This is a genomic window from Trichocoleus sp. ST-U2, assembly GCF_039961875.1.
Lineage (GTDB): Bacteria > Cyanobacteriota > Cyanobacteriia > Cyanobacteriales > FACHB-T130 > FACHB-T130.
In genome coordinates, this window is the sequence record NZ_JAMPJY010000047.1 from 1 (window position 1) to 45,185 (window position 45,185).

At 45.3% G+C, this 45,185-nt stretch carries 44 protein-coding genes and 4 pseudogenes; 19 read left to right on the forward strand and 29 right to left on the reverse strand.

What is annotated here, in order from left to right:
- Positions 1-90 (forward strand): annotated as a pseudogene (locus NC996_RS23035) (IS5/IS1182 family transposase); the annotation flags it as partial.
- Positions 91-310: 220 nt separating this feature from the next.
- Here the strand turns inward: NC996_RS23035 and NC996_RS23040 are convergent.
- From NC996_RS23040 to NC996_RS23080, 9 genes are all read right to left on the reverse strand, one after another.
- Entirely contained in the window at positions 311-2,590 is a 2,280-nt protein-coding gene (locus tag NC996_RS23040) for an ATP-binding protein (protein ID WP_199303315.1), read from the reverse strand.
- Between the two features lie 246 nt (positions 2,591-2,836).
- Positions 2,837-3,661 carry a M90 family metallopeptidase gene (locus tag NC996_RS23045; RefSeq protein ID WP_190689269.1) on the reverse strand — a complete coding sequence of 275 codons (825 nt, stop codon included), beginning with the start codon at positions 3,659-3,661 and terminating at the stop codon, positions 2,837-2,839.
- Positions 3,662-3,838: 177 nt separating this feature from the next.
- Positions 3,839-5,143, reverse strand: a complete 1,305-nt coding sequence (locus NC996_RS23050) for an agenet domain-containing protein (protein WP_190689272.1) — start codon at positions 5,141-5,143, stop codon at positions 3,839-3,841.
- A 333-nt stretch (positions 5,144-5,476) separates the two neighbouring features.
- Complete coding sequence (locus tag NC996_RS23055; protein WP_190689275.1) at positions 5,477-5,899, reverse strand: Spy/CpxP family protein refolding chaperone; 423 nt, start codon at positions 5,897-5,899, stop codon at positions 5,477-5,479.
- A gap of 276 nt (positions 5,900-6,175) precedes the next feature.
- Positions 6,176-6,445 carry a hypothetical protein gene (locus tag NC996_RS23060; RefSeq protein WP_190689278.1) on the reverse strand — a complete coding sequence of 90 codons (270 nt, stop codon included), beginning with the start codon at positions 6,443-6,445 and terminating at the stop codon, positions 6,176-6,178.
- Positions 6,442-6,660, reverse strand: coding sequence for a hypothetical protein (locus tag NC996_RS23065; RefSeq protein WP_190531127.1), 219 nt, complete (start codon positions 6,658-6,660; stop codon positions 6,442-6,444). The genes NC996_RS23060 and NC996_RS23065 overlap by 4 nt, the downstream gene beginning before the upstream one ends.
- A gap of 71 nt (positions 6,661-6,731) precedes the next feature.
- Positions 6,732-6,911 carry a hypothetical protein gene (locus NC996_RS23070; protein ID WP_190689281.1) on the reverse strand — a complete coding sequence of 60 codons (180 nt, stop codon included), beginning with the start codon at positions 6,909-6,911 and terminating at the stop codon, positions 6,732-6,734.
- Between the two features lie 69 nt (positions 6,912-6,980).
- Positions 6,981-8,312 carry a response regulator gene (locus NC996_RS23075; protein WP_190531126.1) on the reverse strand — a complete coding sequence of 444 codons (1,332 nt, stop codon included), beginning with the start codon at positions 8,310-8,312 and terminating at the stop codon, positions 6,981-6,983.
- 8 nt (positions 8,313-8,320) lie between these two features.
- The gene (locus NC996_RS23080) at positions 8,321-10,309 is read right to left on the reverse strand and encodes a PAS domain-containing hybrid sensor histidine kinase/response regulator (RefSeq protein ID WP_242037692.1); all 1,989 of its coding nucleotides are present in this window, start codon (positions 10,307-10,309) and stop codon (positions 8,321-8,323) included.
- Between the two features lie 293 nt (positions 10,310-10,602).
- Here NC996_RS23080 and ilvA point away from each other — a divergent pair, with 293 nt between their 5' ends.
- Positions 10,603-12,147 (forward strand): threonine ammonia-lyase, biosynthetic, encoded by a 1,545-nt coding sequence (ilvA, locus tag NC996_RS23085; RefSeq protein WP_190689283.1) that lies wholly within the window; start codon positions 10,603-10,605, stop codon positions 12,145-12,147.
- 128 nt (positions 12,148-12,275) lie between these two features.
- Here the strand turns inward: ilvA and NC996_RS23090 are convergent, their stop codons facing one another.
- From NC996_RS23090 to NC996_RS23100, 3 genes are all read right to left on the reverse strand, one after another.
- The gene (locus NC996_RS23090; protein WP_190689285.1) at positions 12,276-13,385 is read right to left on the reverse strand and encodes a vWA domain-containing protein; all 1,110 of its coding nucleotides are present in this window, start codon (positions 13,383-13,385) and stop codon (positions 12,276-12,278) included.
- Positions 13,386-13,718: 333 nt separating this feature from the next.
- On the reverse strand, positions 13,719-14,624 hold the full coding sequence (locus NC996_RS23095; protein ID WP_199303317.1) for a type 1 glutamine amidotransferase domain-containing protein: 906 nt from the start codon (positions 14,622-14,624) through the stop codon (positions 13,719-13,721).
- Positions 14,625-14,812: 188 nt separating this feature from the next.
- Complete coding sequence (locus NC996_RS23100) at positions 14,813-15,115, reverse strand: hypothetical protein (RefSeq protein WP_190689287.1); 303 nt, start codon at positions 15,113-15,115, stop codon at positions 14,813-14,815.
- Between the two features lie 109 nt (positions 15,116-15,224).
- On the opposite strand from NC996_RS23100, the gene NC996_RS23105 reads away from it, so the two are divergent.
- Entirely contained in the window at positions 15,225-16,448 is a 1,224-nt protein-coding gene (locus NC996_RS23105) for an ROK family transcriptional regulator (RefSeq protein WP_190689289.1), read from the forward strand.
- 192 nt (positions 16,449-16,640) lie between these two features.
- Positions 16,641-17,963 (forward strand): amino acid permease, encoded by a 1,323-nt coding sequence (locus NC996_RS23110; protein WP_190689291.1) that lies wholly within the window; start codon positions 16,641-16,643, stop codon positions 17,961-17,963.
- A 285-nt stretch (positions 17,964-18,248) separates the two neighbouring features.
- Here NC996_RS23110 and NC996_RS23115 read toward each other — a convergent pair whose 3' ends face one another.
- The 4 genes from NC996_RS23115 to NC996_RS23130 all read right to left on the reverse strand — a co-directional run bounded on the left by NC996_RS23115 (position 18,249) and on the right by NC996_RS23130 (position 20,973).
- Positions 18,249-18,824, reverse strand: a complete 576-nt coding sequence (locus NC996_RS23115; protein WP_348260027.1) for a hypothetical protein — start codon at positions 18,822-18,824, stop codon at positions 18,249-18,251.
- 558 nt (positions 18,825-19,382) lie between these two features.
- A complete protein-coding gene (locus NC996_RS23120) occupies positions 19,383-19,853 on the reverse strand; it encodes a cupin domain-containing protein (protein ID WP_190689293.1) in 471 nt (156 codons plus the stop codon).
- A 173-nt stretch (positions 19,854-20,026) separates the two neighbouring features.
- Positions 20,027-20,326: a hypothetical protein gene (locus tag NC996_RS23125; protein ID WP_190689295.1), complete on the reverse strand. Its 300-nt coding sequence runs from the start codon at positions 20,324-20,326 to the stop codon at positions 20,027-20,029.
- Between the two features lie 167 nt (positions 20,327-20,493).
- Positions 20,494-20,973, reverse strand: a complete 480-nt coding sequence (locus NC996_RS23130; RefSeq protein WP_190412453.1) for a GNAT family N-acetyltransferase — start codon at positions 20,971-20,973, stop codon at positions 20,494-20,496.
- A gap of 81 nt (positions 20,974-21,054) precedes the next feature.
- On the opposite strand from NC996_RS23130, the gene NC996_RS23135 reads away from it, so the two are divergent.
- The 3 genes from NC996_RS23135 to NC996_RS23145 all read left to right on the forward strand — a co-directional run bounded on the left by NC996_RS23135 (position 21,055) and on the right by NC996_RS23145 (position 23,220).
- Positions 21,055-21,273 (forward strand): hypothetical protein, encoded by a 219-nt coding sequence (locus tag NC996_RS23135; RefSeq protein ID WP_190689298.1) that lies wholly within the window; start codon positions 21,055-21,057, stop codon positions 21,271-21,273.
- Positions 21,274-21,376: 103 nt separating this feature from the next.
- Entirely contained in the window at positions 21,377-21,820 is a 444-nt protein-coding gene (locus NC996_RS23140; RefSeq protein ID WP_242030512.1) for an ester cyclase, read from the forward strand.
- A 206-nt stretch (positions 21,821-22,026) separates the two neighbouring features.
- Positions 22,027-23,220 (forward strand): GUN4 domain-containing protein, encoded by a 1,194-nt coding sequence (locus NC996_RS23145; protein WP_190689301.1) that lies wholly within the window; start codon positions 22,027-22,029, stop codon positions 23,218-23,220.
- On the opposite strand, the gene NC996_RS23150 is transcribed toward NC996_RS23145, so the two are convergent.
- The 4 genes and pseudogenes from NC996_RS23150 to NC996_RS23165 form a co-directional block, all read right to left on the reverse strand.
- The gene (locus tag NC996_RS23150) at positions 23,198-23,818 is read right to left on the reverse strand and encodes an alpha-ketoglutarate-dependent dioxygenase AlkB (protein WP_190689304.1); all 621 of its coding nucleotides are present in this window, start codon (positions 23,816-23,818) and stop codon (positions 23,198-23,200) included. The genes NC996_RS23145 and NC996_RS23150 overlap by 23 nt on opposite strands.
- 46 nt (positions 23,819-23,864) lie before the next feature.
- A pseudogene (locus NC996_RS23155) lies at positions 23,865-24,029 on the reverse strand (TrpB-like pyridoxal-phosphate dependent enzyme); the annotation flags it as partial.
- Positions 24,030-24,284: 255 nt separating this feature from the next.
- Positions 24,285-25,862 (reverse strand): MarR family transcriptional regulator, encoded by a 1,578-nt coding sequence (locus tag NC996_RS23160; protein ID WP_190689306.1) that lies wholly within the window; start codon positions 25,860-25,862, stop codon positions 24,285-24,287.
- Entirely contained in the window at positions 25,859-26,413 is a 555-nt protein-coding gene (locus NC996_RS23165; RefSeq protein WP_190689309.1) for a hypothetical protein, read from the reverse strand. The genes NC996_RS23160 and NC996_RS23165 overlap by 4 nt, the downstream gene beginning before the upstream one ends.
- Before the next feature lie 322 nt (positions 26,414-26,735).
- Between NC996_RS23165 and NC996_RS23170 the strand changes: the two are divergent.
- Positions 26,736-27,041, forward strand: a pseudogene (locus NC996_RS23170) (Uma2 family endonuclease); the annotation flags it as partial.
- Positions 27,042-27,254: 213 nt separating this feature from the next.
- Here NC996_RS23170 and NC996_RS23175 read toward each other — a convergent pair.
- Positions 27,255-27,599 carry a hypothetical protein gene (locus tag NC996_RS23175; protein WP_190412460.1) on the reverse strand — a complete coding sequence of 115 codons (345 nt, stop codon included), beginning with the start codon at positions 27,597-27,599 and terminating at the stop codon, positions 27,255-27,257.
- Positions 27,600-27,733: 134 nt separating this feature from the next.
- Positions 27,734-28,000: a hypothetical protein gene (locus NC996_RS23180; protein ID WP_190689312.1), complete on the reverse strand. Its 267-nt coding sequence runs from the start codon at positions 27,998-28,000 to the stop codon at positions 27,734-27,736.
- Positions 28,001-28,068: 68 nt separating this feature from the next.
- On the opposite strand from NC996_RS23180, the pseudogene NC996_RS23185 reads away from it, so the two are divergent.
- Positions 28,069-28,365, forward strand: a pseudogene (locus NC996_RS23185) (Uma2 family endonuclease); the annotation flags it as partial.
- A 40-nt stretch (positions 28,366-28,405) separates the two neighbouring features.
- Here the strand turns inward: NC996_RS23185 and NC996_RS23190 are convergent.
- Positions 28,406-28,594, reverse strand: coding sequence for a hypothetical protein (locus tag NC996_RS23190; RefSeq protein WP_190412461.1), 189 nt, complete (start codon positions 28,592-28,594; stop codon positions 28,406-28,408).
- Between the two features lie 30 nt (positions 28,595-28,624).
- Here NC996_RS23190 and NC996_RS23195 point away from each other — a divergent pair, with 30 nt between their 5' ends.
- From NC996_RS23195 to NC996_RS23205, 3 genes are all read left to right on the forward strand, one after another.
- Positions 28,625-29,458 (forward strand): aldo/keto reductase, encoded by an 834-nt coding sequence (locus NC996_RS23195; RefSeq protein WP_199303319.1) that lies wholly within the window; start codon positions 28,625-28,627, stop codon positions 29,456-29,458.
- Positions 29,459-29,557: 99 nt separating this feature from the next.
- Complete coding sequence (locus NC996_RS23200; protein ID WP_190689318.1) at positions 29,558-30,802, forward strand: family 1 glycosylhydrolase; 1,245 nt, start codon at positions 29,558-29,560, stop codon at positions 30,800-30,802.
- Positions 30,803-31,088: 286 nt separating this feature from the next.
- Positions 31,089-31,943, forward strand: a complete 855-nt coding sequence (locus tag NC996_RS23205; RefSeq protein WP_190689322.1) for a thermonuclease family protein — start codon at positions 31,089-31,091, stop codon at positions 31,941-31,943.
- 579 nt (positions 31,944-32,522) lie between these two features.
- Here the strand turns inward: NC996_RS23205 and arfB are convergent.
- Entirely contained in the window at positions 32,523-32,939 is a 417-nt protein-coding gene (arfB, locus tag NC996_RS23210; RefSeq protein ID WP_190673057.1) for an alternative ribosome rescue aminoacyl-tRNA hydrolase ArfB, read from the reverse strand.
- Between the two features lie 269 nt (positions 32,940-33,208).
- Here arfB and NC996_RS23215 point away from each other — a divergent pair, with 269 nt between their 5' ends.
- The 4 genes from NC996_RS23215 to NC996_RS23230 all read left to right on the forward strand — a co-directional run bounded on the left by NC996_RS23215 (position 33,209) and on the right by NC996_RS23230 (position 37,086).
- Positions 33,209-33,925 carry a class I SAM-dependent methyltransferase gene (locus NC996_RS23215; protein WP_190689325.1) on the forward strand — a complete coding sequence of 239 codons (717 nt, stop codon included), beginning with the start codon at positions 33,209-33,211 and terminating at the stop codon, positions 33,923-33,925.
- Between the two features lie 155 nt (positions 33,926-34,080).
- Positions 34,081-34,698, forward strand: coding sequence for a L,D-transpeptidase (locus NC996_RS23220; RefSeq protein ID WP_190689328.1), 618 nt, complete (start codon positions 34,081-34,083; stop codon positions 34,696-34,698).
- 190 nt (positions 34,699-34,888) lie between these two features.
- Positions 34,889-36,619, forward strand: a complete 1,731-nt coding sequence (locus NC996_RS23225) for an ABC transporter ATP-binding protein/permease (RefSeq protein ID WP_190689331.1) — start codon at positions 34,889-34,891, stop codon at positions 36,617-36,619.
- A 173-nt stretch (positions 36,620-36,792) separates the two neighbouring features.
- Positions 36,793-37,086 (forward strand): hypothetical protein, encoded by a 294-nt coding sequence (locus tag NC996_RS23230; RefSeq protein ID WP_190689334.1) that lies wholly within the window; start codon positions 36,793-36,795, stop codon positions 37,084-37,086.
- A gap of 186 nt (positions 37,087-37,272) precedes the next feature.
- On the opposite strand, the gene NC996_RS23235 is transcribed toward NC996_RS23230, so the two are convergent.
- Positions 37,273-37,959 (reverse strand): Coq4 family protein, encoded by a 687-nt coding sequence (locus NC996_RS23235; protein WP_190667836.1) that lies wholly within the window; start codon positions 37,957-37,959, stop codon positions 37,273-37,275.
- A gap of 327 nt (positions 37,960-38,286) precedes the next feature.
- Positions 38,287-38,841, reverse strand: a complete 555-nt coding sequence (locus NC996_RS23240) for a DUF6438 domain-containing protein (protein ID WP_190412476.1) — start codon at positions 38,839-38,841, stop codon at positions 38,287-38,289.
- 343 nt (positions 38,842-39,184) lie between these two features.
- On the opposite strand from NC996_RS23240, the gene NC996_RS23245 reads away from it, so the two are divergent.
- Both NC996_RS23245 and NC996_RS23250 read left to right on the forward strand, forming a co-directional pair.
- On the forward strand, positions 39,185-39,460 hold the full coding sequence (locus NC996_RS23245; protein ID WP_190689337.1) for a UBP-type zinc finger domain-containing protein: 276 nt from the start codon (positions 39,185-39,187) through the stop codon (positions 39,458-39,460).
- Between the two features lie 147 nt (positions 39,461-39,607).
- Positions 39,608-39,874: a Precorrin-3B methylase gene (locus NC996_RS23250; RefSeq protein WP_190689341.1), complete on the forward strand. Its 267-nt coding sequence runs from the start codon at positions 39,608-39,610 to the stop codon at positions 39,872-39,874.
- 162 nt (positions 39,875-40,036) lie between these two features.
- Here NC996_RS23250 and NC996_RS23255 read toward each other — a convergent pair whose 3' ends face one another.
- The 3 genes from NC996_RS23255 to NC996_RS23265 are packed head-to-tail and all read right to left on the reverse strand — an operon-like array spanning position 40,037 to position 43,290.
- The gene (locus tag NC996_RS23255; protein WP_190689343.1) at positions 40,037-40,993 is read right to left on the reverse strand and encodes a hypothetical protein; all 957 of its coding nucleotides are present in this window, start codon (positions 40,991-40,993) and stop codon (positions 40,037-40,039) included.
- Between the two features lie 3 nt (positions 40,994-40,996).
- Positions 40,997-42,142 carry a DUF3696 domain-containing protein gene (locus NC996_RS23260; RefSeq protein ID WP_190689346.1) on the reverse strand — a complete coding sequence of 382 codons (1,146 nt, stop codon included), beginning with the start codon at positions 42,140-42,142 and terminating at the stop codon, positions 40,997-40,999.
- Positions 42,139-43,290, reverse strand: coding sequence for a DUF262 domain-containing protein (locus NC996_RS23265; protein ID WP_190689349.1), 1,152 nt, complete (start codon positions 43,288-43,290; stop codon positions 42,139-42,141). Before NC996_RS23265 ends, NC996_RS23260 begins: the two co-directional genes overlap by 4 nt.
- A gap of 618 nt (positions 43,291-43,908) precedes the next feature.
- Between NC996_RS23265 and NC996_RS23270 the strand changes: the two genes are divergently transcribed.
- Positions 43,909-45,066, forward strand: a complete 1,158-nt coding sequence (locus tag NC996_RS23270; RefSeq protein ID WP_190689352.1) for a hypothetical protein — start codon at positions 43,909-43,911, stop codon at positions 45,064-45,066.
- Positions 45,067-45,185 lie beyond the last annotated feature (119 nt).

Below are 45,185 nucleotides of genomic sequence, written 5' to 3' on the forward strand. Positions count from 1 at the left end.
AGTAAGGATTATGAACTACTGCCAGAGGTCAGTGAAGCCATGATTTATGGCGCTATGGTACGACTGATGCTCAGCCGTCTCGCCTCTTAATATCAACTTTATAAATCAGCTCTAAGACAGCATTTTTTTTGGTAGAGTCTTGGTTCATGCACTCTCTTCTAGCACTTGTGCCGTACTGTCATTGTCTAAATTTTAGTATAGGCGCTCGCATCGGCTAGATCGTTGTTGGAAAGCTTGCGATCGCACTCACATTTACTCATATGTTATACCGCTCAGCTTGCTCAGTCCGCCTCGCATCCCCTGAATACCGTTAGATAGCAGTGCTGAGTTGTTGACGGATGGGAATCTGAATCACAAACTCGGTTCCCTCACCAGGAGTGGAGAAGCATTCCAATTTACCGCCATGCTTTTCTGTGACAATTTGATAGCTGATGGACATCCCCATCCCCGTTCCTTTCCCAACCGGCTTAGTTGTGAAGAAGGGATTGAATATCCGTTGCTGAATGTCTTTGGGAATACCAACGCCATTATCCGCGATCGCAATTTGCACCCATTGCGAATCAATCACTGAAGTGGAGATAGTGATTTGATCGGGATGGTCTTTTTTCTCCTGATACGTGCAATTGGCTTTGGTTTCTTCCAGTGCATCAATCGCGTTTACCACGATATTCATTAAGACTTGGTTGAGTTGTCCCGGATAACACTCCACAAGGGGCAACTTTCCATAGTCTCTAATCACTGCGATCGCTGGGCGGTCTGGTTTGGGTTTTAGGCGATGTTGCAATATCAGCAGCGTACTTTCAATTCCTTCATGGATATCTACTTCCTTCATGTCCGCTTCATCCAATCGAGAGAACGTCCTTAACGATTTAACAATTTCTCGAATCCGTTCAGTCCCTAGTTTCATGGATGAGAGCAACTTCAACATATCTTCGTTGAGAAACTCTAAATCCATCTCATCAATTTTGGCTTCAATTGCAGGTGTGGGAAGGGGATATTCCTCTTGGTAAAGCTGCACTAACTCTAGAAGATTCTGAGCATATTCATCGACAAAAGTGACATTGCCATGAATAAAGTTGACCGGATTGTTAATTTCATGGGCTACTCCAGCCACCAATTGTCCCAAACTGGACATTTTTTCGGTCTGGATCACTTGTGCTTGAGTGCGCCGTAAATCAACCAGGGTTTGTGAGAGTTCTGCTGTCCTGACTTCGACTCGATTTTCCAATTCGGCGTTCGTCTGCGCCAGTTCGTTAAAGGAATCTTGTAACTGAGAAGCCATGTGATTGAAGGACTGTGCCACGGCATCTAGTTCTTTGATGTTGGTCGTTTCAACGGTTTGGTCTAACTGTCCAGTCGCGATCGCTTCCGATGCTTGGCTCAACTTTAAGATCGGACGAGTAATCCAGCGTGATGTATAGATTCCTAAAATCGTTGCCGCTGCCAATGCTCCCAGACACAGGAGGATAGTTGTGCGAGTGTTGGCATTAATTTGAGAAGTGAAATCAGATTCCGGCACGGTGACAACCACCAGCCAGTCTAAGCCAAAGCGATCGCGCCAGGGCGTGACTTGAATAAACTGACGCTGTCGGTTGAAAGTCACCTCAAGTTCTTGAGTATTTTGAAGGGTTGTGAAATTCTGGAATTGTTGTTTGAGTTTTTCTGCTACGGTGCGAATCAAGGGATCTGGGCTGTCTAGGGCACTGTGGCGTTTTGTCTCATCCTTGACTTTGTGTACAACGGGTTGAGTGCTGGAACTGCCAATCAGCAAGCCATCCCGTTCCATGATAAAGACTTGTCCGGAAGGGCTAACTTTCAAGTTCCTCAAGAATTCACTCACATTCGTGAGTAGCAAATCTACCATCAGAAGGCTGCGTAGCTTGCCCTTCTGGTCATAAATTGGGTATCTAGCAGGGACTGCAACATAGTAATTAAGACCAATGTCAGAAGTGCCGCTGTGGCTTTTTATTGCCTTACCTGCTTCAGTAATCTGTACCGTATTCTCAAATGCGTATGTGTAGATAGCAGCCCAGGCTGGCTTACCTGTTTTAATGATGTCTTCCACCCCTGGTGGCGATAAAGGATCGGCCTGATAACTCTGCAAAAGGCTTTTCCGGTTGCCCCGTTGATCGGCGATGTAATCCGATGCCACACCGTTTCCAGGGAGATTTTCAAAAACCAGGAGATTCACGCCATTTACCCAACGCCCAGCGCCTGATTCGGCACCATTCGGTAGAGCATAGCCAATGTAGCTGATTGTTTCAAATGCTCTAGCTTGACTCCAGAAATACTGTTCGCTAGCTTTAGGGTCATTCAGATTCAATCGTCCAGAAGCGATCGCATCTGCATTGACTTGGTTTAATTGCTGTGGCAGCGCCAGATATGTATCCAAGTGTTCATCAACCTGTTGACTCGCTTTGTCAATCAGTTGATTGGCTAGGTCATTGACTGCTTTCTGTCCGTTTCTAAATGACAGATAGCCAACTAACCCTACCGCTGCAAATATTTGTAATACAAAGGGAACGATAAGAATCAGACGCAAGGGAAACTGGTGCGTAGACTTAGCAGGACGAGCTGTTTTGATATTCAAGGGGGTCGCTCAGCAGAAGGTTTCAAGGAAGTACACAAAAGTATGAAATCTTACCTTATAGTTCCCGAATCTACTTTAGAAACATCATTTGAGCTTAAGTTTCAGTAGAAAGGCTTAAACGAGAGCGATCGCAGCTTAAGCCTTTGGGAGAATTGCGTGGTTTCGTTGCAGTCTGCGATTAAACAGCCTCGCTTGCGATCGGTGTAGTTGGGCGATCGCCCTAACCTTCGATGAAATTGAAACTATTTAAACCCATTGCACTGGATCTAGTTGATAGTAGCGTTGCAGTTGGTCATAAAGTGCTGGATGCTGCTTCAGCAATTGGCGGGGTTTTTCAAAAAAAGTCTCTGTTGCTACAGCAAAAAATTCGGCGGGATTCGTTGCACCATAACTATCCATTACCGTCTTTACGCCTCGTTGAATATCATTGCAGAGTTGTTGATATTCTTCTGTCATCACCTTTGCCCAAAGGTCATAGTCTGAATCTCGCTGCAAAATAGGAACACCCTCAGCTTTACCATCTTCTTGATCTAACTGATGGGCAAATTCATGAAGCACCACGTTATGTCCATCCCGCCAATTGTAGGTGTCTTGCTTCACCTGTTCCCAAGACAGTACCAGTTGGTCATTTGTCCACGATTCCCCCAATCTGGCTACACGTCTTTCTTCAACAATATAATTCCCGGTGTAAGCGGTTTCATTAACAAGATATGTGCTAGGGTAAACCAGAATCGAACGAAGTTTAGGAAAGTAGGTTTCTCGCTCGTTGAGTAAGAGTAAGCAGGCGACAGCCGCAATAATCACCTTCATTTCTTCCGTTACCGCTAATCCTCCACAACCAATAAATTGTTTTTCTGCTAAAAACACTTGAATGTTCCCCTGAAGCCGTTTTCGTTCAGCGGGAGAAAGAAAAAGGTAAACAGGAAGATTATTCTCAACAATCGCATTCCATAAGGGTAAAAAAGGACGCTGTTGCAGGCGGTTCCGTCGTCGTTTAACTAGGACAGGATTGACTAAAATCCCAGTGATAATCAGTCCAACGATCAGAAAAACAATAATTGTTTCAACCATTGACTTTTAAGACTTTTATGCTTTCTGATTCACAGATAAGCTTGTGGATGAAATATCTCTGAATTACATTATAGGATTACGCCTTTGTTGCCTGCCTGAAAAAAAGAGAGATCGCTCTAATGGTGGACGACTGACCATGAGAGCGATCGCTGATTCGGCTCCTTGCTCATTCAGCAGTTAGCAAATCTCGTCCAGATCGACCCACTTGTCATAAGATGAATCGTAACCAATGTAATGAATAAAGTATTGCTGGCCTTGGATCTTCTCAATCGTTGCAGAATACCAATCTTCTTCTTCATCATCCCAACCTTTTACCTTTTGACCCACCGTATATCCGTTGTCATCGGATGAGCCACTATTGGGAATACGAATGTCATCTTCGTCAATCCACTCATCATGGGATGAACCGTAACCGATGTAATGAACAAAGTATTGGTTATCTTTAATTTTCTGAAGCGTTGCTTGATACCAATCTTCTTCCTCACTATCCCAGACTTCTACTGTTTGACCTACTGCATACTGATAGGTATCTGATATTACAGTTGAGGAAACATCTTGATGGAGCTTTGGCTCCTCTTCCGTAACTTCCTCTTTTACTAAAGTATGGGCCTTTAAAATTAAACTGCGAGCCACACTTTGAACCCCTGTATGCTCGTAGTAATTGGTAGTTTGATCCAAAAAAGCTGCGACAAAGTCTAAGTTATCATCAGCAATCTGGATAAAATTACCCAAACTATTAGAAATAGATTGCGGGGTGACGCCTGTCTTGGATACTAAATTCTGCATCCAGCCTTGCACAGAGTTGAAACCCTGAGTGAGAAAACCAAGTTTATCAGAGGGATTATTTCCTGGTAGAAAATTCTGGACGGCTAAAAAAACCGGATTTTCAGCTAATACGCCAGTATCAGCGCCATTAATCACTCCCTGAATTTTGCTGAGAAAGTCAGGACCCAATGGCAAAATTCCATCTATACAAACTAAAGCCATCATCCGCGTTAGGGATGCATCTTTATAGTTGTTAGCGAGAGAAGTAGCAAATTCTTGTGGATTCGGTTGGGGAATGCCATTCAGTTTACAGAAGGCGATAATTTCGATAGCGATTTTGAGAACAAGGTCAATACTTTGAGTTACGTCTGCTTTGGGAGTAATGTTGCCCAAAAAAGAGAGAAAGCTTATTTTTTCACTAACTTTATTGGCTAAAGCCGCCGCTGCCATCGCTGTATCTGCTTTATCAATTGTTTGATAAAGTTTGATTGCGGTCTGATAGCCTTGTTGAGGATCGTGATATAAAGCAACAGCGCGATCGCGGATTTTTTGAATTACCTTGGCATCAGTTTCTCCAGTAATACTACGGATACTATTATCAAACCCTACTAAGTTATTCCACTGACTTGGCACTACATAATCAAGAGCCTTTAAAACTTTAACCGTGATATTATCAGTTGGTAGGTCATCAACCAACTGAATAATTGATTTTTCCATACGTTGCTTCCTTGAAAACTAAGGTTTTCCTTGAATTGTACTCGATAAAATTTTGAGCCTTGGATTTATTTATATTTCATAACTCTTTTGGATCGATTAACTTTTAGAGGCAAAACAAGCCTATAATTAATAGCTATGAAAGAATATTTATAAAATTATTGTTCAATATTATTGGAAATTGAAACAGATGTTTTGCTAGACCAAATGCAGTCTGCGTTTGATGAAAACAAGGGGCATGGGAAGTGATTATTCCCATGCCCCCTTGATGCTGTGTACTTGATAGGTAAACTCTTTGCAAGCTACTTTTTCTTACAAAGCAATAGCAACGCCCCGTTAGGACTGTGGTTGTTGACGGCGTTGACGCCATTGCTGGCGTAATTGCTCAAGTTGTTGTTTTTGCTCAGCAGTCAACACTGCTTCCATCTGGCTCTTGCTACTCTGGCGAACCGCTTGGAGCCTTGTTTTCTGGTCTTCAGTCAGGTTTAGATTCGGTCTTTGCCGTTGCTCTTTAGCAAGGCGCATTTGTTCCTTTTGCTCTGCGGTGAAAATAGCATCCATTTGCTGCCGCGTAGACTCTTTAATTTGCTGCATTTGTGCTTTTTGAGCATCAGTCAAATTCAGCTGGTCATACTTCATTCCTGCGCCACCACGACCAGGACCTGCAAAGGCAACATTGGTGAAAGCGGGAATCATTGGGGAAGCGGCAAGCATCAACGCGATCGCTCCTGGCAAGAAGAACAAAGGTTTCATCTTCATAACTGTGCAAATTCCGGGTTGTTAGTGTTGTAGCAACAACGCATTTGATTGTTGTATTACCTTAGACCGGGCAAGAGTAAAGATGGTTCAGTCTTGGTTAAAAATCATTGTCTCCTATTCGCCCCATCTCTCAGATGCATTGCCTATAGCCTTTACTAAGCAAAGGAATAAGCGGTTGAGAGATTCACAGAATTGTTCGCTTATGAAATGCGATCGCGTAGCGTCCCAAAGGCGATCGCACTTCGCACTTACAGCCAAAACTAATCTGAGCGATCGCTATAACTGGGAGAGCAACTTGTCGTAGTCTGTATGTGTACCAATCCAAAACCACACAATACCATTCTCGTTTCTCACGCCGACAGCACGATAACTTTTACTAACACGAGCAGAATAGATAGGAAGGGCAGGATGGACTTGCTTGAAGCGAAGACTAGGATGCCAAGGATCTTGCTTGAACTGCCGATATGCGTCGCGTGCTTGTTGCTGAACCTGCTGAGGAATAGTGGCAAATGCTTTGCGAAACTGAGATGTTGTTCTAGATTTCACAGGGTTTCTGGATCTAACTCTTGGGTTTTGCCTGCCCGATCTTCAGCTAATGCCTCTGCTGCAAGTTTGGCAAGCATATCCTGAGACTGTGAAAACCCTCTATCCCAAGAAGCTTCATCTTCAAGCTCTTCAAGGATAAATGCTGCGATTGCATCTTGTTCGGTTTCAGGAAGCTGCATGACTCTTGCGATCGCCTGTTCAAGTAGCTTGCTCATGGTGGTTGCATTGTTGCAGAAAATACTCTGTAATCATTGTACTGTTCTGTTCTAATCCAAGAGCCTGAAACTCACTTACAACCGAACTTGACGAGGCAATGTAATCTTGGTCGTTCCACAGATAACCTGGCGGTAACTTGACACGGTTGCAACTGTGATCGCACTTCTACATACAGCCAAAACCAACCTCCACGAGCGATCGCTTTCTTCATTCCTGCTTGCGATCGCGCTCTTATGGCAGGGTTAGACACACCCTAAATAGCTTCATTGCTCAACTCAGAACTTTCACCGTATGAGGTATTTAATAGCAGCAGTGAGTTCTACGTGACCCTAGCTGCTGCTAGAGTGGCTAGCCGGATTGGTATGGCGATCTTAAACTCTGTACCCTGACCCGGTGCTGAAATGCACTCAAGTTGACCGCCATGTTTCTCGGTAATAATTTGATAGCTAATCGGCAACCCCAAACCTGTACCTTTGCCAATAGGCTTGGTCGTAAAGAATGGATCGAACACCTTATGTTTGACTTCCTCCTTAACTCCTTTTCCGTTGTCACTAATTCGGATACAAACATGACGTTGATCTAACATTTCAGTGCGAATCCGGATTGTGGCACCGTTGTTTTTTTGGCTATTTTCCTCCGAAAGCGAACTATTCAGCATTGACTCCTCTAAGGCATCAATGGCATTAACAATTAAGTTCATAAACACTTGGTTCAGTTGAGCTGGATAACACTCAATTTCAGGCAAAACACTATACTCCTTTATTACCTGAATACCCGTATGCTCTGGATTTGGTTTCAAGCGATGTTGCAGAATCAGAAGAGTACTCTCAATGCCTGCATGGATATCTACGGTTTTCACGCTAGCTTCGTCGAGTCGAGAAAAATTGCGTAAGCCTTGGACAATCTCAAAAATTCTGCGCGTTCCTACTTTTATAGAAGATAAACTTTTCGGCAGATCGGATAGAAGAAATTCGAGATCGATTTCTTGTGCTTTCGCTTGCACTGCTGGCACAGGATTGGGATAGTGTTGCTGATAAACCTGAAGTAAACTCAGGATATCTTGCATATATTTATCAACGTGGACTACATTACCATCCACAAAATTAATCGGGTTGTGAATTTCGTGGGCAATTCCTGCCACAAGCTGACCCAGTGCAGACATTTTTTCATTTTGCACCAACAGCAATTGCGACTGTTGCAGTTGGGTTAGTGCAGTTGATAGCGCTGCTGTTCTCTCCAATACTCGATTCTCTAGTTCTTGGTTGAGGTGATAGAGCTTGAGGTGAATTTTCACACGCGCAAGCACTTCCTCCTGTTGAAAAGGTTTAGTAATGTAATCTACTGCCCCTAGTGTCAATCCTTTCACCTTATCTAAGGTGTCAGAAAGAGCGGTCATAAAGATTACCGGAATTTCTTGAGTAGCTGGCGAGGCTTTGAGACGACGACAAGTTTCAAAGCCATCGATTCCCGGCATCATCACATCTAGCAGGATCAGGTCTGGAGAGACTGATTGCAACCTCTCCAGCGCGCTTTCTCCACTCTTAGCGACTAACACTCGATACCCTGCCTCTTTGAGCAACTCAAACAAGACCTTTGTATTGTTCGGATTGTCATCGACAATCATAATTAGACTGGTTTGATGAGCACTCATAGTTAGAATTACTCAGCTGGTTCAACGTGTTGCTTCACAAATTTAAATATGGCTTCATCATCCATTGCTTGCACAAACTGAAGCAACTGCTGGGCAAAGGGCTGATATTGAACGTTGAGTTGTGCGAGTCGGTGAGCTTCCTGCTCAACGCTGTCGATGTCGCCGATGCGAGCTGCTGCGTACAATGCTTTCAGTTCCTCAAAGGTCGGTGCAATCAGCGCAGACGAAGCAGAGGCTGGAGTGTTCCCCGATCGTTGTGCTTGCGTATGATTCATCTCGTAAATCCAAGTTAAACCCAGATATTGGCGGCATTGTTCAAGCAATTCATTGGATTGTACGGGTTTGGGGAGAAAATCGTTGCAGCCTGCTTGCTCACTTTGCTGGCGATCAAAGTTGAACACGCTAGCAGAAGAGGCAATAATCGCAGTGTTTTGGAATTCCGGGAGCGATCGCACCTTTTGGGTCATCTCCAGCCCACCCAGAACAGGCATCACCAAGTCAGTAATAATCAAGTCAGGCTGCCACTCCACCGCTTTTTCGTAGCCCTCTTGTCCGTTCACCGCTTCCATCAGTTCAAATCCCAATGGTTCCAGCAGGTTGACAATAACAGCACGATTTTCCCAACGGTCATCGACCATCAGGACTTTGCGTTTCTTGCCCTCATAGCCAACGATCAGATTCGCTGCATTACCATTGTTTGACTCTATCCACTCCTTGGATTCTGGCAGTTCTACATCAAACCAAAACTTGCTGCCTTTGCCAGGAAGACTTTCAACCTTGATTTCGCTGCCCATCATCTGGACGATTTGCAGGCTAATCGCCAGTCCCAAGCCAGTTCCTTCTGCCATCCGTTCTTTGTCCCCAACCTGTTCAAACGGCATGAATATCTTCTCGACCTGCTCTGAGGTCATGCCTACGCCAGTGTCTTCGATTTGGAAACGAATCTTGGTGAGGGGTGAGTTTGTAGCAACGGCGGATGGTTGCGCCTCTATAGCAGGAGACTGTGCAATAATGCCAACTTTAAAGGTCACGCCTCCTCGGTCAGTGAATTTAATCGCATTGCCTAGCAGGTTAATCAGCACTTGCCGCAGTCGTTTTTCATCAGCAAAAATGGCATTAGGCAGATGGTTGAGAGCTTCGTAGGTAAAGTGAATTTCCTTCTGTTCGGCTTTGATGCGGCACATTTCCACAATGCTATTTAGGAAGGAGTCAAGGTGGAAATTTTTGGAGAAAAATTCTAGCTTGCGGGCTTCTATTTTGGAGAGATCCAGAATATCGTTAATTAACGTCAGGAGATGGGAGCCGCACTGGTGAATGATGCCGACACCATCTTTTTGTTTGGGGTTTGTCGCTTTATCGCGCAGAAGAATTTGAGCATAGCCCAGAATGCCGTTTAACGGGGTGCGGAGTTCGTGGCTCATGTTTGCCAAAAATTCACTTTTGGCTTTGTTGGCGCTATCAGCAAGTTCTTTGGCTTGTTGCAGTTCAATTGTGCGCTCCTCAACTCGGTATTCCAAGTCTTTGTTGGTTTGTTCGAGTTGCGATTGGGTTTGTTGCAGAGCTTGCAGAATTTGTTCTAGCTGTTGAGTTTTTTGTTTTAATGCTTCTTCTGCCAGCTTGCGGGCTGTATTGTCTCTAGTAAAGCAGCGCGTGTGAATAAACTGACCCTTCTCATCTCGATAGACGCTGGAATCAATCAGGACGTGCTTGATCGATCCGTCCTTGCACACCATTTTGGCTTCGTAATTATGGAGGGTTTCGTTTGCAGTCAACCGACAGAGGATGTCGTTGATGATATCTTCATCAGCATGGAACTCGGCGATGTGTTGACCGATATAGTCTTCAGGAGAGTAGCCCAGAGATTGCAACTCAGATTTATTTGCCCACAAAATTGTGCCATCCGAGCCAACCCAATGCAGGCAGATTGCACCATTTTCAACAAAATCAGTCAGTTTTTCGTATTGATGGCGGAGTTGTTCTTCAGAAAGTGGTTGCATGGCTATATCATCCCTCAACTGCTTAGGAGCTAGTTCTAGGGTTCCCTAAAACTTGACTGAATTTATGATTATGAAATCTTCTATCGCTCCTTATCAGGTGTGTACCACTAATGGTAGAGCTACTTGAGCATCTGCATGAAAGTGAGCGATCGCACTTCGCACTTACAGCTAGAACTAATCTGAGCGATCGCTCTGTTGAGTCATGAAGTGCGATCGCTTCTCACTTCCACACCACAGGATCACCAGTGAAGTAAAATTGTCTTCCATCCGCCATCTGTAACCCCCTTCACCCCATGCTTTGCGACTACCTGGTACAAATCCTGACGGCTCGTGTCTATGATGTCGCCCAAGAAACGCCCCTAGAATACGCCCCAAACCTCTCCGCACGACTGAATAACAAACTCCTGCTCAAACGGGAGGATATGCAATCAGTGTTTTCCTTCAAGCTGCGGGGTGCTTACAACAAGATGGCGCACCTGTCGCCGGATATGCTGGCGCAGGGTGTTATTGCTGCATCCGCCGGGAACCATGCCCAAGGAGTCGCCCTGGCTGCGCGTCAGTTGGGAACGCAAGCAATTATCGTTATGCCAGTCACCACGCCTCAAGTGAAGGTGGATGCCGTTAAAGCGCGAGGGGGAGAAGTTGTATTGCATGGAGACACTTACGATGATGCCTATGCTTTTGCCCGTCAACTGGAAGCCGAAAAAGGCTTAACCTTTATTCACCCCTTTGACGATCCGCACGTAATTGCCGGACAGGGGACAATTGGGATGGAAATTCTGCGGCAATGTCAGCAACCCATTCATGCTATTTTTGTGGCGATTGGCGGTGGTGGATTAATCGCTGGGATTGCGGCGTATGTAAAACGGTTGCGTCCCGATATTAAGATTATTGGCGTTGAACCCGTTGATGCCGATGCTATGTCTCAATCCCTGAAAGCAGGGAAACGGGTGCGCTTGTCGAATGTGGGTTTATTTGCCGATGGGGTTGCAGTGCGGGAAGTGGGGGAAGAAACCTTCCGGCTGTGTCAAGAGTACGTCGATGAAATCATTTTGGTGGATACGGATGACACTTGTGCTGCAATTAAAGACGTATTTGAGGATACGCGATCGATTTTAGAACCCGCAGGTGCATTAGCGATCGCAGGTGCGAAAGCCTACGCCGAACGGGAGCAAATCGAAGGACAAACGCTAGTTGCTGTTGCCTGCGGTGCTAACATGAACTTCGATCGCCTCCGCTTTGTCGCAGAACGAGCCGAGTTTGGCGAACGCCGCGAAGCCATTTATGCCGTTACAATTCCCGAACAACCGGGCAGTCTCCGCAAGTTTTGCGAATGTCTTGGCAGACGCAATCTTACTGAGTTTAGCTATCGCATTGCCGATGAAAAAGAAGCCCAAATTTTTGTCGGCGTGCAAATTCAAAACCGTGCCGATGCTGCAAAGATGGCAGAAAGTTTTGAAGCTTGCGGGTTCAAAACCCTTGACTTAACCGATGACGAGCTGACCAAATTGCACTTACGTCACATGGTTGGCGGACGTTCTCCCCTCGCTTGCGATGAATTGCTTTATCGCTTCGAGTTTCCCGAACGTCCCGGTGCATTAATGAAGTTTGTCGGTTCTATGAGTCCCAACTGGAATATTAGTATGTTCCACTATCGCAACAATGGCGCAGACTACGGGCGAATTGTCGTAGGGATGCAAGTGCCTCCTCGCGAGATGGAAGAGTGGCAGGCATTCCTCGATACCCTCGGTTATCGCTATTGGGATGAAAGCAAGAATCCCGCCTACAAGCTGTTTTTGGGACAGGAAAATTGTATCCCGCTCTTGCCCTATCGCTAATACACCTAATACACAATAGGGCTTACGCACCAACCCGTTACAGTTGCATCTTTGTTTCCTTTTCGGCTTCTGCGTAAGTCCTGAATATCTCAAACCAAGTTTGAATTAACTCTAGAGTAGCCCAGGAATTATTGAAGCTTAAATCCTTTAGCTGCTAATTGCTTGCGGAGACTTTGAATAATTACAGAATCAAGGGTATTTTTGCTACTACTAGCACTAACCTGGCGCTGTTTTTCAACATATTCGCTACGTTTTTGATATAAGTCGCGGATAGTTTTTTGAATTGCCTCCCTTTCGGCCTTCTTCGCTGCTACATATTCTTGCTTTTGAGCTAAAGTCATCCCTTGCATAGCTTTCGGCAAAGCATTATTCGGTAATTTCTCAAGGCTAACGATTCCCTTATCGAGAGCATCAATCAAATCCCAAGAAGCATTGTTGTAATATGCAGAAGCTTTGGAGTTACCGCGCATAGCCAAATTCATGCCGGAGTTACTATCTTCAATAGTCTGACGCTGTTGCCCAACTTCTCCTTCTGCACCATAGGGAATGTAAGTTTGATTGAGCTTATCATTCCAAGTAGCAATTTGCTCATCGTAAGGAGACTTAATAAATTCAGTTTTTTCGTCTTGATTAATATTGAAGTGGCTACCTTGTGCTAAATCAGCTCCTGAAGCCCAAAGTTGTCGCTCCCGATCTTCTGATAAACCACAGTAGATAGTATTCACTAAAGTATTTCCCTTAGCAGCGAGATCGACTGCTTCACGCCAAACGATCGGGCCTTGATCGAATGATTCATTACCCGCAATAAAAATAACCCGAAAATCTGCTTTATCTTTACTCCAGTTTAATTCTTTTACGGCTGAGCGGATTACCCAGCCAGCATATTCTTGACCGCCATTGGTTTGGATACTAAATAGCTTTTCTGAAACTAAATCTAATTCTGGAGTAAATCCAGTTAAAAGTCTGACAAAACCTTCTTCTGAGGGTAAATTATCATTTCCATAATGGTATAAAGCAACTTCTAATTCTGGGACTTCGCCATCTTTGGTTACTTTAGTTAAAGAGTTGACAATTTGCCAAAGTTGGTTACGAGTTTGGTCTATGAGTCCATCCATACTATTACTAGAATCTAAAAGGATGGCGATCTGAATCTTAGCTTTAGCAAATGCTTTGGTGGGAAAACCTAAAATGCTCAAGGTTAGAGCTGTAGCGAATAAAATCCGAGTTATTTTCTGCATATATTTTTTAATTGCTGGATAAAAGAGTATTTTCTGTTAATCTCAGCTAAATTTAGCCGATTGATATCTCTGTTGCAAAAAATGTAACAACAAGTACACGCACAATCCAGCGATCAAACCTTTCTGGAAAGTTAAAGCGCTGAGTAGCGATTAGGGATATCAACCACAAGCAACGTCAACCGTTATTGGATATCACGACCAAAGGCAAGAATGGCTGTTCGTTTTAAGATCCGAACAGCCATTCTGCTCCTGTGAGATGAGGGTTACAGACAAAGACGATTGCGGAACGGTTGGGGTGCAAGGGACAAGCGTCAGTGTCTTGGCAAATTTACATTAAGCCTTTCCTAAAAAATGCTTCCTGACCCAGATGGGGATAACTCGCGCCTCGTCGAGCGCTTCGACGAACTCTTGGGCGATCGCGCGATCCGAGGCAAGATTCTGACCGGAGATCAGCTCTCTGTCCTGCACAACAAAGCTTTGGTCGCTCGAACCATGCTCAACCCGACCGCCAGCGCTGGCTAGCGCATCGGCGACGTAGAACGGCACCTGACCGTCGAGGATCTCCCGTTCAATCGGATACTCTTCTTCGTTCGAGAAGCTGGTCATGCGGTAGCCAGCATATTGCCAACCCGCAGCCGCCGCCTTCGCCGCCTCTCGATCGCCATCTACGAGAGCCTTCCGGTAGGCGGTGGCGTTCGGCAAAGCGGCTAGCGTTGCCACTGAGCCGTGGCACAAGAAGGCGCTTGGCTTCGCCGTTTTATGGAAGTAGCGCAGTATCTGTCCGAGATCCGGATCTTGTATTAAGTCATTCATCGGTGCATAACCACCGGGAACGTAGACACCGATGTAGCGATCCAATCCCTCTGACAACACCGCTTTTAATGTCTTCGGGTTCTGCATACTGGGGTAGGTGTCAAGGAATGCGATCGCGCGTTGTAGCGCTTCTGGATCGTTGTCGAAGCGGGAGTCCTTGGCATGAGCAAGAATGACGGGTTTTTTGCCATCGGGTGTGGCAATGACCACCTCGTAGCCAGCTTCAATGAACTGCTGGACTGGCACGGTAAGGTCTTCTAGGGAGTACCCCGTGGGAACGACGCGATAATTTTTCAGTTGCAGTGTGTTCGTGCTAGAAGCCACCAGTAGCACGCGACCTAGGCTTTTTGCCGAGGAGGGTTGCTCCGGTAGGCTGGTGAGAGCTTTTGAGAACAGAGAGGTCATCATATTCTTTGTGGAGTTCATGGATATTTCCTTCATCAGTGGGTTTGTCGAGTGCTGCACAGGTTGAAATCTAGAACCCCTATCCTGCTTGCGCGGGAAGTTACACAGGGGTTAGCACAGTGCAATCGGGGTTGAGATGATGGGGTAATAACCTTGACACAGCAAAATTGAGTTTTCATGTTCTCAAGAACATCGCTTACCGTATGGGCTTAGTCGCTGATGTTCCAGAGATTCGGTTGCGATCTGCGATAATGTCGTTCATCCAGCCAAATCGTCAATTCTTGCCTGTCGTCAAAGCGGATAGTGCGATCGCTCGCCGGATCGCAAACTCGCCAGTATTTGTTGCCAGCGCGATCGCTTTTTTGCTGGATTCGCGGTTCGCCAGCCGGTGTGTACCAGTAATTGACAAAAGCCTGCCACATCCCCTGTAGCTTTAAGCTGACTAACTTACTCACTTGGAGAGAGAGTTGTTCAAGCTGGTTGTAATTCCGTTTTTGTTGGAAGGTTCGCATAACTGAGACCGATTAACTTCAATAATTTCATCTTAGATTGTTTGTTTAACGAACAAACTAACTCATGATAGTTTGTCATTACAACAAACAACAGGGCGGATAGTTTCTTATGAAGACAAATGCCAACAAGAAAACTCTCACGACTGATGCCAGCCTGCTCAAGCAAATCAACTTTGCTCGGATTCTCAGTTTGCTACGCTATCACCCGCGCCTCAGCCGCGCCGAGATTGCACGAAGAACGGGCTTAACTCGTTCAACCGTTACCGTGATTACGGCAGAACTGATTGCAACTGGACTCCTGCGAGAAGGAAAGGAAACTGCATCTGGAAAAGAAGGCGGGCGTCCTGGGGTGGAGTTAGAACTCGATCCAGAGGGAGCCTTTTTTATCGGAGTTGCCCTTGGGGATGAAAATACCCGCGTCATTGAACTCAACCTGGCAGCACAAGTGACTCGTCGAGTAGAAGCATCCATGACCGCAGACACCGAGCCAGCAACCGTTACCCAGCAATTAGTCGAGTTGATTCAACAAGTTTGGCAGGCAAATCCAGACGGCGAAGCAAAATATCGGGGAATTGGCATCACGGTTCCAGGCTCTTTAAATCGGGAAGGAATTATCCTTCGTGCCCCTAGATTGCATTGGCAGAATGTGGACTTGCGACCTTATTTAAATCCCTATCTGGATGTGCCGTTGTTTATCGAGAATGATGCGAATGCAGGTGCGCTTGTCGAGACGTATTTGAGTGGCTCGATGCCCAGCCATAGCTTGCTCTACCTGTTTCTGGGTGTCGGGGTGGGGGCGGGAATGGTACTGAATAATCGTTTGTTACGGGGGGCGGGGGGCACTGCGAGCGAAGTTCGCGAACTGATGATTGACCCGCATAGTTCTCAGACATCCGTAGGGGGGCGTGCAGGGACGCTAGAAGCTTTATGCAGCAAGGTTGGGCTATTGAGTGCCTATCATCAACAAAGTGGAGAGACGATCGACCTGAATACGCTACTGTCTCGGTTGGAACAAGCGGATGCGATCGCGCAAGCGGTTGTGAAACAGTGGGGAATGTATCTGAGTTGGGGTGTACGGGGGTTGGTGGGTGTACTCAACCCGGAACGGATTGTCTTTGGAGGATCGCTGGCGGTGCTGGTGCCCTACGTGCAAGAGCAATTGGATGAGATGTTGCAAAATTGTCTGCCCGATAGAAGCGGATATGGCTTTGACAGTGCAGCTCGATTCCGGTTAGAGATTTCCCAATTTGGAGAAGATTCGGCGGCGATTGGTGGTGCAGTACTGGTTTATGAATCATTATTTCAGATGCCGGATCTGCTGCTGCTGCACTAATTATTCTGGATGAAGCTGCTACCCAAGCCACTCTCGATCGCCTAAATGTGGCGAAACAGTCCTTATTTGCAAGCCTTGTTTAATCGTGGCTTGTGTCTTAGCAATTTGCGATCGCGCTTCCACCTCCTACCCCCTATACTGACGAGCAGAAAGATTGCAAGATTGGGTAAATACAAGGATAAGAAAAATTTTATGGAACCGAATGCAGAAGCGGATTCACTCAAGCGAGTGTTTGGATTGCCGACGCTGGTGATTTATGGGGTTGGAGATATTCTCGGTGCCGGAATATATGCAGTGGTTGGAAAAATTGCCGGACTTTCCGGCTCTTTGGTTTGGGTTTCTTTCCTGGTATCCATGACTGTTGCGGCACTCACTGCATTAAGTTATGCAGAACTCGGTAATCGAGTTCCCCAAAGCGGAGGAGTCGCTAGTTTCATCCACAGAGCATTTCGCCGGGATTGGCTCTCAATCTTGGTAGGCTGGTTGATGTTTTGTACCTGTCTTGTTTCAATGGCGACGCTCTCAAAAGCGTTTGCAGGCTATCTCAATGCTTTTGCTCCAGCGATTCCAGATTGGTTGATTATCCTGGCGCTATTTGCGGGTCTTGCATTTGTCAATTTTAGGGGAATGCAGGAGTCCTCAGCCTTAAATATTTTTTGCACGTCTCTTGAAGTTTCAGGTCTTCTAATTGTTATCTTTGTCGCCACCCTTTTCCTCATCGGGAACCCAGCAGGCGCGGCGAATCCGGTTCCCATTCCCGTCCCCAACGCATCACCGATTGGTTGGATAGCCGTCGTTGAGGGAGCGGCACTCGCCTTCTACGCCTTCATTGGGTTTGAGGATATTGTCAATGTTTCCGAGGAAGTGAAAGATCCCCAGCGCAATGTTCCGAGAGCAATTCTGCTTTCCCTGGGGATTGCCGGTATTATTTATGTTCTCGTTTCCTGGCTTGCCGTTCAGGTAATCAGTTCGGCGGAACTTGCCGCCTCGAAAGCTCCTCTTCTCGAAGTCGTTCAGCGATCGCAGCCAAATTTTCCAGCAGTCATCTTTTCACTGATTGCGCTATTCGCCGTTCTCAATACTGCTTTACTGAATTTTGTCACGGCATCGCGGCTGCTTTTCGGAATGTCGCGGGAAGGACTGCTTCCATCTTGGTTAGGAAAATTACATCCACGCCGAGCAACTCCTTACCGAACCCTGCTGGTCATTCTGCCGCTCGTGATTTTTCTGGCGCTTTCAGGTACACTTAAATTCCTAGCTGGAACAACCGCAACATTGATTCTGGCAATGTTCTCTCTTGTCAACCTCTCACTGCTGGTCATTAAACGGCAAGAACCCCGAATCTCCGGTTTTCAAGTTCCTTTTGCGATTCCAGCTTTAGCGCTAATCTCCAACTTAGTTCTGATTCGCTTTGCCTCTCCTGAAAGTCGCATTTTGGCGTTAGTGTTTACAGGTTTAGGCATTCTCATCATTTTAATTCGCAATGCTCTTAGCAGGCGATTGCCCAGCGCTTAACTTTATCTGCGATACAGCTTGATCGCATTCAGTTGAAGGATAGAATGCGATCGCAAAATTAGATTTCAAACAGTGAATCTAGCAGTCACACTTCACGATCCAAGCATTGGTCGTACCTGCAATCTCTAGAAGTTCCAATTAGAACCTCCAACGATTAGCCTTTATTTGATTAAAACCTGTAGCTTATGTCGCATACATAACGGTCTAACGGCAAAATGCAGCGGCAGATAACCTCGAACTAAAGACCAGCGGCTTTCGACCGTCCACTGCCATGCAGTGTTAGGCTTAGGCGTTAGATTGGTTAGATTGTATGCTTTGAAGAAAATCTGGTGATTTAGACAAATCCTCAAAGACTTTCAAACTCTCTCTCAGGGTCTCTATCATCCACTTCAGTTCTTCAAGTTGAGCTAATAGTCGGGGATTTTGTTCGTCTAAAAGGGTAATTAAATTGTGGTAATCTTCTACAGAACTGGTATCAATAAACGCTAGTTCTTGATGAATTAATTTGTTTCGCTCAGCTACAATGCTAGAAAGTTTGCGTTTTTGTACTTTTAAGAAATCTGGATTGTTACAATTAACCTTAAATGACAAAGAAATCCCTGCCCCAGAAAAGTCGGATATAGGCTCAGATTGACTCGCATCTCCCAAAATATTGTTATTAAATTCCTGAACTAACTTACCAAAGGTTTGTTTTCGGAGTCTAGTCTGGTTCCTACGTAACTGAGCTGAGATTGTTTTTCCATCCCCCTCTAATTGGCTCACTGAAAGCAAGTATTTGAATGCTGCTTCGATTTTTGAAAAATTAACTATATTCCTCCCCAGTTTTCTTAATGCTTCAGCTCTAACTGCTTCAATATCCACTGACTCATTCATAACGGCTAATTAACAAACTAGCGGACACTTCTAGAACCTACATATATTCTTTCAAAAAGAACAGATCGGCGGATGCTTTCAGTTCTCACACACTTTAGCTTAATTACCGTCACAAGCACTAACTACTAGACAACTTATCGCTGAACCAAAAGGTAATTAGATGCTCCCAAGAAAAGGTTAGCAAGAATCGGGAGCAAGAACAGCCCTACAGAAGAGTGAAGCCTAACTATGTATTCACTGTCAGATCTGTTGGATAAAACCCCCTATATCGGTCTTATCCAACATTAACCTATGTCGTAACCTACCGCTCCGATGCGGCTTTGCCGCTGGCTGGAGGCCGAGCCTTCGCGGAGTATGCCAAGGCGGAGTATTGGAACAAATGCGATCGCCCTTTGCTGTAAGCCAGGTTGAACTTATCACATCCTTACTTGTGAATCAGTAGGTAACGTGAAACCAAACATAACTCGATCGAGTGATCGCATTCAGTTGAAAGATAGAATGCGATCGCGGAATGTTCTGGTGCAGCATGGTTGTTAGGCAGTGCTATTAATATGCGCGACCATCTTTGTGCGTTAAAGCCCATTCACCATTCGGCAATTGTGTTGCTTTGAGATCGTCATTTGGGAATTCCACCTCATCTCCTTCAGTGCGATCGCCAATTTCAAGATAGGTTACGTTTTCTTCAGATCGATTAATCAGTTGATGGGCGATACCTGTGCCTGCCTGAAATCCATAGCAGTCACCGGGATGCAAAACGAATTCCTCTTCGCCGAGTACCAGCGTTGGGTTGCCTTCCAATACCAGGATAAATTCTTCTTGCTTTGAGTGGCTGTGAGCAAGAGCAGAAATTGCGCCGGGTGAGAGATGGGTCAAATTAACTCCAAAATGAGTCAACCCAAAATACTCACCCAGTTTTCGCTTTTGTCGTCCCTGAACAAGGGAAGCATAAGGTTCTGGATATATCGTCTTACCGCTCGGTGCTGAAATCGATTCAGATGAAATTGGCGATTGCTTCATAACTCACCCTTCCTTGTTATGTTAATGGCGTAACAAGCCCAAGCTTGCTTTACTTTTCCCGTATCGTCAAACCATAGCACTTCAGTTACTATGCCCCGATACCCTCGGTAATACAGCGTGATGCTATCTACACAATGCTCATTTATCCACCCGTTATTTCCCTGGGCTTGCTATTAGATACCCCACGTATTATCCCAGCCATCGCACTCTTGAATCAGTTGATGTACCGCAGCATCTGCGGTTGAAAATGTACCGCAATTAGTTCTTTTTGTTCCAGATGCCGCATGACCCACATCTTGATACAACGCAAACTGACCATCCTCAGAGTAAATAGAGAGCGTAATAGCAACGCCATTTGTATACTGTTTCCACAAGCTAACAAATGAAGCTCCTTGTGGTATCAGATTTATATCTTTGACATCACAAATCCATTGCCGTTGTTGCAAGTCTGTCCGCGTATTTTCCTCTATCATTACATTCCATGCTCTTATCGTATTTGAGTTGTACTATTGCCTAAACAAACACTAATTGAGCCAAAACTGCACTAGACACCGATTCTAAACAAGGATTTACAAGAACGAACAGGCGATCGCATTAAGTTGAAGGATACAATGCGATCGCGAAATCAACACATTTGCACTTAAAGCTTCTTGAAGTATCTGGCAACTGGGAATAGCTCAAAGCCCGCCTTTTCATAGGTGTGACGGGCTGGGGCATGACCGGGATCGCCCCCAGTCTCAACCATAGCAATAGACATCCCAGCATCTTTCATCCAAGCCAGAGCGAATTCTATCAGCGCACTACCAATGCCGCGACCTTGAAAGTCCGGATCGACAGCAACCATGTAGATTTCACCCATGCTGTCCTCTGAGTGGAGTTTCACGGCTACAAAGCCCACAGCAGAACCTGCATCGATCGCAACCCATACATTCGTGTCTTCCGCAGCGCAGACATCCTCGACCGCTTTTTGCTGGCTTACGCGCCAATGATTGGGATAGAATGCCTGGTACACATCAGCGTTCATCGCGTTCTGAATCGAATCAAAGACTGGAGTCCACGCCCGAAGCGAAAGACGAATAACAGCATCAAGGTGGCGAGGCTCGTATGGTTCAATTTGCATTCCCACATGAACTCCAGTTAACTCTGCAAGCTTTATCCAACATACTACAATATAATACAAGCTCTGATAGCTTGGTTTTGAATGCTTACAGCAACTTGCCTCAATCGACGCCAATCGGTTTTCGCAAGTTTGAGAGTTCCGCTTCTAGATCGAGAATCTTGGCTTTTGCAGTCGCCCGTTCCTGGTGAAGCGTTTCCCGAAGATGGTGTAGAGATTTCTTCAACCGTTCAATTTTCTGCTGTGCATCAGTGTTTTGAGCTGCATCTGTTGATAGTGCGATCGCTCATCACCGTAGATTGAATCGGGCTTTGGAAAACTAACATCTCATTATTTATGTGATTCATTTGGCAGCATTGCGGTTGTTTGCCAGCACTTAGCATCACCGTTGTGCAGCAAATAATAATTGGTTGTAATTGTCTTTGGTATGATTAGCGATATGAAATCGCCCAAAGAAGTTCTACACGACTGGGTTGCGGCCTATAACGCTCGCGATCCTTACGCACTCATCGAGCTTTATCACGATGATGCCATCAACCATCAGGTTGCTTTTGGTGCCCCACTTCAAGGGCGCGAGGTACTGCTTGAGAGTTTCATCGCCTTCTTCAATGCCTTTCCAGACAACTACACGCATCCTGAAAATATCTTCGAGGATGGTGAGTGGGCGATCGTTGAGTGGAGCGGTGGCGGCACGTTCTTGGGTGAGCTTGGCGGCAACCCACCAACCGGCAAGAGTTTTACACTACGCGGGTGTGGCTTCTTTCAGGTCATTGATGGCAAAATTCGTTTCCAGCGTGGCTACATAGACAAGTACACTTGGTTCACGCAAATTGGTTTACCAGTCTCATAGGCTTGTAAGTGTTGCACAACAACGAAGCTCATCCGAGTGTCGGCAGCAAAGGCGGCTTAACTTTGCCTTTCGTCTTCTGAGTTTATCGGTGCGGACAAATAGAGAGATCGCTTTTGTATCTCAAACTGAAACAAAGCAACTGATTCAATCGCAAACTTGCCAGACTGGAGACGACATCGAGATTAAAGAATACTTAAGCTAGCGATATGAAGCGCTCTATTGCAGTTGGACTACTAACATTTCTGGCTATTGGCTGTAGTACCAATCTTCCAACATCCTCCACTCAATCTCCCGCGCCTGTGGCAATTGCTGCCAAACCTGCTGCCAACTCCTCAACCGTCCAAAGTCGGGATGTCTTTTACCTGAGCGATCGCTTTGGGTTTCGCTTCGTTTCCCCGCGTGGCTATGTCATCACGCCTACCGAAACGACTCAATCGACGAAGCCAAGTCCCCCGCTGGAAGTCCTAGAAGTCTGGCAGCAGAAAGATTTTTTGAACCGGGAGAATTTACCTGAAACTCCTCCGATCGTCAGCATCACTATTTACGACAACTCCAAGCGGTTGCCCCTCACCAGTTGGAAAGGCGAACTCAGCCAAAATGACGATCGCCCCCTCACCGTTGCTGGACAAAAAGCGATCGCTTACACTTCGACTGGACTCTACGAGTCTGATAACGTGCTATTCAGCAGTCCCGATGGTCGCTATGTATTTCGCCTACAAGGAGCCTACCTGCAAAAGAACGATTCCATCCGGCAGGTATATCAGGACACCGTTAAAAGCTTTACCTTCGATGCGATCGCTAGCACTCCCCCTAACAAATGGCGCATCAACTACAGCCACCTCAAAAGCCTTTTAGCCGCCGGTGACTGGCGGGGTGCGGATGTGGAGACTCGCGCCATCTTCCAGCGATTGCAGAAACTCCAAGGACAGGGTGCAGACTTACTCTACGGCAGCAAAACTCTGCTCAATAGTCTTCCCTGCGAAGACTTTCGTACCATAGATACCCTCTGGTCGCAAGCCAGTAAGGGACGCTTTGGGTACAGCGCTCAAAAGCGCATCTGGCAGCAAACTGCCTCCCAGACGAAAAATCCGAAAGCACGAGTTGAGAAGTTCGGTCAGGCAGTGGGATGGTATAGATCCCAACCATTGCCGGAAAAGAATCCTTTTGGGGTAGTGTTAGCTGGAACCAAATGGCGGTTGGATTCAGAACTGAATTCTACTGCTACCGCACCAATCGGACAGTTTCCCTGGGCAGGAATTTCCTCAAACTTATTGAGTGACATGCTCAGCGAACCTGGTTGTGGCAGTTGTACCACGGATGCCATTTATCTTGCTAGCGATCGCTATTACGACTATGTGCCTGCTTTGTTTACCAAGCTCAATCAGTGTCAAGTTCGCTAGTGAGGCGAACTGACAAGTCAATGACTCGAAAGGTCAAATTAATCCGGGGAGGAACCGGACGTTTAGTCTTAGGAATTTGATGCTGCCAGTAATGCTGCGTTGTCCCTTGCATCAGTAGAAAACTACCAGAAGTTAACTCAAGTTGATGCTTCAAGCCTTTTTCGGCTCGGTGCCGCAGTATGAACCGCCGTGTTCCTCCCAAACTCAGAGAACCAATGACTGGATTGTGTCCTAGCTCTGGTTCATCATCGCTGTGCCAGCCCATACTGTCGTTGCCATCTCGGTAGAGATTGAGCAGCACGCTGTTAAACACTACATCAGAAACGGCTTCAGCCTTTGTCTTGAGGTCAAGTAGCGTGCGCGTCCAGGGAGAGGGCTGCATCGTGATGCCAGAGTAAGTGTAGGAAATACCGGGATTACCATACCAAGCCGTCAGTCTCGGTTGAGGCATTGAGCGCCCGTAAATCGTAATCCAGTCCTGTCGCCAGTCGATTGTTTCAGTCAGTTGTGTGAGCAAGCGATCGCTTTCCTGCCCATCCAGCAGAGACGGGTAGAACACGATATCTGCGTCAGGTAGTTGCAGAGGGACACTGAGCATAAGACAAACACAACTGAGGGCGGCAAGAAATCAGCTCTCCAGAACCCTAACCGACAACAGGTAATTCTGCCAGAGCCATCGCGACTTCCTCTGCACTGTACTCAGTATCTACCAGTTTTCCGGTTTGATAGTCCATGTACGCCTGCATATCAAAGTGTCAATAACCGCAAAGGTTAAACAAAATCACCTTACTTTCTCCCGACTCTTTGCACATTCGGGGTTCCAGAGAAAGTAGCGGCTTTCTTGAGTTGAGGTTTCTATTGTCGCTGATTCCACGAAGCGGACGCTACGCGATCGCTTCTCTCGCGCAAAACCCTAGGCAAGGAAGTGCTTTGGGGGTCGGAGTTTATAGTTTTAAACGTTGGCGTTGCATACTTCAACTCAAAAAGCCACTCTGAAAGCTGTCTCAGTTTCTTAATCAGGACTTACGCCACTACACCATTTATCGCTATGCCTTGAGCTAATTTCAGGTGAAATAATCATCCTTAGCTTTCTCAGTAAGCTCATATACTGTTTTTCCATTTTCTATTTTCACTCTAATTATCAATTCTTTCTCTTCATCCAATTTTTTAGCTTTCCAAGCTATTAATTGGTATGAGCAATCTAATTCTTCAGCAACTTCTTTCGGTCGTAAGGATTTACCAGATTTATTTAACTCATGTAATAAGCTGAAATCTATAGGAGGCAAAAGCTTACTATCATCGATTTTCTTGATTTCAGCTTTAAGACGCTCAGATGTAGAAATTATTTCTACAGGACTATAGCACTCTGGACATTTCATCTTAGTAAATTCTAAATTAGGTAATTGATCAAGCGCCCAGTTCTCATTACAGGTTGAATTGGTACAAACTATACGTTTTGAACTCTTCAAGAAATCATCAACTAGCCCATTAAAATCAAACGGTCGGGCAATAAAATATTTTCTAAATTCAGTGCCTTTTGGTTTACCCCACCTTAAGTTTGATATTACGCAAAGACCATAATTTAAACAATAAATGGATTGTTTTGCACCATCTCGATTACTCATTTCATTGTACTTACTGATAAAAAAGTTAAGCTCCAAGGTTTTCAAAAATTTCTCGTATGTTGGACTAAGATGGAAATGGCTTGTGTAAGGATTAAATTTCTCTCTGTACTCCCGTCCAGTCAAATCACCCGTTACAATTCTTTTCTTAATACTTGCCAAACTTTCAACAAACTTGTCTAAAAGCTCCCTTAATTGAAGGATTGATACCTTTTCATCAAACGACATCATAGAGTAAGTCGTTATTTCAAAGAAAGAAGTAATGTGCCTCTCAAAATATCTAGCCGATGCAGCTTCAAGAGCCGCTTTATTAATTGGAATCCCAGAAGCAATAGTTCTTTCAGATGCAAAGTATAGAATGTAGCCAACTATTCTTGGTACATTCATTGAAATTTGAAATAACAATTCATAGTAATTCTCCATCGATTCCTTTTTAGTATCGAAGAAAAGACTGGTAGGCTGACCTGTAAAATAGTCAATTCTTCTATCAAGGAGACGTTTCGTGAAATCTATAGCTCTCTCTTCCATTGTGCTTCTATCAATCTCAGAATAGAGGTTATAGAAATCAAGATCTATGATATCGATTTTTCCAGTATCAATTCTGCCATAGTAAACTCTGTTGGGATAAGCTGCTACCTCAAACTTGATGAATTCATCTGACCAATTATTTAAAGGAGCAAGAACTACATCAACAAATACTTTCATTGATTGATCGTCAATCTCTGAAAAATCATCAAGTAGTATAACCAAGTGCTGTATCTCAAGGAGAGAGAGTATCTCTTTCAGCTTGTTTACTAGCTCTTTAACTTGGAAAACTTTTAAGAATATTTCAGGAAATTGTTTCTCAACCTCAGTTGCATCTTTCTGTGCATTGTTTATACTTCCAACTCTATTTTGCTCCGCATTTAAACCCATATCTTTCGGGGTCAAGTTCCCGGAGATTTTACTTGTGTTCTGAATACTAGTCGAATCTGATGCTTCATCTGTCGTTTTAGTACGGGTAGAGAACTGTTGAATCAAAGGAATCTCAATGCTCCTAAGCTGTTCGTTATTTCTATACTGTTATAAAGCTCTTGCAGCTTTTCTTTTACAATGCTCGACCTGTCTGTTCCAAATAGCCTTTTAATCCTTTCAAGGAGACCATAAGATTTCTTGTCTATCTCTTTTCTTAAGTCCGATAATATATTTTTAATAAAGTTTCTTTCTAATAGGTATCTTTGTAATGTATCACTAGATATTAAATTACTTATATTCCCCGCTTCAACATATTCAGCCTTAGAAGATTCAAAAATGTATTTTGTATCTATGTAACAAGAAATCATATTATCCTTCTTACGAATCTCTTGTTGCAGTCGAAGAAAAATTGTTGATTTTCCGGTTCCCTTTCTTCCAATCAAGAATGTAGTGTTGTTTTTTAAACAAGTCTTTAGTATTTGATCATTAAGTAACAAGTCTGTGTATAGTTCCTCTATCAACTCGTTGCCTTCCTCATCGAGCAATTGTGCTCTTCGATACTTTTTGAGAGAATCCAGAGCATTAAAGAAGCCGTCCTTGTCTGACTGGGAATACATTCTTGCTACCTCAATCTAGCTTTATTCGTTGTAGCACTGTTTACCCATAGCAAGCCATCTAAACTCACGTTATTCTGCAAGTAAGGCTTATCATTGAGCATCTGCCTACTCTGGCGAGTGCTGTGGAGTGCTGCATTCCTTGGTTGGGTGACTCAAAAGCGAATGAGTCTTATGGCAGTTAATGGCTCAACAACTTGTCTACATTACAGCACCAGGATCACCCCAAATGCTACTAATGCCACGCTACAGAGCGGACAATGGACATGAGCGATCGCCATCCAAACCCCATCACTCCTAATCTGGAAACAGACCAGAGACTGTTATGACCACGGCAACGATAGCAATACCCCAAAAGGAAGAACCCCTCCTGTTTGAGGGATTGACCTGGAGAGAGTTCAAAGCAGTCGAGCAATTGTTAGACCGTCCAGGATATCGGCTTTCCTTCCTGGATGGAGTACTGGAGATTCGACGGATGCCAGGGGAACCCCACGAAACAGTTAAGAAGAGGATCGGTGCATTGGTGGAGCTTTACCTGCTTATAGCAGGGTTTGACTTCACCCCAACTGGCTCCATGATCCTAGAAAGTGAAGCTGGAGCCGTCAAGCGAGAGGCGGATGAATCCTATAGAACCCATTTGACATCTTTTGCTGGGGTGCAAGGCTTTGAAGTAAGCCGTTACTTTGCGATCAATGATAGAGCCTGCTTAAACTCGACTGTTTTTTGCAAGAACAGGGATAAAACCAGCTAGCTGCAAGGCTTTTAGTTTCAGGAATAGCTCTCAAATGGGTTCTATACAAGAGGGCAATCGAATTTGGCTGAACTACGAGCTAAGTTACAAATTTTATAGATTGATCGTCAGGATTTTTTTCTTGCTTTTTTTGTCGCTCAACACGACTGTATTGTAGGGTGATGTATCCGTTCCCGGCGGAATTGGCAGCCAAAAACTGGGGTTTTTATGATCGAGTTCGCCCAAATCAATGCTTTTCGTTATATCGCCATCTGTTGCAAGATTTGCGGTAAGTTCGCCTTTATAATCTTCAATTAAAAAGTCGCTAAATAAAACGACTTGCCCACCCTCAGGATGTATACCAAGGATGACCTGACCGCTGAAAGTTGTGCCTTTTCGTTCTTCATCAACCGTTGCCATTATGATTTCTGAGGGGTCTTGACCGGACATATCTGCCATAAACTTTTTCCTGGGCGAATTCTCAACAATTGAAAATGATTTTACAAGAGCGCTATGGGCGATCGCAAAACTCTCAGGACGTATTTCTGCATCGGTCTTGCAAATGTATAGCCAAGTTACTTCGGGTTTAACGCCTAATTGGAAGATTGAGTAGGGATGAGTAGAGGCTGAAAGCGATCGCGAAGCGTTGCTGCTATAAGAGATCGCATCGCAGAAACCTGATAGAGGGGAGACGCTCTTGAAGTTTCCGGATTCTGTTCTAGCAACCTACGAGAGCCACGGGAAGGGGTAGGCAGGAACACCAAGGTCAAATGCTTGTAGGTCATTTTCAAGGGGTCAGGAAGCGATCGCCTAAACAGCATCCCAGCACAAGAGGGTAGTACAGAGATAAGCTTTGCCATGCCTATAGAACCCATTTGACATCTCAACAAGAGGCTGAAAGTCTTTTGTTGAGATGTCAAATGGGTTCTATAAACTTACCCCTGGTCGAGTGCGTCCCGATCTGGCGATCGAAGTGGTGTTTACCAGTGGCGGCATTAACAAACTAGAGGTATACAAGCGCCTGAAGATTCCTGAAGTGTGGTTCTGGGAAGACGGAGTGCTAGAGATTTATCACCTGCGGGGAGAGGGCAACACTCTGGACTACGAAAAAATTTCCAGTAGTAAGGAAATGAAAGGGATCGATCTGGATTTGTTGTTACGTTGCATCAATATGGTGAATCACGTTGATGCCATCAAGACCTTTCAACAGGCACTCCAGAAATAGCTGGTCAAAGGCGATCGCGGCTCTGATCTTCGGTATTTCACTATAACGGCGATCGCAATTCCCACTGATGTGACTCAACTAGAAGCTTGCCAGCAGTTGATAGAGAAGGCGATCGCCGCATTGCGATGAGAACAAGTGCAAGCAGAACTACAAGCTCATTGCGTTTCCCACAACAGCGCTTTTCTCTACAATTGATGCCATGCCCATGCGTCAGCCAAAAAGCGCTCAAGGGCAATAGCTTGAATAGATGGAAACTGCTATGCGAACCCTTAAACTACCTTCTGGACAATTAATTCCGATTCTTGGTATGGGCACCTGGCAGATGGGGGAGAATGCCAGGAATCGCCAAAGCGAAATTGATGCCTTACGTCACGGACTCGATTTGGGTTTATCTTTGATTGACACTGCCGAAATGTATGGCGAAGGCGGTGCAGAGGAAGTAATCGCAGAAGCGATCGCTTCTCGTCGGGCGGAAGTCTTTCTCGTCAGCAAGGTCTACCCTCATAACGCCTCGAAACGAGGGACAATTGCTGCTTGTGAAAGAAGTCTCCAGCGGTTGAAAACTGACTATCTTGACCTTTACCTGCTGCACTGGCGCGGTTCTGTGCCACTGGCAGAGACGCTGGAAGCATTGGCGACGCTTCAACAATCCGGCAAAATTCGCACCTATGGGGTGAGTAATTTTGATGTCGAGGATATGGAAGAAGCCATTGGGTTGAAGGATGGGAAAGGAATTGCTACCAATCAAGTCCTCTACAACCTGATGCGACGGGGAATTGAGTGGAATTTACTGCCCTGGTGTCGGCAACAAGGTATCCCTATCATGGCGTATTCTCCAATTGAGCAAGGGCGTTTGCTGAACCATCAAACACTCAAGGCGATCGCTCAAGAACGAGGAGTCACTGCGGCTCAAGTAGCGATCGCCTGGCTGTTGCATCAAGACAATGTAATTGTAATTCCCAAATCCAGTCGCATTGACCATGTAGAGCAGAATTATGCTGCCCTGAATTTGAAATTGAATGCTGATGAATTGGCTTCCTTAAATGCTGCCTTTCCAGCACCCACTAAACCTGTTTCCTTAGAAATGCTGTAAACACTTCTCCAAGGAACTCAACGGATTTATCTCGCGTTGGATAGTGTCTCAAATGAGCAAGAGTGCCTACCATGACGAGTAAACTTACAGAGCAAACGCATGGCTCAACGACCTGGAATTTTCCCCACCTTCTTCATTTCTGGCTTTGAGTGTTCGACGTTTCTCTGGAAGGACAAGGGACGGCGAAATCTAATTGCAGAAACACAGCACGATCGCCACGCGCAGGAAGACTACAACATATTGCGATCGCTGGGGATTGATGTGGCACGCGAAGCGATTCCTTGGCCGTTAGTCGATCGCGGTGGCTGCTACGACTTCTCTAGCCTTGACCCCATGATTGAAGCGATGCAGGAGACGCAGATTCTTCCCATCTGGGATCTGTGCCACTACGGGTATCCAGACGATCTCGATCCCTTTAGCGATGAGTTTACCGAGCGCTATGCTAATTACTGTCGCACAGCAGCGGAGTATGTGATTCCCCGCTTGCGTGGCCCCTATTTTTTCACGCCAATTAATGAAATTACCTTTTTCTCGTTCTGCGGCGGCGAGTGGGGTTGGGTGGCTCCCTATAAAAACACAAAAGAAGACCGTTTTCGCTTTCGATTAGCCTTGTGTAAGGCAGCGATCGCAGGAGTGAAAGCGATTCGGGAGGTGGAACCCGCCTCAAGGATGATCCACATCGATCCGTTGGTTCAAGTGGTAGCACCGCGCGATCGCCCGGATCAGATCGAGGCAGCACACCACGAAACCTATGTGGATACCTTTTTGGCGTGGGATATTCTCTACGGGAAAGAACACCCTGAACTCGGCGGTTCCCCGGAAATTCTTGATATCGTTGGGGCAAATCACTATTCCTTCGGTCAAATGGAATACCGGGAACATGGCCCCCATCAGGCGCTAGAACCCCACGACGATCGCATCAAACCGCTTTGTGAGCTAATGCGGTGGGTGTGGGAACGCTATCGCAGACCGATGATCGTTGGCGAAACCAGTGGCATGGAAGCAGGCAGAGATGAGTGGCTAAAAGACGTAGTGGAAGAGTCTCTAGCAGCGGTTAATTCTGGGATGGATCTGCATGGCATTTGTTTATTCCCTGCTGTTGATATGCCGGATTGGCATACCGGAAAGTGGCTGCACAACGGGATTTACGATTTGGTGGAAGAAGGGGATAATCTGAAGCGGGTGCCTTGCGAACCATACATTGCAGAGCTACGACGCTGGCAGAAGGAATTCAATCGGGTCACGACACTGGATGCTGACCCCTGGAGCGATCCAGTAGAACTGCAAGATGTTATTGACGCAGCTAAACGATTGCAGCCAGAAGCCGATCGCAATTGGCATTAAAGATTCAATCCAGCACTCTCACTCATCCGCGACGTTGCCTCGCATCGTCTTCAGTTGCGATCTGCGCTTCGCTATCGTCTGGTTGTTGCATCAGGAGAATGTAAGTGTAATTCCTAAATCCAGCCGCATTGACCATATAGAAGAGAATTATGCTGCCAAGAAATGATTTTGCTCAAATCTCCCTAATAAAGTTCAAGGTTTGGTGGCTCTATTTTTCATCTATCCTGATTGCCCCTCCTATAGGCTGTAGTGATCTACTGAACTCTTTAACAACAAGGAGGAAATTATGCCGTTTGTGCTTATTCAAGGTACTTTTGAGCCAACTAGTGGAGATCCCGATGGAGATTCAGTTCGGTTTAAGGCAAACAATGATGATGATGTATTGTTTGACAAGTTAGAGGGGCGAATCGAATTCAAGAGCGGTGGTCAAGTGCAGCTTCGGTACGAAGGCATAGATGCTCTTGAGAAAGCGGCGATTAAACCATTTTCCTCAGACGCTACCGAACGTAATATTGAGTTACTTGGGGGCAAAAAGTCCGGATTGCCGGGATATATCCTTTCTAGCCATGCCGATGGGAATGGACGACCTGTTTGCTTCGTCTTTACCGGCAATCCACCTAATTGGGACAATGCTGGAAGAGGGGATGAACTAAAAGCCGACTTGTTGCGTGAAAGCGTCAACTATAAGCTTCTCCGAGAAGGGCATGTCTATCCGATGTTCTATGAAACCCTCTATAAAGAGTTGCGCGATGAGATGGTGACGGCAACACAGGAGGCGCGAGCAGCAAATATAGGACTTTGGTTAGCCGATCGCTCAACGGAGGGTTTCCAAGTTGATGTACCTCCTGATCTCTCAGATTTACCACCTATCTTTCCTAAACTTTGGCGGCGACTTGAATCGTTTTATCAACGTCGGTCTAATCGCAAAAAAGGAATTGAGGAGTTTATTAGAGAGTTATCGAAGGGAAAAGATCGGCTTTTTACCATTCCTGATCAACGAGCAATCAAGTTTTCCACAGCACTAGAAGCTGATGGGAATAAGATTAAAATGCTCTACAAACCAGAGGAGATGGTGTTTGAGTCTGATGTGCGCCTAGATCGGATTGCTGCAAGTATTACTACTTCCTCTATCTTTTCATAAGCATCTTCTTACAAAAGTCCATGGCAGAACACTAGGGGAGGCTGGCAGAAGTTTTGCAGCAGTTACTGAGTGACTTCAAAGGCAGTTTTCTTTCCCGCTCCCCTGCTCCCTTGCTTCCCCACGAACAACTGCTGCATTATTTTCGCCAGCCTCCCCTAGGGACTTGTTTGTCGTGCCGCTGCTCAAAACTGCTACTGTCCACGCTGGACAGACGCAGAAAGCCGGAATTAATGCTCTGGCTATGATACTGGATAGGCGGTAAGAAGGACGACCGCTAGGTTTCTTCCACAAACTCGTCAATACAGAAGTTGCAGAGATTTTGATTGACGGGAACAGGACTTACGCATTGACAGGAAGATAATCATGTGTAATAGGTCTGGGGGATCTAGCACGATTTTCCAGAATATATTCACGAATAACTTCTTTAAACAAATTTCTCTGGATCTCGTACCAATCGCTAATTATGATTTTCTACCTTCATAAATGCCAACTGAGTGAAAGCTCGGATTGCACAAAAGATGTAGGTTAGATTGTGGCATAGATGATTGGTCAGGCAGGATAGTTAAGTGGCAAGAGATCTCATTCATCTGTAACCTTTCCTCGCATCGTTTTAAGTTGCGATCGCTTAGTCTTGCTATCCAGACGCTTTCTTTGAGAACTCCGAGTCGGTTTGCTGGGTTTACGGGGTTTGGGGAGTGCGATCGCACTCTTAATCAAATCTTGCAGCCGTTGCAACGCCTCTTCTCGGTTCTGCTCTTGGCTGCGGTGTTCTTGAGCTTTGATGACAATGACACCTTCTTTAGTGATGCGTTGGTCGGAAAGCTTCAACAGCCGCTCTTTGTAGCGTTCAGGTAGTGAGGAAGCGATGATGTCAAAGCGCAGGTGAATGGCAGTCGCCACCTTATTTACATTTTGTCCCCCTGCCCCTTGCGATCGCACCGCACTCATCTCAATCTCATGCTCTGGAATACTTACGGTGTTAGAAATTTGCAGCATGATTGATTCGCTTGATTATAGACAGTGCAGCATTGCACAGAAATTGTTGCCCAGTTTCGCTCTATTGGTGCTGATTCCAGCATAAAGTAGCAGCCTCGCCTCTAGCTCCCTCTCTAGCTGCAATATATCAAACACGGAGTTTTTCTTTCACTATGCCTAGAAACGTTCGCTTTGTACTGCAAGTATTTCCTCGACAACGCTTGAGTGCTTTCATACTGTTCATGCCATTGGCGATCGCGCACGTATAATTTGCACAACTGGAGGCTTTTATGTCCCAATCTGATTTGGAATACCGCTTGCATTTAAGTTGGAATGCGAATGCTCGTGCTTGGACAAAAGCAGTCCGCGAGCAACTAATATCCAGTCGCCGCGTTGTGACTGATGCCGCCATTGTGGACGTTTTGGTGGCGCTGCAACCTCGCCGCGTGCTAGATGTTGGATGCGGTGAAGGTTGGCTGGTACGCGCCTTAAACGAACGCGGTATCGAAGCCTTTGGAGTAGATGGGAGTTCTGCTTTAGTTCAACAAGCTCAGGCAGCAGGTGGGGGTAGGTTTCGCACCCTCACATATGATGAGATCGTCAACGATCCAAGTCAACTTGATGGACCATACGATCTCGTAGTCTGTAACTTCTCGCTGTTAGGGGAAACCATTGTACCCCTGCTGGCTGCACTGGGTACAGTTCTAGCGCCTAATGGACACCTCGTTGTGCAGACGGTTCACCCGTGGAGTGCCTGTGGCGACACCGCCTACAAGGAGGGCTGGCGAACCGAGCGCTTCACGAGCTTTGGCGAGGACGAGTGGGAGCCAATGCCTTGGTATTTTCGGACTTTCAGTTCGTGGCTGACAGCTTTTAACCAAGCAAAGTTGCAGATACGCCAATGTATTGAACCACTTGAGCCAACAACGCAGCATCCTCTATCGCTTATTCTCGTGTCCTGCGTAGAAGAACAATTTAGAGGATCTCCCTTATATGATGAGAAATAGTTGAGCAAGCCCCAGTTAGGTTAGTTGTGTTTACAACATCTCGTCTCATCTCAAACTGGCTCTTAGTTGCACTACCAATAGCCCTATGCGCTTGTACATCATCTGATGCTGTCGTTTCAACTCCAAAAAACGTAATTGAAGCCAAGCCACAATCCTTGCCACCATCCGTAAATAATGCTGATAAACTCAATAGCATTCAAGAAGAACGTTACTCGCTGCTCATTCATCGAGTAGACAAGCGCTTAGAGGTACTCAATAACCAAAGCGTTCCAATTTACAAGGCAAGTATTGGTATTGGTAAGGGCGGACTCAAAGACAAACAAAATATGAATGACTTTGTTACTCCCACAGGCGAGATGAGCGTAGACTTGATTCTCTACAAAAAGTCTCAGTACAACCAGATTGCCCAAGATAACGTTAAGCGTTTTGTCAAGGTTACTCAGTATCGCAACTTAGTTAGCCCTCGGCAAGGATTAGCTCAGCTATTCAAGAACATGAATAATCTTGACTTTGATGGGAACGGTAGCCCAGACAGAGCCTATGGAAATGGCTATATCGGACTCACTTCAACGACAAGCATCACGGGTCCCAAGATGAGTACATTTCAGGGAACGCCCTACTGGTTCTCAATCGCACTTCATGGTACACCCAATCCTGAGAATATTGGTCAAGCTAACTCAGGTGGCTGCATCCATCTCGACTCAAACACATTGCAGCAGTTAATTGAGAAGGGTTGGGTAAAGTTAGGTACCAAAGTGACGATTGTTGATTAATGTATTGACGTGGTTGATCGCACTGCACTCATCTCAATCTCATACTCTGGAATACTTACGGTATTAGAAATTTGTAGCATAATTTAACAATTGCCCAGAGATGAGTCGTACCAGTATTTGAGTAAATTTTGCTCTGATTCACCTTTACTTATTATCTCCCGGCAGACCGAGTTGTAAGGGAAGCAAGCCGATGGATCGATTGAATTTCAACGTATTCCAGCAGTTTTGGACAATCGCTAAGTCCTACTGGTCGGGGGATGAGAAATGGCAAGCGAGAGGGTTACTTCTGGGCGTTGTGCTATGTTTGCTGGCGTATACGGGGTTGAGTGTGGTACTCAACAACAAGCGAGGGGTGCTGATTTCATCGCTCTCAGCCCAGGATGAGCCGCGCTTTTGGCAAACTGTGATCGTTTTCGTCGGCGTGTTGGTAATTTATGCACCCCTTTTAGCAGGCTATACTTATTTGCGCGATCGCCTGAGTTTACAATGGCGGAAATGGCTAACCCATCGATTCGTGGATAGCTACTTTCGCGATCGCTCTTACTATAATCTGCATATCTCTGGCACCGAAATCGATAACCCAGATCAGCGAATCTCGGAAGATGTTCGCAGTTTTACCCAGGAATCTCTTACCTTTTTGCTGCGGTTGGTGGAGTCGGTGCTGTCAACAATCGCCTTCAGCAGCGTACTTTGGGGCATTTCTAAACCTCTGGTGTTGTTTCTAGTGCTGTATGCCTTGATTGGCACCCTGGTGACGACCGTTGTGTTTGGGAAGCCGCTTGTCCGACTGAATTTTGAACAACTGAAGAAGGAAGCGAATCTCCGTTTTGGTCTGGTGAGAATTCGGGAGAATGCAGAAGCGATCGCTTTTTACCAAGGTGAAGAACGGGAGTCAAACCAAGTTAAGCAGCGGTTTTTCGATGTATTTGAGAATGTCAAACGGCTGCTGGTTTGGGAATTGAACTTAAATGTTCTCACAAATGCTTATGAGTTTATCCCGTTTATCTTGCCTGCTTTAGTGGTTGCACCGGCGATTTTTGCCGGAGAAATGGAGGTAGGCAAAGTTTCTGAGGCGCAAGGCGCTTTTGTGAGAGTCTTTTTCTCGCTGAATGTTGTCGTTGCTCGTTTCCAGCAATTAACCACGTTTGGCGCTGGAATTAACCGTCTCTATACCTTTGCAGAATTTTTAGAGCGGACGGAATCGAATCAGGAACAGCCTAAAATTCAAACGGTGGAAGCGGAACGCCTCGCTGTCGAACATCTCAACCTGCAAACGCCCAACTATCAACGCACATTAGTAGAAGATTTGTCGATAGAGTTAGCTGCGGGAGAGGGACTTTTGGTGATGGGGCCAAGTGGTTGTGGTAAGAGTTCCCTGCTGAGAGCGATCGCGGGTTTGTGGGATTCTGGTACAGGAACGATTATTCGTCCTGAATCGAACCAGATCCTATTTTTGCCGCAACGTCCCTACATGGTGCTGGGTACTCTGCGCGATCAATTGCTCTATCCCAACACGCACCTTGAGGTTGATGACGAACACTTAAAGCAAGTGCTGGAACAGGTGAATTTAGCAGGTTTAGAGGAAAGATTTGGTGGCTTTGATGCCCAGGAGGATTGGGCAGATGTCCTCTCTTTGGGCGAACAACAACGGCTAACCTTCGCCCGGTTGCTGCTGAATAAACCCAACTACGCCATCCTAGATGAAGCAACCAGCGCCCTAGATTTGGACAACGAGGAGCGGTTGTATCAACATTTGCAGGCGAAAGGGACTACTTTCTTAAGTGTGGGACATCGGGCTACGTTGGCAAATTACCATCAGTCATTGCTGGAACTCTCTCAGGATAAAACCTGGCAGATTAAACAACCTTTGGCTCTTGTCGAAGAACAACCGGAGTTGTTGGAACTTCCATCAACCACCTGATATTTTAAGGCGATCGGCGGAAGCATCCCATTTGTGCAAAAATACCTGGGCATTGAAATAGCCAATTCAATGGAGGCTGGCAAGCACAAGTCCAGCCATAACCCAATTGATGACCATAGACAAATCAAATCGTTGGTTTAAATGCAGTGCAGTTCGCTAAAGTTTAAAAAGATATGAATAGTATTGATGGAGAACCCAAATCCCAAATGATACCGTTGTGGACTAAATCTTTTAGTGCTTTTTGCTTGAGTCTGCTTGTGATGTTCGCAGGGAATATCGTTCTGATTGGTTGTGGTGAAGCCGCTAAAAATTCCGAACCTGTACAAGAATCGGAAAAAGAATCCAACCAGGGTAATCAGGCTGATGATGACGATAACGAGGGGCAAGAGACCACTGGCTCATCCGATCAAAATGACGATGAGGAGAAGGATGGACAAGAGGAGAAGGATGGAGAAGATAAGGATTAGCAGTGGCGATTCACCTAGCGCGCTCGCTTGATAGCCGCAGCCACCGATTCGCGTGTACTCTGAATTTACACGCGAAAGGGACGACTTTTTTGAGTGTCGGGCATCACTCTACGTGGACAAATTACCATCAGTCTTTGCTGGAATCCCAGGCTCAAACGTGGCAGATTAAACAACCGCTAGCTCTGCTCAAACATGGCGAAAAGGAGTGACATTTAGCTCCGCTCTCCAGTCTGCTAGTGGTTTTTCCCAAGCCTCTTCCCACTTCTGCCCTAGAAAGGGTTTTGCCCGATCCCCCAAATCGTAGCTCTGCTGAATGAGACTTACAAGCGGGTTTAAATCGCTGTTCATCTTGATCGTATTCAAGGTGATTGCGGCAATCAACATCACTGCAAGGGGAGAGCGATTTTGCGCGAGCGTAAATGCTTGCAGCCCAATCTCTCCAACAGGATCGGTGCCAAATCCTGTAACGGTATGCCAAATATCATGAGTTTGTCGCATACGCAGTGCTAAATAGCTTGTGTCATCTTGAAGCTCGACTTGGCGATAAAACTCTGGATCGAGGTTGGCTGCTCGCATATGAGAGGCATAGGCAAAGCCTAACGAATCTTCAGGCAGCTTGAGTAACGCTTCTAAATTGGGAGTCGGTGCAATATATTGTTCTTCAAAAAGTTGAGCGATTTCAGGATGGGACTTGAGATAGGTAATCGCGGCAGCAGAAACTTTATGGTTGGCTAAGGCAGCAGCAATATCAAAAACTGCCTCGATATCTGTTCCGTTATCGATAAAGGCAAGGAAACCTTCCAAACCTTTCAGAAGTTCTGGAGTAACCGAGCGACTCCTATCAGCATTGATAATCGAGGGAGATTTTGACATCGGGAAACCTTCGGTAATCAAAATGAACGAACCCTTGGCGGGATAATTTCACGTATCTGGCACGTATCTGGATCGAGACCCGCAGTTCTTAACCGTTCTGCTTGTTGTGCTGTCCTATACTCTAGCTGCGATCGCTCTGTTGCGTTCGGCTTCTACCTCAGTTAACACGCAACTTCCTTGTGCATCATACTAGCGCAGCCACCGTCTGTTTAGGACTATTTTAGGGATTCTTGAATTGCCTGATTGCGACTATCAGGGGGGCAAAGTTTTGTAGCAATTGAACAGGAGCGAGATGCCTCCAGCAAGTTGCGCGGGATGCCAATTTAATTACTTCGTAGTTCCCCGTGGGGCGCGTTCAGCATCTGTTCCAATCCACTGCTTAGAATTCACTACGGTATCGATTTTATTTTCCAATTCTGTTAGTTGAGTCGGTGCATCAGGTGAAGGAAGGTAATGGTGTACTGTTTTTTGTTTCTTGCCGATTGTCAATGAGGTGATGGCAGAAGGTGCATCGGTGTGTCCACCTGTATAGCTGTCTTGAAGCTTGAAGTAATTGAGCTTTTGAAAGTCTGCAATGAGCTTTCTCGCTGCTGTTTTACTGATAGTTGTTGTTCGGGTGCCAGTCACTTTCACAAACCGTTTGCCCTCGTAAACCACCTTGCCATTGCCATAAACAGTGAGCTTATAAATGGGGCAAAAGCCAAAACAGGCTGTCCGTTCGAGTGTCAGCGCAACTTGTGGTGAGACTTGTCGAGGTTGATTGAGTAGCCTTTGATTCGGAGTAGTGGTTTCAGCCGCCAGGAACGGGGAGTTAGGAATAGAGACGCTTAGAACACTACTGGCTACACCGATTATTAGACTTAGAAGAAGTGGCGATCGCATGATCGTTAGGCTCCAAATCAGAAAGATTCACTTAACTTCGAGTCTATTCGGCTGTTTCAGCTCTCAGTTCCCGGTTTCTAATTCAGAAACTAGAAGACGATGTAGGAATTTTCTATTTTTAGGCTAAATTATCGGCTGTTGATGCAATCGGGAAATCATTGGTGTTCTCCGTAGACGAGTTGGGTTGTTACACCGCAGCGCACCCTAGAACAACTCAGCTTTGACAACCGAACGCACAGCGATATCTTCAAGGGGTGCAGAAAGCAAGCGATCGCTCGTTTAAGCTCTAGAATTGGAAGCATCCAACGAGCGACTCCAACTCATACATTGATTCGGAAACCCTATGTCCTGCCAACACCTCAATGAAGTGACTCTGCAAAACCTAATCCATAAAGCCAACTATCCGGTGTTTCGCTGTGAAGAGTGTATGCGGATCAATGGTCGCTGGGTGCATCTTCGCATTTGTCAGACGTGCGGTAAGATGTTGTGCTGCGACTCCTCAGAACATCAGCATTCTCGTCGTCACTATGAGGAAACCGGACACACTGTAATCAGTTCAGCGGAGTTAGGAGAGCAATGGCTGTGGTGTTTTGCGGATGAGCAGCAGAAGGATTATTGAAGATGCGCTCAATTGGGGCATCCCCTCAACTTACAAGTAATTGTAAAGGAAGGCGATCGCACAATCCTTCCAAACACTAAATCGAAGAAGAAGCGATCGCCTTGATGCTACGGGTTAGGATTTAGGGTAGGGCGTTCTGATTGAAGTATGGAAAAGCAGGAAAATCCTCTTACGGGAGAAGCGCTAGTTAAGGAAGTTTGTCGGCGGATTCGGGTTGCCCGTAGCTACTGGGATGCTCATAATAACGCTGCTTGTCGGGGAGAACGCGATCGCGCTTTAGCCCTTTACAACACGCTGACGAAAGAACAAAAAGACCAGATTCCGCAGCAGTTACGGGTGTGGCTTCGCTACCGCAGTGAAAAATACTTTGGCTCACACCGAACGCCGCCCAAGTCGAAACGAAAGTCGAAGTAGGATTGTGGGGAAAGTGCGATCGCGCTGCGTGCGAAATAGTTGTTCGCCTGGTTTTGCTATCCAAACGTTTCTTTTGAGAATTACGAGTCGGTTTGCTGGATTTGGGGAAGGCGATCGCCCACTGCTGAAAACATTTACCGTAAAATCTTGCCAGTGCTAGGATTACTGGATTTTAGAGCCAATGTACCCAATGATTATCTTTCCTGGCCCTAATTCTACAGAGAAATGAAGCCTCCAAGCTCCTGGCGTCATACGAACATGCAAGCTGAAGATGCGCTTCTCTCCATCAGAACATATAAAAGTAAGTTGCTGCCTGAATTGCTGTAGTCTTGTTTCGCTCTCTGGCGTAGCTTTGCTTGGAAGATTGTCTCGATTAAAAGCGCCAGATGTCCAACTTTTACAGTAGTCCTCAAGCTCAAACAATCGTTTCACTACCTGTCTTAGCATTGGGTTGCTTGTGCTGAGGCTTTGTATCTGCTGACTAACATTTTCGCAGAATTCCAAACTAGGAAATAATTCGTCTCTCCGATTCCACAAATCTGAGCCATCAAGCTCTTCTGCGTGCCTGCGATTCTTTTTCTTTATACACTCAGCGTGTTCCTGTACATGATGCTGGCGACTGGCGTGAATAATCTCCAGATGTTCCTCGATTAACTCCTCATTTTCAAATTGGGTGAGTGTTAAATCTAAGCGGCTGCAATCCCATCGCGGCTCAAATAGAAAGCTTACTGAAAGAGCATCAAGCAAATAGGCAACACCCAGTCCAATTGCTAACTCTCCCTGATGCCTAAACTCACAGTTGCTAAGATTATTTTCGATATCTTGAATTTCAAGATTTGCAATCTCGTTAGAAAATGGCGCTTTTGTTGCAAGAGTTTTGATAAATCTCTGTTCCTCTCTATCTACTTCCGAATCGTTTAGCCAGTGCCGCAGAGGATAGTCTGATGCAAGTGTAGTAGTATAAAAATCGTATTGAGTGCGAAGAGTCGCCTGTCTCCCACACTGAGCTTTTACTCCCCTTACAGTTCTAATAAAATCCGACATCCGCTGTCGTGCCGTAGAAATATTAGCAGCAGGAACACACAGGGACAGCTCATTTAATACCATCTCTAGAGCCATATCTCACTCAACCGCTGGTTCTAATAAAACATCTAAACTTTTATCCCATTGATCGAAGAATCCATCGGGCCATTTATCAATTCGTCCATTGCGGTCAATATGTGGCGATACTACTTCTGTGTAAGCTTGTCCACCTTTTTCTTTACGCTCAAAGTAGTGCAATTGAACATCTTTGGGGTTAAGTTTTCCACCATGAACAGCAAGCCGAATGCCGTTTAAAACATGGTCGCTATGAGTTTCTATCACAACTTGAACACCACAACTAGCCGCAAGCGCTAATAACTCACCCATTTTGGCTTGCCCTTTGGGGTGGAGATGGGCTTCTGGATTTTCAATTATAATCAGTGTACCTGGAGGGGATGCAAGCACCGCGACAATAATTGGTAAAGTATAGGTAATTCCAAAGCCAACATTCGTTGCACGGTAAGGATTGCTGTCCCCATAGGAATATTGAAAACTCATTAGATCGATATCTGGTTTTGGATCAATTTTGAGACGTGTACCTGGGCTGACTTCTCCCATCCAGGCTTCAACTTGATCTATCAGATCCAGTGATTTTGCTTCCAGTTGGCCTGATTGACCTTTTGATTTTACTTCCGGATGGCTGAGGTTACTGCTGGGAATCTCTTTACGCCCATTCAGAAAAAGGAAGTGTGCGGTATATTCGCCTCTGATTCCCAGCTGTTCAAGCTGACGCACTTGGAAATCTGACATTTCAAAAAATGTTCTGGGTCCAATCCGTTCTGCTTGAAGATAGTGGAAATTCTTACTAAAAAGACTTGATTCATAAGTTTCTTGGGGAATTGGTTCTGAAGTAAGATTTAATACATCTACTTCTAGGTCATAATTGAAACGCCATATACCTTTTCCACCATTGCCCCAAGCAATGTCAAACCCAATTGGATCTTCTTGGCCTGCTCCCTCGAAAAGGGCATCTTGAGCCGTACCAATACAAACCAAATCACCATTCAAGGCTAAACCTTTCTCTGGCAATAAGCCCTGTTGATAAGATTGACGCAGGAGCAGTAGCGATTGAAGTACAGAAGATTTACCAGTGCTATTAAGGCCAGAAAGCAGGGTTAGCGGTCTAAACTCAAGAAACTGATTTGCAAAAGGCTTGAAGTTTATTAAGTGCAATGAGCGAATCATGAAAGTACTTCCAAGATTATTTTTTCAACTGTTTTAAATCGATAATCAACTTTGTTCGCTGCCTGTGAAATAGATTTAAGGAATTCTTGATCTTTGTCTGTATAATCTATGATTTTATCAATCAATTCATGTTTTCTGTCTTTTAAATTTTTGATCTCATCCTCAGTAAGATTGCTAATAGTAACTGACCAAGATTCAAATAAGGCTTTGTTAAGGGGCTGTTTTCTTGTAGACTTTTTAGAGAGTTTACGAAAAGCATCTTTACCGAAAATATCTGATGCTGCAATCATTGCTTTCTTGAAATCAGTTTCAATCTTATTTAATTCTTCGCTTTTTAGATGATTAACTTTAAACAATGCTTCACTTAAAAAGGTATCTCTATTTCCATCTTGATACTCTTTATAAGAGGTTATTTTAAATGCCAAAAAACCAAGAATAAACTCACGATCATCCATGCGTTTTATTTTTGATTCGCTAAGATTAATTACCTGCCTAAATTCTTGATTTATTGCAAGCTTTTTTAAGAATTCAGTTGAATTCCCTGGATTTAGTGCATGTCTAATTTCTTGATTAGATAAAGGTGTACCACCTGTATTGATACGCTTAAAAATATTGTATTTAACTTCAGGAGGTGTACCTTTTTCAATCAGATACACTGTAGGTTGGGTCTCAAGTATTCGTCGTCGGTATCTAGGCTCTAATTCATCATAATATTTTCCTTCAAGTTGGGTAAGATACTCTAGTCCAGTTAAATTAAGCTTTTTATCCATGACAAATTGCTTTAAAACAGATAACCTTTGCAATCCATCTACAACTAACCAGTTATCTTCATCAGTTGCATCTATATAGAAGGCTGGTAAGGGAATTCGGATGAGGATGGATTCAATTAGTCTACTTTTAACGTCACGCTTCCATATATTAGCTTGTCGCTGAAAGTCTGGTGCTAAGTCAAGCGCTTCCTCATCTATGCGTCTAAGCAGTTGCTCAATTGTTGGTTGCCTTGCAGCAATGTTAATTTTTTCAGGATCGTACTGGAAACTACGGATCTCATATTCTTCTTCATCAGTATCTTCTTTTTCATCAGTATCTTCTTTATCTAAAATATCTTCCTCAAGTAGTTCTGTGTTTCGGTTATTTAACTCTGTCACGGCGCTTTCTCCTTGGTATTAATACTTATTTACTTATCGGCTATCACAAGTGAGTATTTATTACAAAGATACTTTAAGTTGTGTATCTACTCAACTTACTTCCTGATATTGTAGGATTTTGGTTTTAAAAATATCTATATATCCTTCATTCTTTTACATGAATCCCATTGATCTCCTTGTCCCATCCTCCGTCACAAACTATATTTTGAAGACCCTGAAGCGATCGCTTACGCCTCAATTTCCCAATCCTCAACCTGCAACCTCTCAATCCGCCCAAACTCTCTTGTATTATGTATCACCAGCGTTAGATTATTTGCCATAGCGATTATCCTTCGGAAAGCTTCGCTAACGCTGTAATTTGCACATCATAAGCACCAATCGGAGTTCCCGCATGGCAAGACGCGCACGAATTTGACCACACGCGATCGCAACCTCATCCCCAAAAGGAAGCGAGGCAAACCGCCCAGCTTACAAGCCATTGTAAAAGAAGGCGATCGCAAACGAAGCCTCATCCATTCATGCCTCTATCTTGGACGAAGTGTTACCAAGCCAAGGGAAACAGAACCATTCATTGAGAGTCATTAGTAGTAGTTCATCACTACAACTTTTGCCTTGAGTATGAAGAAAACAACTGCCTTGACAGTGACCGTCCTCGCGATCGCTACACTTGTGGGGACATCTGTGGCACAATCGGCTGGCTTCTTCGCTCAAGCACCAACCCCTTCCGTAGCTCAAGCTAAACCATCTTGGGAAAACTCCAAGCTAGTTCACACGTTGCCCACTGTCGCAAACTATGCCAAGTTTAGCTCTGATGGACTTTTACTCGTCTGTAATGGTGAACAGGGTAAAGCCATTCAGTTGTGGGATGTGAGGAAAGGGGAATTACTCTCCTCTATCAAAGCCGACGATACCACTTCCTTTGGAGATGTTGCCATCAGCCCAGATGGACAGTTTGTTGCCAGCATCGTCTACTCGCAAATTGATAAATCAATAGCAGTTGGTCTGTGGAATAGCAAAACCGGAGAAGCGATCTGGAAAAAACCAATTGTTACCAATAGCGCAGAGTTTCGCTCCCCTAAGGATTCTGGGGAAAATTTCCCGGCTAGCGTTGTTTCCAGCCTGGAATTTAGCCCAAACGGACAATTTATTGCCAGTAGCGCCCGAAAATATTTTGGTTCCGAAAATCCACAGATTCAGCTATGGGATGTAGCAACCGGCGAAAAGCGTTTTGTACTCAGGAGTAATATCAAATCTTTACGAGGGATGAGTTTTAGCCCTGATAGCCAAGTGTTAGCCAGCCTCGGTTCCAGTCAATCTATCCTCAAGGGAGGAACTTATCACTGGCAAGGCTTGATTCAACTTTGGAATCCTAACACAGGTCAACTCCTCCATACCCTAAAAGAAAAAGATCAGTTACTTCCCCAGAGCATGGCCTTTAGCCCGGATGGTCGAACGTTAACCAGCCTGTCAAAAGACGCGATATATGAAGCTCACCTCCGCACTTGGGACGTGAAAACGGGTGGAACTGTGCGTACTGTTTCGGCTTCGGTAGACAGAACGGATGACCAGTTATCACTCAGTCCTGATGCTAAAACCTACTTGGTTGCTGGTCAGGTAGCTGGTTCACGTATTATTAATGTCGAAATTCGCAAGGAATGGCCTCTTAGTGGTTTTGATGTGAGTAGTGGTGCTAGTACAGGATTATTTAGCCCAGATGGTCAGATGTTGGCTGTTCCAACGGTAGCAGGAATTCCGATTTGGCAAGCTGGTAATTAGTAATTGACGTCTAATGTGAATTAGACAAAGGAACGGGAGAGATTGAGAATCAAAGTACCACCCATGAAACTCATCTCTCCGATGACTAGCATAGACTTTCCTAACTTGATGATTGTCGT

Coding starts and splice junctions, on each gene's coding strand:
- NC996_RS23045 (WP_190689269.1), bottom strand. CDS start 3,661: ATGGTTGAAACAATTATTGTTTTTCTGATCGTTGGACTGATTATCACT.
- NC996_RS23050 (WP_190689272.1), bottom strand. CDS start 5,143: ATGGAAAAATCAATTATTCAGTTGGTTGATGACCTACCAACTGATAAT.
- NC996_RS23055 (WP_190689275.1), bottom strand. CDS start 5,899: ATGAAGATGAAACCTTTGTTCTTCTTGCCAGGAGCGATCGCGTTGATG.
- NC996_RS23065 (WP_190531127.1), bottom strand. CDS start 6,660: ATGAGCAAGCTACTTGAACAGGCGATCGCAAGAGTCATGCAGCTTCCT.
- NC996_RS23075 (WP_190531126.1), bottom strand. CDS start 8,312: ATGAGTGCTCATCAAACCAGTCTAATTATGATTGTCGATGACAATCCG.
- NC996_RS23080 (WP_242037692.1), bottom strand. CDS start 10,309: ATGCAACCACTTTCTGAAGAACAACTCCGCCATCAATACGAAAAACTG.
- ilvA (WP_190689283.1), top strand. CDS start 10,603: ATGCTTTGCGACTACCTGGTACAAATCCTGACGGCTCGTGTCTATGAT.
- NC996_RS23090 (WP_190689285.1), bottom strand. CDS start 13,385: ATGCAGAAAATAACTCGGATTTTATTCGCTACAGCTCTAACCTTGAGC.
- NC996_RS23095 (WP_199303317.1), bottom strand. CDS start 14,624: ATGAACTCCACAAAGAATATGATGACCTCTCTGTTCTCAAAAGCTCTC.
- NC996_RS23100 (WP_190689287.1), bottom strand. CDS start 15,115: ATGCGAACCTTCCAACAAAAACGGAATTACAACCAGCTTGAACAACTC.
- NC996_RS23105 (WP_190689289.1), top strand. CDS start 15,225: ATGAAGACAAATGCCAACAAGAAAACTCTCACGACTGATGCCAGCCTG.
- NC996_RS23110 (WP_190689291.1), top strand. CDS start 16,641: ATGGAACCGAATGCAGAAGCGGATTCACTCAAGCGAGTGTTTGGATTG.
- NC996_RS23120 (WP_190689293.1), bottom strand. CDS start 19,853: ATGAAGCAATCGCCAATTTCATCTGAATCGATTTCAGCACCGAGCGGT.
- NC996_RS23125 (WP_190689295.1), bottom strand. CDS start 20,326: ATGATAGAGGAAAATACGCGGACAGACTTGCAACAACGGCAATGGATT.
- NC996_RS23130 (WP_190412453.1), bottom strand. CDS start 20,973: ATGCAAATTGAACCATACGAGCCTCGCCACCTTGATGCTGTTATTCGT.
- NC996_RS23135 (WP_190689298.1), top strand. CDS start 21,055: ATGCTTACAGCAACTTGCCTCAATCGACGCCAATCGGTTTTCGCAAGT.
- NC996_RS23145 (WP_190689301.1), top strand. CDS start 22,027: ATGAAGCGCTCTATTGCAGTTGGACTACTAACATTTCTGGCTATTGGC.
- NC996_RS23150 (WP_190689304.1), bottom strand. CDS start 23,818: ATGCTCAGTGTCCCTCTGCAACTACCTGACGCAGATATCGTGTTCTAC.
- NC996_RS23165 (WP_190689309.1), bottom strand. CDS start 26,413: ATGTATTCCCAGTCAGACAAGGACGGCTTCTTTAATGCTCTGGATTCT.
- NC996_RS23175 (WP_190412460.1), bottom strand. CDS start 27,599: ATGGCAGATATGTCCGGTCAAGACCCCTCAGAAATCATAATGGCAACG.
- NC996_RS23180 (WP_190689312.1), bottom strand. CDS start 28,000: ATGGCAAAGCTTATCTCTGTACTACCCTCTTGTGCTGGGATGCTGTTT.
- NC996_RS23195 (WP_199303319.1), top strand. CDS start 28,625: ATGCGAACCCTTAAACTACCTTCTGGACAATTAATTCCGATTCTTGGT.
- NC996_RS23200 (WP_190689318.1), top strand. CDS start 29,558: ATGGCTCAACGACCTGGAATTTTCCCCACCTTCTTCATTTCTGGCTTT.
- NC996_RS23205 (WP_190689322.1), top strand. CDS start 31,089: ATGCCGTTTGTGCTTATTCAAGGTACTTTTGAGCCAACTAGTGGAGAT.
- arfB (WP_190673057.1), bottom strand. CDS start 32,939: ATGCTGCAAATTTCTAACACCGTAAGTATTCCAGAGCATGAGATTGAG.
- NC996_RS23215 (WP_190689325.1), top strand. CDS start 33,209: ATGTCCCAATCTGATTTGGAATACCGCTTGCATTTAAGTTGGAATGCG.
- NC996_RS23225 (WP_190689331.1), top strand. CDS start 34,889: ATGGATCGATTGAATTTCAACGTATTCCAGCAGTTTTGGACAATCGCT.
- NC996_RS23230 (WP_190689334.1), top strand. CDS start 36,793: ATGAATAGTATTGATGGAGAACCCAAATCCCAAATGATACCGTTGTGG.
- NC996_RS23235 (WP_190667836.1), bottom strand. CDS start 37,959: ATGTCAAAATCTCCCTCGATTATCAATGCTGATAGGAGTCGCTCGGTT.
- NC996_RS23240 (WP_190412476.1), bottom strand. CDS start 38,841: ATGCGATCGCCACTTCTTCTAAGTCTAATAATCGGTGTAGCCAGTAGT.
- NC996_RS23245 (WP_190689337.1), top strand. CDS start 39,185: ATGTCCTGCCAACACCTCAATGAAGTGACTCTGCAAAACCTAATCCAT.
- NC996_RS23250 (WP_190689341.1), top strand. CDS start 39,608: ATGGAAAAGCAGGAAAATCCTCTTACGGGAGAAGCGCTAGTTAAGGAA.
- NC996_RS23255 (WP_190689343.1), bottom strand. CDS start 40,993: ATGGCTCTAGAGATGGTATTAAATGAGCTGTCCCTGTGTGTTCCTGCT.
- NC996_RS23260 (WP_190689346.1), bottom strand. CDS start 42,142: ATGATTCGCTCATTGCACTTAATAAACTTCAAGCCTTTTGCAAATCAG.
- NC996_RS23270 (WP_190689352.1), top strand. CDS start 43,909: ATGAAGAAAACAACTGCCTTGACAGTGACCGTCCTCGCGATCGCTACA.